At 40.2% G+C, this 57,671-nt stretch carries 44 protein-coding genes (1 of these 44 running past the window's edge); 23 read left to right on the top strand and 21 right to left on the bottom strand.

All coding sequences use genetic code 11. The features are described from left to right. From H5161_RS12625 to H5161_RS12610, 4 genes are all read right to left on the bottom strand, one after another. Nucleotides 1–1,617: the 5' portion of a hypothetical protein gene (locus H5161_RS12625; RefSeq protein ID WP_182769442.1), read on the bottom strand. The gene continues 1,200 nt to the left of window position 1, outside the view; 1,617 of the gene's 2,817 nt are visible here — the first part of the coding sequence; it begins with the start codon at nucleotides 1,615–1,617; its stop codon lies off the left edge, out of view. Nucleotides 1,618–1,739: 122 nt separating this feature from the next. Continuing rightward, nucleotides 1,740–3,287 (bottom strand): PH domain-containing protein, encoded by a 1,548-nt coding sequence (locus H5161_RS12620; protein ID WP_182769441.1) that lies wholly within the window; start codon nucleotides 3,285–3,287, stop codon nucleotides 1,740–1,742. Continuing rightward, on the bottom strand, nucleotides 3,280–3,813 hold the full coding sequence (locus tag H5161_RS12615) for a PH domain-containing protein (protein WP_182696060.1): 534 nt from the start codon (nucleotides 3,811–3,813) through the stop codon (nucleotides 3,280–3,282). Before H5161_RS12615 ends, H5161_RS12620 begins: the two co-directional genes overlap by 8 nt. A gap of 36 nt (nucleotides 3,814–3,849) precedes the next feature. Beyond that, the gene (locus tag H5161_RS12610; protein WP_182769440.1) at nucleotides 3,850–4,698 is read right to left on the bottom strand and encodes a D-hexose-6-phosphate mutarotase; all 849 of its coding nucleotides are present in this window, start codon (nucleotides 4,696–4,698) and stop codon (nucleotides 3,850–3,852) included. A 427-nt stretch (nucleotides 4,699–5,125) separates the two neighbouring features. Here H5161_RS12610 and H5161_RS12605 point away from each other — a divergent pair, with 427 nt between their 5' ends. The 10 genes from H5161_RS12605 (at nucleotide 5,126) to H5161_RS12560 (ending at nucleotide 18,545) form a co-directional block, all read left to right on the top strand. Next, entirely contained in the window at nucleotides 5,126–5,608 is a 483-nt protein-coding gene (locus H5161_RS12605) for a MarR family winged helix-turn-helix transcriptional regulator (RefSeq protein WP_002960189.1), read from the top strand. Nucleotides 5,609–5,708: 100 nt separating this feature from the next. Then, the gene (locus H5161_RS12600; protein WP_182696061.1) at nucleotides 5,709–7,031 is read left to right on the top strand and encodes a carbohydrate porin; all 1,323 of its coding nucleotides are present in this window, start codon (nucleotides 5,709–5,711) and stop codon (nucleotides 7,029–7,031) included. Nucleotides 7,032–7,160: 129 nt separating this feature from the next. Beyond that, complete coding sequence (locus tag H5161_RS12595; protein WP_182769439.1) at nucleotides 7,161–7,556, top strand: YbaN family protein; 396 nt, start codon at nucleotides 7,161–7,163, stop codon at nucleotides 7,554–7,556. 124 nt (nucleotides 7,557–7,680) lie between these two features. Continuing rightward, nucleotides 7,681–8,313: a PepSY-associated TM helix domain-containing protein gene (locus H5161_RS12590; protein ID WP_182769438.1), complete on the top strand. Its 633-nt coding sequence runs from the start codon at nucleotides 7,681–7,683 to the stop codon at nucleotides 8,311–8,313. Continuing rightward, on the top strand, nucleotides 8,313–8,822 hold the full coding sequence (locus tag H5161_RS12585; RefSeq protein ID WP_024596098.1) for a DUF2271 domain-containing protein: 510 nt from the start codon (nucleotides 8,313–8,315) through the stop codon (nucleotides 8,820–8,822). Before H5161_RS12590 ends, H5161_RS12585 begins: the two co-directional genes overlap by 1 nt. A gap of 34 nt (nucleotides 8,823–8,856) precedes the next feature. Next, a complete protein-coding gene (locus H5161_RS12580) occupies nucleotides 8,857–9,702 on the top strand; it encodes a DUF4198 domain-containing protein (protein ID WP_182692761.1) in 846 nt (281 codons plus the stop codon). 280 nt (nucleotides 9,703–9,982) lie between these two features. After that, on the top strand, nucleotides 9,983–12,511 hold the full coding sequence (locus tag H5161_RS12575) for a TonB-dependent receptor (protein WP_220493540.1): 2,529 nt from the start codon (nucleotides 9,983–9,985) through the stop codon (nucleotides 12,509–12,511). Nucleotides 12,512–12,981: 470 nt separating this feature from the next. Continuing rightward, nucleotides 12,982–13,875 (top strand): hypothetical protein, encoded by an 894-nt coding sequence (locus H5161_RS12570; RefSeq protein ID WP_182769437.1) that lies wholly within the window; start codon nucleotides 12,982–12,984, stop codon nucleotides 13,873–13,875. A 220-nt stretch (nucleotides 13,876–14,095) separates the two neighbouring features. Next, nucleotides 14,096–16,492: a PKD domain-containing protein gene (locus tag H5161_RS12565; RefSeq protein WP_182769436.1), complete on the top strand. Its 2,397-nt coding sequence runs from the start codon at nucleotides 14,096–14,098 to the stop codon at nucleotides 16,490–16,492. Nucleotides 16,493–16,655: 163 nt separating this feature from the next. After that, nucleotides 16,656–18,545: a monovalent cation:proton antiporter-2 (CPA2) family protein gene (locus H5161_RS12560; RefSeq protein WP_182769435.1), complete on the top strand. Its 1,890-nt coding sequence runs from the start codon at nucleotides 16,656–16,658 to the stop codon at nucleotides 18,543–18,545. A gap of 126 nt (nucleotides 18,546–18,671) precedes the next feature. On the opposite strand, the gene H5161_RS20155 is transcribed toward H5161_RS12560, so the two are convergent. The 8 genes from H5161_RS20155 to H5161_RS12520 form a co-directional block, all read right to left on the bottom strand. Continuing rightward, entirely contained in the window at nucleotides 18,672–18,950 is a 279-nt protein-coding gene (locus tag H5161_RS20155) for a hypothetical protein (RefSeq protein ID WP_259398699.1), read from the bottom strand. A 756-nt stretch (nucleotides 18,951–19,706) separates the two neighbouring features. After that, on the bottom strand, nucleotides 19,707–20,420 hold the full coding sequence (locus H5161_RS12550; RefSeq protein ID WP_182769434.1) for a hypothetical protein: 714 nt from the start codon (nucleotides 20,418–20,420) through the stop codon (nucleotides 19,707–19,709). 139 nt (nucleotides 20,421–20,559) lie between these two features. Beyond that, nucleotides 20,560–22,350, bottom strand: a complete 1,791-nt coding sequence (locus H5161_RS12545) for an alkaline phosphatase (protein ID WP_182769433.1) — start codon at nucleotides 22,348–22,350, stop codon at nucleotides 20,560–20,562. An 11-nt stretch (nucleotides 22,351–22,361) separates the two neighbouring features. Continuing rightward, on the bottom strand, nucleotides 22,362–23,951 hold the full coding sequence (locus tag H5161_RS12540) for an alkaline phosphatase (RefSeq protein ID WP_182769432.1): 1,590 nt from the start codon (nucleotides 23,949–23,951) through the stop codon (nucleotides 22,362–22,364). A 209-nt stretch (nucleotides 23,952–24,160) separates the two neighbouring features. Continuing rightward, nucleotides 24,161–26,596, bottom strand: coding sequence for a TonB-dependent receptor (locus tag H5161_RS12535; protein ID WP_182769431.1), 2,436 nt, complete (start codon nucleotides 26,594–26,596; stop codon nucleotides 24,161–24,163). Between the two features lie 208 nt (nucleotides 26,597–26,804). Beyond that, nucleotides 26,805–28,544, bottom strand: a complete 1,740-nt coding sequence (locus tag H5161_RS12530) for a solute:sodium symporter family transporter (RefSeq protein WP_024594848.1) — start codon at nucleotides 28,542–28,544, stop codon at nucleotides 26,805–26,807. Nucleotides 28,545–28,646: 102 nt separating this feature from the next. Continuing rightward, entirely contained in the window at nucleotides 28,647–30,707 is a 2,061-nt protein-coding gene (locus H5161_RS12525; RefSeq protein ID WP_182769430.1) for an alpha-xylosidase, read from the bottom strand. A gap of 107 nt (nucleotides 30,708–30,814) precedes the next feature. Further along, nucleotides 30,815–31,582 (bottom strand): sulfite exporter TauE/SafE family protein, encoded by a 768-nt coding sequence (locus tag H5161_RS12520; protein ID WP_024595864.1) that lies wholly within the window; start codon nucleotides 31,580–31,582, stop codon nucleotides 30,815–30,817. Nucleotides 31,583–31,762: 180 nt separating this feature from the next. Between H5161_RS12520 and H5161_RS12515 the strand changes: the two genes are divergently transcribed. From H5161_RS12515 to H5161_RS12480, 8 genes are all read left to right on the top strand, one after another. Further along, on the top strand, nucleotides 31,763–32,512 hold the full coding sequence (locus tag H5161_RS12515) for a GntR family transcriptional regulator (protein WP_024595865.1): 750 nt from the start codon (nucleotides 31,763–31,765) through the stop codon (nucleotides 32,510–32,512). A gap of 215 nt (nucleotides 32,513–32,727) precedes the next feature. Next, entirely contained in the window at nucleotides 32,728–33,690 is a 963-nt protein-coding gene (locus H5161_RS12510; RefSeq protein ID WP_076925524.1) for an aldo/keto reductase, read from the top strand. A gap of 9 nt (nucleotides 33,691–33,699) precedes the next feature. Further along, nucleotides 33,700–34,695, top strand: coding sequence for a TauD/TfdA family dioxygenase (locus H5161_RS12505; RefSeq protein WP_182696072.1), 996 nt, complete (start codon nucleotides 33,700–33,702; stop codon nucleotides 34,693–34,695). Further along, complete coding sequence (locus tag H5161_RS12500) at nucleotides 34,695–35,699, top strand: YeiH family protein (RefSeq protein ID WP_182716672.1); 1,005 nt, start codon at nucleotides 34,695–34,697, stop codon at nucleotides 35,697–35,699. The genes H5161_RS12505 and H5161_RS12500 overlap by 1 nt, the downstream gene beginning before the upstream one ends. Nucleotides 35,700–36,125: 426 nt before the next feature. Continuing rightward, nucleotides 36,126–36,335 (top strand): cold-shock protein, encoded by a 210-nt coding sequence (locus tag H5161_RS12495; RefSeq protein WP_024595869.1) that lies wholly within the window; start codon nucleotides 36,126–36,128, stop codon nucleotides 36,333–36,335. Nucleotides 36,336–36,521: 186 nt separating this feature from the next. After that, on the top strand, nucleotides 36,522–36,731 hold the full coding sequence (locus H5161_RS12490) for a cold-shock protein (protein ID WP_007580429.1): 210 nt from the start codon (nucleotides 36,522–36,524) through the stop codon (nucleotides 36,729–36,731). Between the two features lie 231 nt (nucleotides 36,732–36,962). Then, the gene (locus H5161_RS12485) at nucleotides 36,963–37,211 is read left to right on the top strand and encodes a DUF3297 family protein (RefSeq protein ID WP_002963088.1); all 249 of its coding nucleotides are present in this window, start codon (nucleotides 36,963–36,965) and stop codon (nucleotides 37,209–37,211) included. Between the two features lie 168 nt (nucleotides 37,212–37,379). Beyond that, a complete protein-coding gene (locus H5161_RS12480; protein ID WP_182769429.1) occupies nucleotides 37,380–38,282 on the top strand; it encodes a homocysteine S-methyltransferase family protein in 903 nt (300 codons plus the stop codon). Nucleotides 38,283–38,450: 168 nt separating this feature from the next. Here the strand turns inward: H5161_RS12480 and H5161_RS12475 are convergent, their stop codons facing one another. Further along, a complete protein-coding gene (locus tag H5161_RS12475) occupies nucleotides 38,451–39,302 on the bottom strand; it encodes an alpha/beta hydrolase (RefSeq protein ID WP_182769428.1) in 852 nt (283 codons plus the stop codon). 141 nt (nucleotides 39,303–39,443) lie between these two features. Next, the gene (locus H5161_RS12470; protein ID WP_182769474.1) at nucleotides 39,444–39,860 is read right to left on the bottom strand and encodes a MerC domain-containing protein; all 417 of its coding nucleotides are present in this window, start codon (nucleotides 39,858–39,860) and stop codon (nucleotides 39,444–39,446) included. Between the two features lie 140 nt (nucleotides 39,861–40,000). On the opposite strand from H5161_RS12470, the gene H5161_RS12465 reads away from it, so the two are divergent. Together H5161_RS12465 and H5161_RS12460 are read left to right on the top strand one after the other, a co-directional pair. Beyond that, nucleotides 40,001–42,418 carry a TonB-dependent receptor gene (locus tag H5161_RS12465; RefSeq protein WP_182769427.1) on the top strand — a complete coding sequence of 806 codons (2,418 nt, stop codon included), beginning with the start codon at nucleotides 40,001–40,003 and terminating at the stop codon, nucleotides 42,416–42,418. Nucleotides 42,419–42,450: 32 nt separating this feature from the next. Next, nucleotides 42,451–43,851 carry a 5-methyltetrahydrofolate--homocysteine methyltransferase gene (locus H5161_RS12460; protein ID WP_182769426.1) on the top strand — a complete coding sequence of 467 codons (1,401 nt, stop codon included), beginning with the start codon at nucleotides 42,451–42,453 and terminating at the stop codon, nucleotides 43,849–43,851. Between the two features lie 98 nt (nucleotides 43,852–43,949). Here the strand turns inward: H5161_RS12460 and H5161_RS12455 are convergent, their stop codons facing one another. From H5161_RS12455 to H5161_RS12445, 3 genes are all read right to left on the bottom strand, one after another. Next, nucleotides 43,950–45,251: a DEAD/DEAH box helicase gene (locus H5161_RS12455; RefSeq protein ID WP_182769425.1), complete on the bottom strand. Its 1,302-nt coding sequence runs from the start codon at nucleotides 45,249–45,251 to the stop codon at nucleotides 43,950–43,952. A 235-nt stretch (nucleotides 45,252–45,486) separates the two neighbouring features. Further along, nucleotides 45,487–46,689: an ImmA/IrrE family metallo-endopeptidase gene (locus H5161_RS12450; protein WP_182769424.1), complete on the bottom strand. Its 1,203-nt coding sequence runs from the start codon at nucleotides 46,687–46,689 to the stop codon at nucleotides 45,487–45,489. Nucleotides 46,690–46,698: 9 nt separating this feature from the next. Continuing rightward, nucleotides 46,699–46,983: a type II toxin-antitoxin system HigB family toxin gene (locus tag H5161_RS12445; protein ID WP_182769423.1), complete on the bottom strand. Its 285-nt coding sequence runs from the start codon at nucleotides 46,981–46,983 to the stop codon at nucleotides 46,699–46,701. A 210-nt stretch (nucleotides 46,984–47,193) separates the two neighbouring features. Here H5161_RS12445 and H5161_RS12440 point away from each other — a divergent pair, with 210 nt between their 5' ends. Further along, complete coding sequence (locus tag H5161_RS12440; RefSeq protein ID WP_182769422.1) at nucleotides 47,194–48,624, top strand: UvrD-helicase domain-containing protein; 1,431 nt, start codon at nucleotides 47,194–47,196, stop codon at nucleotides 48,622–48,624. Between the two features lie 3 nt (nucleotides 48,625–48,627). Beyond that, the gene (locus tag H5161_RS12435) at nucleotides 48,628–49,287 is read left to right on the top strand and encodes a DarT ssDNA thymidine ADP-ribosyltransferase family protein (RefSeq protein WP_182769421.1); all 660 of its coding nucleotides are present in this window, start codon (nucleotides 48,628–48,630) and stop codon (nucleotides 49,285–49,287) included. Here H5161_RS12435 and H5161_RS12430 read toward each other — a convergent pair. The 4 genes from H5161_RS12430 to H5161_RS12415 all read right to left on the bottom strand — a co-directional run bounded on the left by H5161_RS12430 (nucleotide 49,280) and on the right by H5161_RS12415 (nucleotide 56,744). Then, a complete protein-coding gene (locus H5161_RS12430; protein ID WP_182769420.1) occupies nucleotides 49,280–49,969 on the bottom strand; it encodes a DUF6977 family protein in 690 nt (229 codons plus the stop codon). The two genes, H5161_RS12435 and H5161_RS12430, sit on opposite strands and share 8 nt — an antisense overlap. Before the next feature lie 526 nt (nucleotides 49,970–50,495). After that, nucleotides 50,496–52,316, bottom strand: coding sequence for a glutamine--fructose-6-phosphate transaminase (isomerizing) (gene glmS, locus H5161_RS12425; protein WP_182693291.1), 1,821 nt, complete (start codon nucleotides 52,314–52,316; stop codon nucleotides 50,496–50,498). Nucleotides 52,317–52,354: 38 nt separating this feature from the next. Then, nucleotides 52,355–53,119 carry a DeoR/GlpR family DNA-binding transcription regulator gene (locus H5161_RS12420; protein ID WP_024596999.1) on the bottom strand — a complete coding sequence of 255 codons (765 nt, stop codon included), beginning with the start codon at nucleotides 53,117–53,119 and terminating at the stop codon, nucleotides 52,355–52,357. A 184-nt stretch (nucleotides 53,120–53,303) separates the two neighbouring features. After that, nucleotides 53,304–56,744: a VCBS repeat-containing protein gene (locus H5161_RS12415; protein WP_182769419.1), complete on the bottom strand. Its 3,441-nt coding sequence runs from the start codon at nucleotides 56,742–56,744 to the stop codon at nucleotides 53,304–53,306. A 184-nt stretch (nucleotides 56,745–56,928) separates the two neighbouring features. Here H5161_RS12415 and H5161_RS12410 point away from each other — a divergent pair, with 184 nt between their 5' ends. Next, complete coding sequence (locus H5161_RS12410) at nucleotides 56,929–57,456, top strand: sugar O-acetyltransferase (RefSeq protein ID WP_182769418.1); 528 nt, start codon at nucleotides 56,929–56,931, stop codon at nucleotides 57,454–57,456. Nucleotides 57,457–57,671 lie beyond the last annotated feature (215 nt).

The following is a 57,671-nucleotide window of genomic DNA, read 5'->3' as shown; positions in this document are numbered from 1 at the left end:
ATAAATATCAGTAGCGCTATTTAAACCTGCAACAAAGTAAAGTGACTCGCCATTATGGCTAAAGCTAGGCTGACTTAAATATTGATACCCGTTTGGCATAGATACTAATTGCTGCTTATTACTACCCACATCTTGTATATACAATTGCCAGTTTTCATTTAATGACGTTGATAAATAAGCTAATTTAGTTTCATCAGGACTGAGTATTGGGTAATCGTAAGTTGTCTCAAGGCTTTTTGTAAATAATGGTGTGATGGTTTGCGTATTGAGATCAACCTTTACTAATTCAGAGTAGCCATCTCTTATTTGCTCGCCATACAAGGTTTCGCCGTTACTGGTTACGCTAAATCGTCGTATACCAGCAAGTTCGGTAAGTTGTGTAATATTTCCAGTGTCAGTGTTATAGCTAAATATGTCAGACACTTTGTTATAAATACCCGACTCTTCATTGCTGTACGCATTGAAATATAAAGTTGTGCTATTTACCCATTGCGGGTTTGCAATACCGGCTCGGTTAATTTGATTAAGCACTTGTTTTTGTTCGCGCTTAAACACACTTGGCGCTGTATCGGGAATATCTTGTGCATCGTTTTCGAGTAGCTCTTTTTGCGCTTTAGTAAACTCTTCTTGCGCTTTAATGTTGTCATCCGTGCTATAAATTATAAGCTTGGTATTACTCTCTTTATCTCGCTCAACAATCGCAATTTTACTACCATCTTTTGAAAGTACTGGGTTACTTGCATATAAGTTAAGCTCAAGCCAAAGTTCACTATTAAGTAACGGCTCCCCTTGCTCTATTTGCATTGCTTTATAGGTATATTCAGCTATAAATCGGCGATATAGCTTGGCTGCACTTTGCCCAAACACACCGCTAAATGCCTCATCAAAGTCACGCGTTTTTACGCCTTGCATTCGCGTCCAAACACTATCGAGTGTTTGTTCTGAATAGTTTTTCTCTAACCAATTTAAAAAGCGACTACCCATTAAATACGCCATTGAGCCGCCCATAAAGCCCTGCTCGCCATTTAACTGCCCATAGGTTGGCAGTGCGCCCTGTTGAGCAAATTCTCGCAGTATTGACTCTGAGTAGTTATCAAACAAACGCCCACGACCTGTCATTTTAGACTCAATCAATGTGGCATAACCTTCGGCTACCCAGCGCGGCGTATCACTGTAGGTTAAGTCGTATAAATCCCATATGCCACGTACTTTTTGCTGCCAGTGATTGCGTGTAGGCTGTGCTAAATGCACTAAGTGAATATATTCATGCAGTACAAGTAACTGCTGCCAGCCAGCGCTGTTTGATATAACGGTGTCGGATTGTGGTGGGGTTGTAAAAAGTGCCATTACAGGATTATTTGAGGTAGGTAGCGCAAAGCCATTTGCTGCATTTAGGGGATCAAACACCACTACATCAACTGTTTTATCAAGTGCTCGGTTTTGCTGCTCAAGCACTTTGGTGCGTACTATTTCAAGCTCTGCTGCAGTTGATTTAGCAAAATCAGCATGCTCAACACTGTAGTGAATGTTGAAATGTTCGGTATGAATAGTTTGCCAATCGGCTGCAAAGATCGGTGCTGCTAGTAATAAAGCTGATGCGATAAGTGTTTTTTTCATGAGCGTCCCTAAAATAATTCCTTAATACCATCTAGGGTATTATTAAATGTCTTTCATGGGCAGTAAGAAAGTGTAATAAAACATGTGAAAATGGGTATTTACACATGTTTTATTAGGGTAATTTACATCCAGCTGCGAGTATCTGACTCAATCTGCTTAATTGTAAAATCAATAATAAAGTCAGCATCTTGCTGCTTTATATAGGGCATAAACGCAAAGCCTGAAGCAAGTTGTATATACAGGCTTTTTAAGCCTGACTTTCTCATTAAGTACGTACTTATACTGCGCGCACTTTGCGCTTTATAAAGTTCAAAAACACGGTAATGAACGCCAACCATACCTTTGCGTACAACCATGTAAAATCGGCCATTATCCTCATGCATGTAATAACCATAACGCTGATACGACAAAGTCACCAAGCCAGAAAACACCACCAAAACACCAAGGCTTATCAAAGTATTAATATCAGCAATAAAACAAATGCCAAACACTAATACACTGGGTAACAGTGAATAAAAGCCTAAATTTTTATACAAAAGCGCTCGCTCTGCGCGCTTAAAAGCGAGTTTTTTACTATTAAACCACGGGTAAATCCATTGGCATACACTATCAACTTGTTCGCTATTTAATACAGGTAATACTAACGTTTGTTTATTTTTTTTAGCCGCCACACCGGCTGCTATTCCGCCGCTACTTGCTTGTAAACACTCAACGGTAAATCGCTTTAGTAATCGCCCCATTAGGTTTTGTTTAATAACAATAGATTGCACTTTATCCATGCTCATCGAAAGCTGATGGCGCTCTAACAAGCCAGCAATACGTTTAAACTTTTGACCTTTAAAATAAAGCTCAAAATTATAAAAGCGAATAAGCGACATAGTCACCGATAGCATTACAGCCACCACAACTAACAAACCAATTAAGGTGATCATCGCAAAGGTAGCAGCGCTGGCCAGCATACCAAGCTCTTGTTGATAAAAGCCTTCTACTTTCGCAATAATTTGCTTCTCTAAAAAATCAACAATTAGGTTTATAAAAGGGGCCAAAGCAGCCATTGCAAAAATGGCCATATTCGACATTAAACCAAATTTGGCTATTTCTTTATTGCTAATGCTTAGGCTGTTTTCGATAGTGTCTGTTTCGCTTTGTTCAGTATTTGGTGCTTCTTGCTGTTGCTGCGCTTTAAAATCAAATATTTGTTTCCGCATTTGCTGTGCATAATTTTTAGTGACACCAGGTAAAACAACTTCTTGCGACACACTACCAGCTGCATCAAAAATACAATTAACTAAGTTTACGGGGGTAAAATAAAACGGCTCGGCAATATTAACGTTTTGCACACGGCCAAATTTAAGCGTAAGTCGCTCTTTTTTAAATACACCTTTGTTAAGCAATATTTCGTTGTCGCTACTAATACTAAACTTAAAATTTAAATAATATAAAAATGAGTAAACAAGTAGCAAAATTAGTGCAATACCGCCTGCAACCTGCGCCCAAAACAATTTATTTTCTACTTGAGTAACAAATACGACTAGCATGGGCAGTAAGTTTAAAAGGCCATCTTTTACAAAGCGCACACTAAAGTGCACAACAAAATATAAAAGTGCCCAGGGCGATACTTTTTGCCAGTAAATAGGGCTGGCTTTATCTTCGATAGTTGTATTACTCATCTACTAAAGCTGCCTGAGTAGTTGCGTCGTCTTGGCGGTAGTTTTGTACAAATTGGCGCATGTTTTTACAATCATCATGGGTTAGCCCGCTAATTTGTAAATCCGCACTTACACCGCCAGCGCTAAATAATTTAATGCTCGCAAGACTAAGTTTTCGCTCTATTGGCCCTTGGTGTATTTCCATATGCTGTACACGCGCTAAAGGTAATACCGTCACTTGTTGCCAAATAACGCCTTTTTTAAAAGCAATGTCATGATTTCGCACTGCAAAACCTCGCAACCTCACACTTATTATGTTGTACGCCATAGATACGGCTACCAAAATTGGCATACCAATTAGCAAATACGTTTGTGCATTATTAGCAAAGGCTTCATTAAAATAACAAACAGCAATAAGCGCTCCAATTAGCGGTACATAAAACAGAAGCGAGCTAAGTTGTGTATGTAATAAGGCTTTATCAGCCAATGGCTTAAAGCTAATATCACTATGCTTTGGCAAATCCATTATTTGTTGATTGTTAAACACTATTTGTCCCTATTTCTGCTTTTAATTATGACTAGCTTACCAACTAATGGTGGTTATTAATGTGTGGCTTTGTTTTGGCTCAAGCGTTACTTTATCTGTCAGTACATTAGCGGCCTCTAGACACAGCATTGTTTTATATTCATCATCAGCAAAGTTAGATAAGCGTTTTGACTTTTCTATCCATGGGTTCCACAGCACACACGAACTTGAGTTTTCGCGGCTCACATTAATAACACCTTCTGGCGTATTAATGCTTTGCATTGTACTTGCTTGTGTATAAACCATGTCGGTTTCGCGATTAAAGCTTACAACATCATTTTGTACAAATGGCCCTTCACTAAACTCAATATATTGCGCGCCTTGCAAACCATCTACATGGGTGTTTGTAATATCTGAGGTAGGAAAATAGGTATGCAGTGCTTGAGTAAAGCTAAATGGCACACTACCTAAGTTAGTGGTCGTTAAGCGAACCTGTAATTTATCACTTAATACAAACTCAACTTTTAATGCGCACTGATGCGGCCAATACGTTGTATTAACAAGTTTCATGGGGAGCTTTAAACTAACTGTAATTTGCTCATCAGATTCGTGTACTTCATCGGCTTGCCATACGCTTGTGCGCGCAAAACCGTGGGCAGGCCACCCATCATTAGCGTGTGTACCAAACCACGGCCAACAAATAGGAATACCGCCTCGAATACTCGCCCCTTCTTGATAGGTTTCCTCTTGTGAAACCCAAATAAGTGGCTTGTTATTTTTAGGGATAAACTCGGTAATTTGCCCACCTTGCAAAAATATTTTTGCGTCGCACTTTTCACTAGCTACTTTAATAAACTCAAGTCCGGATTCGCTTTGCTCAATGCTAACTGATGGCGATAATTTCATACCTTCCCCTATAATACTGATACTAAAGATTTTTAATGTTTACATCTAAACAATAATGCATGCTTAAAGTATACGCTATTGATATTAAATATTGATTGCTGAATTTGTTCATTGCCGATTAATACATATACAGTAAACTCACAAACAATTACTTTGTACTAACAGCTGTAAATGAATAATACTAAAGTCTATACAATAAGACTTGCCAATTATTCACAACATACGTACTGTGCGCAACTTAATGCACACAAGGTGCTAAGAAAATTTACCAATATTTAAACAATATAATTTTACATTAGTTACTGCTCTAACTATTAAAAACCAATAAAAGCGGGCTAAAGTACAATATATTATTTGTATTCAATTTATTTGATGTGTAACATTTCGCGATTACGGCAAACTACCGCCCCATCGACGAGATAAGCAAATGCAAAAATATGACGAGTTATTGGTTTCTTTACGTAAAGTTATCCGCGCGATTGACTTACATTCTAAGCAGCTAAATAAAACTTCGGGTTTAACTGGCCCACAATTGCTTATAATGCAAGAAGTGCAAAAAACCGATGGAATAACGGCGAGCCGTATTGCTCAAAATGTAAATTTAAGCCCAGCAACGGTCACCAATATTCTCGACAGAATAGAAAGCAGAAACTTAGTAACACGCGTACGCAGTCAAATGGATAAACGCAGAGTGAGCTTATACCTCACCGATAAAGGAAAAGAGTTACTTGATAAAGCACCTCAGCCATTGCAAGAACACTTTATTGAAAAGTTTTCTGCACTTGCTGAATGGGAACAGAGCCTTTTACTCTCATCAATGCAGCGTGTAGCCGCAATGATGGATGCAGATAAATTAGATGCATCGCCCCTTCTAGAAGTTGGTGCGCTTACTCAAGCTCCTAAAGAATAAATAATAAAAAAAATACATAGTTTTTGTACTTACCCTAAACGTAAGGCGTTTTTTTACGTCTTGAATTTTTTATTTTTTAATCAAAATCTGAGCGGCAATTATGACTAAACTCTCAAAATTAACACTAGCACTAGTTCTAGGTGGTGTTACAAGTACTTCTTATGCGTCTGATGATCTAGACACGTTACAAAGCCAACTTAAGCAGTTAAAGCAACAAATGCAACTGCTTGAAAATAAGTTAGCTGATGAAAAAACAAAACAGCAAAAAATTAATGAGCTACACAAGCAAGAAGTTGCAAAAATTAGTAAAAAAGCTGATAACAAAGAAGTTGTTGTTGCTGCCGCCGAATCTGAGAAAAAAGACGAAGGCGTTAAAATTGGTGGCGCAGTGCGTTTTAATTACAGCACTAATTCATACGATGAAGACACTCAAGATCGTAGCGGCGACTTAGACTTTGAAGTATTTCGCATTAACTTATCTGGCGAAATAAACGATATTTCTGTTAATGGTGATTTTCGCTTTTACGATTACATGACCATTGTTAAGTATGCATACTTAGGTTACGAATTTACTGATGGCTGGGAAGCACAAGCTGGTATTGCACCTGTCCCTTTTGGTAATGGCCCATACAACTCACACAGCTACTTTTTTAGCACTAACTACTATGTTGGCCTAGAAGACGACTTTGACTTGGGTGTAACAGTAAACCGTAAACTAAAAGATAACTGGAAACTAGACCTAGGCTTTTTCAAAAATGATGAAGTAGGCGGCGTTGATGGCAGCTCTGAAGTTAACGAGCGTTACTCTTTTGATATAGTTGGTAGCCGTGCAACAACCGAAGGCACATACGATGCACCTGGCTCTCGCCTTGGTGAATACAACACATTTGCAGCTCGTACAGTGTACCAAATTGAGCATGGCGAAAACGCTAAAACCGATGTGGGTGTATCACTATTAAGCGGTGGCTTACATGATGGTAACGACCGTGCAGGTAACTACGGCGCATGGGCGTTCCACGTAAACAGCCAAATAAATAACTGGAATATTCAATTTCAGCACGGTGAGTACGACTACGACCTAGACGACAACAGCAACCGCTTTGTTGTAGGTGCGTTTGACTACTACGACACCGTATCAAGCGAAGCTACCATGACTAACTTTAACGTAGCTTACGACCTATCGGTTGATTTAGGCCCTATAACAGGCGTACAGTTTTACAACGATTACGGGATCATTTATGACAAATCTGACGACAGTGCAGATACATGGATGAACGTAACAGGTATGAGCGTATCAGCAGGCCCGTTATTTACGTACTTTGACTTTATTCAAGCACGTAACCAGCCATTTATTGGCGGAACAATTATTGGTGATGGCGATACAGAGCGTCGCTTTAACATCAACGTAGGTTACTACTTCTAGATAAGTAAAACCTATTTTATAAATTTAAAAGGGCAAACTTAGTTTGCCCTTTTTTATGTTTTTACACTTCGATTTTATAACTATTTGGCCTACAATCGAAAGTATCAGCCATTACTAAAAAGAGCCTAAGTGAATATAAAAGCAGTGTTTATTTGTTATAAAAACTTATGGTTTAAAGCACTTGGCTTAATACTTGTAGCCTTGGGTATTATTGGCATTGTGCTGCCGGTCATGCCTACCACTATATTTTTTATTTTAGCGCTCACCTGCTTTACTCGCTCATCACCCGCGCTTGAACAATGGCTGTTAAACCACCCTCGTTACGGTGTAACTTTGCAGCAATGGCAAGCCCATAAAGTAGTGCCTGTAAAAGCCAAATGCTACGCCGCCATTGGCATGTTAATTGGATTTACATTTTTACTGTATTCAACCGCCCCTATTTGGGTTATTTATCTCGTTGCAGTAATAGAAGTATTGGTAATGATTTACCTTATTTTAAGACCTTCCAGCCCTCCTAAGCGTTAAATATTCATTTTTTACCTGCTTACCGCCTTTGTTTTAAAGTTTTTATGTAAAGATAAGTAAGTAAATTTGTAATAGCTAATGCAAATCATTATCATGCTGTAAATTTAATTTATTTACTGTTTTTATGTCGTTTATTAACAAGCGGGCTTTGTATAGCACAAGCCGTGCTCTACATATTTATATTTCTACAGCTTTGTTTTTTTTGCTTATCTTATTTTGCGTTAGCGGCATTGTGCTCAACCATATTGATTGGCTTAAAAACGATAAAAATAATGGCCAAGTAACGGCGGTAATTCCAACAGAGCTAGTTACCAAAGCGAATGAGCAGCTAAATACGCTGCCAACGCTTTACCCTGAAATAGAAGCTTACCTAGCCGAGCAATATGCACTTACAAAAGTAAAAAGCATTGAGTGGGAAAAAGAAGACGCGCTTGTCATGCTCGACTACCCACTGCCTGCTGGGTTTGCCTACGCAGAGCTTGATTTTACAACTGGCGAGCTAAATCTTGATTACCAAACAGGTGGCTTTTTAAGCCTTATTGGCGACTTACATAAAGGCCGCCACAGCGGTGAAGTATGGAGTTGGGTAATTGATATATCTGCCGTACTAATGATTTTATTTGCCATCACCGGCATGATTATTTTGTTTCAAAATAGAAAAAAACGCTTAGCAGGAATATGGATAACCGTACTCGGAGTGGTAACTCCACTGGTTATTTATTTATGTTGGGTTCCACAAATAAAAGGAGTGTCTTAATGGTTAAATTTAAATTATTTATAAGCGCCGCATTACTGCTCGTAGCTGCGTTTTTTCAAACAACGGCGCATGCAAAAACACCACAGCTAGAGGTTGAATTAACACTTCCTGACTTAGAAGTACAACCGTATCACCGCCCATACGTTGCAGTTTGGCTTGAAACACCAGAGCGCAAACACGTTACAACGCTTGCACTTTGGGTGCAAAAAGCAGAATGGTTTAAAGACTTACGCCAATGGTGGCGTAAAGCCGGTAAAAGCGATGCCAACTTTGACGGCATTAGCGGCGCAACAAAACGCGCAGGTACTTACACCATAAATTGGCAAGGTAATGATTTAGACGGTAACCCAGTAAAACCAGGTAAATACTTACTAAATATTGAAGTTGTACGCGAAGAAGGCGGCAGAGACTACACCCGCGTTGAGCTTGATTTAACTAAATCAGGCAAACTAACAATTGATGGTAAAAACGAGTTTTCTAAAAGCTTCGTCACTGTAAGCACTAAGTAGCTGCTACTTAATCATTTGAATTTAAGGAAATACAATGAAAATTAATTTATTAAAAACGGCATTAATCGGCGCATTGAGCTTATCTGCTTTAGTGTCAACTTCAGCAAGTGCACACGGACGTTGGTTACTACCTTCGCATACCTCTTTATCAGGCGATAAAGCGCATTACGTAATGATTGACGCTAGTATCTCTAACGAAATGTTTGCACCAGACAAAGCCTTTAAACCTAAAGAAAAAGGCGCCGAGTACGACGACACATTATTAATGGCACTTGCGCCTAATGGTGAGCCAGTAAGCGACACCATTCGTGCTTATTACTTAAAGCGTAAAAGCTCAGCTGCGGTAAGCTTAACAGAGCAAGGCACTTACCACATTGCAATGACCCAAAAGCCAATGTACATGACCTTCTATAAAAACGAAGAAGGTAAGCGCCAGCGCGTATTTGGTAAAAAAACAGAAGCCGAGTTACCTAGCAATGCAAAAGATGTAACGACAACGAAGGTTGTTTCAACAGTAGATACATTTGTAAGCCGAAATGGCACCTCAAAACCTGCACAGCTAGGTTTAGGCTTAGAGCTTAGCGGTCCAACGCATCCAAACGATTTATTTGTAGGCGAACAAGCACGTTTTCAGTTACTACAAGATGGTAAATCTGCTGGTGAAGGCGTTGAAGTAAGTATTTTAAAAGGCGACACACGCTACCGTAACGAGCGTGGCGAAGTAAAAGTAACGACCGATAAAGACGGTATGTTTACAATTACGTGGAAAGAGCCAGGCCTATACCTAATCGAAACCTCTAACAAGGTTACCGTAAATGAAGAAGGCGTAGATGCAGGACGTTATGCATTATTTACAACGCTTGAAGTTGCCCCTGAATAATTTAAATTACTAAATTTAAAAAATTGAAAGGCCAAGCATTTGCTTGGCCTTTTTACGTCTTACTAACTTTTATCTAAAATTCCCTTGAATTCGCAACCATTCGACACAAGATTGCAACTACAACGATCCAAACGCCTATATCACGCGTAGACAGTGACCTTACTTGTTAACAACTTAGAATATCTTAGATAGTTTTTATCTTTGCACTAGGGTAGTCGCTTCTATATGATGCGCTCCTTTTTAAAATCAATAGTCAGCAGCCCTCAAGGGAATCAACATCATGTTAAAGCCATTATCAGCCAAAAAAGTAGCACTTAGCCTGGCCGTTTCTTCTGCACTTAGTGCACCCTATTCTTCTGTATTTGCTGCAGAACAAGATGTTCAAGCCGAAAAAAGCATTGAAGTGATTTCAGTAACAGGTACTCGCCGTAGCTTACGCAGTATTGCCGAAAGCTCAGTACCTGTAGATATTATTACCAGCGGTGATATGCAAAGTACGGGTCAGCTAGAAATAAGCCAAATACTAGCAAACCAAGTACCTAGCTTTAACTACCCAAGTGCCACTATGGGTGATGGTACTGACCATGCAAAACCAGCTGTTTTACGTGGATTAGCACCCGATCACACATTAGTACTTATAAACGGTAAGCGCCGCCATGCCGGTGCGCTATTAAACTTAGCAGGTGTTGTTGGTCGAGGCTCTACCGCTGTTGATTTGAACATGATCCCAACCTCTGCAATTAAACGTGTTGAAGTACTTCGTGATGGCGCAGCCGCACAGTACGGTTCTGATGCAATTGCTGGGGTAATTAACATTGTACTTAAAGATGCCTCAGAAGGCGGCAGCGTTAGCGTAACGTACGGTAAATACGATACTCAAATGGCTGGCGTACCTCAGCTAGAAAGCACCTACGCAGATGCAAACGGCGACTTAGCCTTTAATACCGGTGGCGACAGAGAAGTAAACGACGGTGCAACACGCACTGTTAGCGCAAACTCTGGTTTTGCGTTATCTGATAACGGCTTTGTAAACGTATCAATTGAATACCGCGATAACGACTCAACGCAACGCTCAGGCTTTGACCCACGCGAACAATACAGCCGTCTTGATGATGGCAGCCTAGACCCACGCGAATTTACTATCGATCGTTACAACCACCGTTTTGGTAAAGCAGACCTTGAAGATTACGCGTTGTTTTACAACATGGGTTACGACTTTGATAACGGCTTAAACCTTTATTCATTTGGTAGCTACTCAAAGCGTGAAGGTAATTCAGGTGGTTTTTACCGCCGTGCAAAAGACAGCCGTAACGTTTTAGAAGTGTACCCAGATGGATTTTTGCCGCAGATTGAAACAGACGTACAAGACTACTCATTTGCACTGGGCTTAAAAGGCGAAACTAACGACTGGACATGGGATGTAAGTACCAACTACGGCCGTAACGACTTTGGCTTCGGTGTTGTAAATAGTATAAACACATCACTAGGTGCCGACAGCCCAACCGAATTTGACAACGGTGCATTGGTTTACGATCAGTTTTTAGTAAACGCAACAGCCAATACCACACTCGATTTAGGCTTACCTGATGACGTATTTTTTACCGTAGGTACTGAATACCGCCACGAAAGCTACAAAATAGAAGAAGGCGAAGAAGCGTCTTACATCACCGCACTTGATAGCGACGGTCACCCAATTGCAGCCGGTGGCGCGCAAGTACTTGCTGGTTTTGGACCAGAAAGTGCGACTGACGAAAGCCGTCATAACATCGCTTTATTTGTTGAGTTTGATACCTACTTAACAGAAAAATGGAACGTCGTTTTAGCGGGTCGTTATGAAGATTACAGCGACTTTGGCGACACATTTACCTCTAAACTTGCCTCGCGTTACAGCATTACTGAAAACCTATCGCTGCGCGGTGCAATTAGCACCGGTTTCCGTGCGCCATCTTTAGCGCAAAGCTCGTACCGCCAAATATCAACAGTACTTGAAAACAACCAACCATTTGAAGTTGGTTTATTCCCAACCGATTCAGCCGCAGCGCAAGCACTCGGTGCTCAGCCGTTAGATGCTGAAGAGTCAGTAAACGTTACTGCAGGCTTTATGTACACGCAAGGCAGCTTTAGCTTAACCGTTGATGCGTACCGTATTGATATTGATGACCGTATTGTATTGTCTGAAAACTTAGAGGGCGATGCCGTAGTAGAAATACTACAAAATGCCGGTGAGCTAAATACCGAAAGCGTACGTTACTTTACCAACGCTATCGATTCACGCACGCAAGGTGTAGATATAGTTGCCACTTATAACCTAGATTTAGACAACTTAGGTGATTTACGCCTAAACGTAGCAGCTAACTTTAACGACACCGAAGTAACACACGTAAAAGACAACCCAGCGCAGCTTAACTCACTAGGTGACGACTACGTAGTGTTTGCGCGTCGTGAAGTAGGTCGCTTTGAAGAAGGCACGCCAGATAGCAAATGGAACCTATCAGCAGTGTGGAACTTTAACGAATGGCAAACAACGCTTCGTGCCACACGTTATGGTGAAGTCGCTGACATATCAACTACAGCTGATCGCGATGAATACTTAGACCCTAAATGGATCACCGACCTAGAAGTGGCATACCGTCCAGACGAATATTGGAAATTTGCCGTTGGTGCAAACAACTTGTTCGATCAGTACCCACAAGCCACCGTGGATAACATTGGTTACTCTGACTTTGGTCAAATATTCCCGTACACACCGTATGCACCTTACGGATTAGACGGGCGTTTCTTATACGGTAATATTACTTACAGCTTTTAATTAGTTTACTAGGGCGTGTTGATCTTTGGTGGGTGAATTTGCAGCAGTATGTTTGGTTTTTAGGCAAGGCAGAGCCTATGTAGTGTGGTTATTCCCCATAAATAGGCGATAACGCAGCATAAATACCAAACATGCGCTGCCCTTTGGGTTCTTTCTAGGGACGATTAACTCTTTGTTGCTCGGTTTTTACTTAGTCCACTAGGTTACAAACCTCGCGCCGCGATTTAATCGCCCCTAGATTGAACAAATTTCAATCCACAAAGATCAACACGACCTAATAAAAGCAGAGCAATTATAAAAGGATGCATCACGCATCCTTTTATATTAATAATTAGTTATTTTAACCACTTATTAGTATTTCAACTTTCATAAAAAACCACCACCCTATATAAAACAACAGCTTACATTTCGGCCTCATTTTTGCTCTATATTGTTTATATAAATACAAACAAAAATACAAAGGACTAAACATGAGCTCATCAACTGTATCTAACATTACAAAACCACTTTCACTTATTGGCGGCATTTTATTATTAAGTGGCTGTGTATTTCACATATCGCCAAGCGTTGCCTCAGTAAAGCAAACTCAACAGCTATCACTGCCAAGCAATAATCTTGAATATTTAAATGTATTAAGCGGTGCAGGTAGCCTTGAAATAAAAGGCTCAAAAACGGCCACCAGCATTAGTGTTGATGCCACTATTTACACAGCCGACATTGAAGACGAATACGAGCTAACGCTGGAGCAAGACGGTAAACAGGCAAAGCTTGTTGCCCAAAATAAAAGCCGTAATGGTATTAGCTTTTACAGTGGTCAATCTCCAAGTATTAATTTAGTGGTTACTGTGCCAAGTAATCTAAATTTAGATATTGATGATGGCTCTGGCGACATTTTTATAAATGCTATGCAAAGCAATATTAATGTAAAAGACGGCTCAGGAAATTTAACAATAAGCGGTGCTAAAAACCTAACTGTTGACGATGGATCAGGTGAAGTAAACTTTGAAAACATCGCAGGTAATTTAGAATTAACCGACGGCTCTGGCAGTATTCATATAAACAACGTAAGCGGCAATGCAACTATTGACGATGGTTCTGGCGAAATGCTCGTGAGCAACATAACCGGTTCGCTAAACGTTGAAGATGGATCGGGTGATTTAGTGATAAGCCATATAAGCGGTGCTGTTAATGTTGATGATAACTCTGGCGACATGGTCATTGAGCATATTGGTTCAAGCGTAACAATTGAAGACGGTTCGGGTGATATTCGCGTTAACCATGCAAAGGGGCTGACTATTACAGAGTCGGGCTCGGGCGATGTAAGTATCGATAATATTAGCGGTTCAGTAAAAGTAGCTGACTAACTTTATTTAAGCGTTATTTAACTGCCATTTAATACGCTTTATGCCCTATCAATCTGGGCATAAAGCACTCCCCTCAAAGTATAAATTATTTAAAATCAGCACTGTTTCGCGTTAACTATTTCCTAAAATAATGAAAATTTATTTATTTGATTTATTTTTTTGCTTTATATCTAATTTAGGTACATATTAATATTCAACTTATTAAAAGGATATTAATATTATGAAATGGAAGTTATTAGTTTTAATTACTGCTTTATTCACCCTCGTAGCTTGTGGCTCTGGAGGTTCAGACCCCAAAACAGTAACTAAACCGCTCAGCACTAACACAAAGCCTATTGCGGTTATTACCACCGAGCAATCGGAGTTTAAAGTAAATACCACCCTCGTTTTTAGCGCAGCACAAAGTAGTGACCCCGATGGCGATGCACTCACCTATCAATGGCAATTAACCAGCAAAAACGAACAAGTAGAAATACCGATTACGGTTAATAACGAAAGTACCGTTGAGTTTTCAGTATCTGAAGCACAAGAATACCAATTAGTATTAACCGTGAGTGACGGCAAGCTTTCAAGCAGTCCTGCACAAAAACAATTCACCGTTACTGCAAATACCCAACTAACGGCTAACGCAGGTAGCACACAAACCGTTAAACAAGGTGATGTTGTGCTTTTAAATGGCGCGCAAAGTAGCACAACCAGCGGCGCCATTAATCAATACAAATGGCAATTTATTACCAAGCCCGTAGCAAGTAATGCAACGCTTGAAAATGCGACTCAAGTAAAAAGCCAGTTTGTTGCCGACGAAATAGGCGAGTTTAAGGTTGAACTTACCGTTACTAATTCACAAGGTGATACAGCAAGCACTGTCGTACTCATAAAAAGTGAATCGCTTAATTCTAACTCATCGCCACAAGCGGTTATAAACGTAGAAAATAATACAATTGCCCCAAATGAAGTTGTTACGCTTTATGGTAACCAAAGTACTGATCCCGATAAAAACGATACGCTTAGTTATGCTTGGGCAATTACATCAAAACCCGAGGGCAGCACGCCAGCTCTTTCAAACATGCAAAATCATACCGCTGGGTTTTCAGCGTCAACAGCTGGAGATTACACGCTTTCACTCACCGTTACCGATCAACAAAACGAAAGTGATACCGCATCTGTTACTTTAACTGTTACCACAAGTAATAAAGCCCCCGTTGCAACACTTGAATCCGAACGTGATATTACTTTAAACGAATCAACCACTTTGCAGTGCCAACAATGTAGCGACCCAGACGGAGATACGCTGAGTTATAACTGGCAGTTACAAGCCAAGCCTGTAAATAGTGCATCGCAACTCACTAACAACACATCTGCAACGCCCTCTATTGTTGCCGATAAAGAAGGCGACTACGTTGTAGTGCTTACAGTGTCTGATGGGCAATTAAGCTCAAACCAAGCAACCTCAGTACTGCACGCCAGTAGCAATAAAAAGCCTATCACTTTGGTAACTTATGAAACCTCTATAACGGTTGATGAACAAGTTTTACTTGATGCTTCCAATAGTTACGATCCAGAAGGCCAACCACTAAGCTACCAATGGGAAATCATTTCGTCGCAAGGCCAAGCAACGCTTAGCAGTAATACAATATCAAAACCAACGTTTAGCGCATCAGTAGAGGGGCAAGTTGTTATTTCGTTACGCACTAACGATGGCGTGCAGTTCTCTGACACAAAAACCCTAACAATTGATGTAATACAAAATGCACTGCCAGTAATTAGCTTCACGGGGGAGCAGTCACGCTACGAAGTAGTGGGCAATGCAGTTAAATTTGATGTAAGCCAAAGTTACGACCCAGAGGGAACCACTCTCGATTACGCATGGACACTATCAGCCCCTTCAGGCTCGAGTACCAGCTTAAGCAATACAAACCAAAATATTACCGAATTTATCGCCGATATGACAGGTAGTTACACGCTAACCGTTGTAGCAACTGATGCAGATGGCTTTTCAAAAAGTGTGCAATTTTCAATTACAGTAACTAACTCTGCACAACTTACCGGTCGTATTAAAGGGCAACTCACTAATGTGCAAAAAGCGGCTATAAGCAATGCACAGCTAACAATTAATGGACTGCAGTACACTACTAACACAAATGGCTTTTTTGATGAAGAGGTTAATTTAGCGCAAGGTGAAAAAATAACGATAAAAACAGCAGATCAAAGGATTGCAGCAGGGGAATACAACTCTGTAGCTATTACGCAAAGCAACTTTACTGTGGATATAGGCCAAAATAGCATGCCCGTTTTACAAGCTGTTGAGGTTTCGGTATTTGTGTGTGCTGAGTTTTCAGGCCCCGACACCGTTAATTTACGCTTTAACATGGTAGATACACTTTTAGCGTCAGATAGCTTTCAATTTAGCTTTGATCAAACAAAACCACTTACTTTACAAAAAAGCGGAAGTACTTACTTCGATAGCGAATTAGATATCGACCTACCTGCATCTGCCGAATTTGAAGTAACAGTAATTGAAACAAGCGTTGAAAATACAATCAGCTCAAACATTACTATTTACCATTCTGATTCAGGCCAACCAAGCTCAGCAATTATAAGTATTTGTAATATTTAGCCCCCAAATAAGTCCTTCAACATAAAGTGCTATTTTTAGACCAGTAGTTATAACCATTAGTGTTATAGCTACTGATAAATAAGCAACTTTGAGCCATATAATCCATTGTATTTTATAAGCAGCTAAGCCATTCTAAAAGCCTTGATGTTATTAGGATAAACGCGTGTTAGAAATTGCTTTAATTTACTTAGCAGCAGCCATAGTAGCTGTCCCTATTGCAAAACGAGTCGGACTGGGCTCAGTGTTAGGTTATTTAATTGCCGGCATACTCATTGGCCCTTATGCGCTGGGTGTTGTGGGCGATCAAACAGATGTAATGCACTTCGCTGAATTTGGCGTAGTAATGATGCTGTTTTTAGTGGGCCTTGAACTGCAACCTTCGCGTTTATGGACATTACGCCACTCTATTTTAGGGCTTGGCGGCTTGCAAGTTGTGTTAACGGCAGCGGCAATTTTTGCATTTTGTTATTGGTTTTTTGCCATGCATTGGCAAACCGCACTCGCCATTGGTTTAATGCTCGCGCTCTCCTCTACGGCTATTGTGCTGCAAAGCCTTGAAGAAAAAGGCTGGCTAAAGCAAGAAGCCGGACAAAACGCGTTTTCGGTATTGCTGTTTCAAGACATCGCAATTATTCCTATTTTAGCCCTATTGCCACTGCTTGCATTTGCCCCGCAAACTAGCACAAAAGAAATCAGCGATTCAATTATTGCAAGCTGGCCTGTATGGCAACAAGTATGTGTATCGGTTGCAGTTATTGCCGCTATTATTGCCGGCGGTAAATATGTATCGGCGCCGTTATTTAGATACATTGCCCAAACACACATGCGTGAAATATTTACTATTTTTGCACTGTTTTTAGTGGTCGCTATTGCACTGGTTATGCAAAGCATTGGTTTATCACCTGCTTTGGGTACTTTTTTAGCGGGTGTGGTACTTGCCGAGAGTGAGTTTAGACACGAATTAGAAGCCGATATAGAACCCTTTAAAGGCTTACTTTTAGGATTGTTTTTTATAACTGTTGGCGCATCAATTAACTTTGAACTGCTATTTAACGAGTTTAGTACTGTTATAGGCTTAGTGGTTTTACTTATTGTAGTTAAAGCCTGCATTTTATTTGCCCTTGCCGTTACCTTTAAAATTAACAGCAAACAGCAATTATTATTTGCCTTAGCGCTTGCCCAAGGGGGTGAGTTTGCCTTTGTACTGTTAAGCGTAACCACCACCTTAAGTATTTTAACGCCCGAGCAAACCAGCCTTGTTACCTTAGTTGTGGCGGTATCAATGCTAATAGCGCCGTTATTACTTATGGTTTATGAGCAAATACAAAAACGCAGCAGCAGTGCTCTGCCTGAGTTTGATAAGCCTGAGCAAATTAGCACCGCTAAGCACGTAATTATTGCGGGCTACGGACGTTTTGGCCAAATTATGGGTCGTTTACTGCACGCGCAAGGCTACGAAATTACTGTACTTGATCACAGCCCAAGCCAAATAGAATTACTACGCCGTTTTGGCAATACCGTATTTTATGGCGATGCCGCACGCCAAGAACTCCTTGAAGCCGCAGGCGCGCACACCGCGCAAATGCTGGTAATTGCAATTGATAACCCCGATAAAACCATTGAGATAATTAAGCTCGCGCATAAAAACTACCCGCAGTTAAAAATTGTTGCTCGCGCAATCGACCGCCGCCATGCGTATCAGTTACTTAATTTAAAAGTAGATGCGTTTAACCGCGAAACAGTCGACTCAGCTATTAACCTTGCCGTAGAAGCACTCGAGTTACTAGGTAACACTAAGCAAGATGCAGAGCGCGCCGGTAAGCTATTTAGAGACCACGACCGCGCTGCAGTACTGCAACTTGCTGCATTATGGGGAGACGACGCCAGCTACGGCGTAGCAGTGCGCCAACGCATGGAAGATTTAAAACAAGTTCTGCAACAAGATAAACAAGCACAAAGCGATTTAAATACCTGCAACAGCGGCGATTGCGAAGACGGCCTAACAGAGCTAGCTGATAGACCCAAAAAGCCTGATGATGCTCATTTGGAGTAGTGTTAAGGCTTTTATATTTGTGCTGTTGGCAATAGCTGGCAGCACATAAACTTGAGATATGATTGCTAAACGCTCTATTAAGCCTGTAGCTGGCACTGCAACGAACATTCAATCCCTAAATAATTTTTAATAATATTTTTGTTTTTTTGAATCATTTTTCCAACGACGATAACCTTTTAAGAAGCTTTCAAAATCAGTATTTTCACCGAATGTGTTATTATTTTTTTCTGAGCATTCTAGTAAGTATTGTTCCGCAACGGCCTGCAATGATTCCTTTTTATCTATAACCCATTTTAATTCAAAATCCATATACTTAGTAATCTTAGACACGTTCATACAATGATCGAACTGCTTATCTTTTCCGAAGAAATCTTCAGATAAATTAGTTTTCCCTCCGCTAATCATATGAGCTCTAAAACAACTTGCGATAACAATTAATAACTCAGGAGGTGGATAAAGCCCAGATTCTATGAAGTATAAAAAGCTATTTAATAGATTACTTTCTACTTGTTCACACTCAATTACATTATGTAATGAGTTTTCTCTAGCATATTCCAGCTATGTTCAAGCTTTGCGTAGTATGGAAACTCATTATGTTTATAAGAAGCTTTTAAAATTTCTCTCACTTCCACTACATCTTCAAGGTGTATTTTTATAAGCGCCTGCAAAAAACACTTTCCCTTGAACTAACTCAGTCAACTCATCAATATCCATTTCTTCACCCTAATTTAAACACTAATAAAACAAGACAAATACAAACAGTAACCGTTGAAACATTCTCAACTCTCACTACGCTTAGTAGTTTCATAATCAACTTTTCCATAACTAATTAGCCTCTTTATATAGGATTAGTTTTCATTATATCGTCCTTTTAAAGAAGCAAAGAGCCATTAACTTAAGCTAATATCATTAATGAATGAGACTCTAGCTTTATTTTTATTACAAAGAGGCTGTAAATCTTGGTCGCGTACCGATATTAAGTAACGTCTGTTTTATCAAAAAAGAACCTCCGTCGATATGTTAACTTTGAAAATACGAAAAAAGGTATTTGATTAGGTTATATCTGTGGCAGGAATTTAGGGAAGCTCTTTCAGTGCTACTTGTAGCTCATAGCCAGTCATTCTTTCAGCTATGAGCTACTACATTTAAAAACGCTAAAACCTAGTGGTGATGCCCGCCTTGAATAGCCTCGCCCTGCTGGTTATAAAAGCCAGTTGCGCCGTGCTCTATAAAACCAAGGTTTATCATTTTAGCTAAAAATGGGTCACCTTCGTTATCGCCAATGTCGGCGTAATCGGTGGTTTGAAAGCGATCCCACTGTGCAAATTGAGCGGTAATTAGTGGCTCATCAGTGCTTACATTGTTCAGGCTAAGTAAGGTAGTTGTTTGGCTTTTTTTGTTACTAATACTAAATGTTTTAACTAATTTTGAATGCGTAAAAAAGGCGAGGTTAAAGTCGTTGCCATTTTCGCTCAGTGTATAGTTTTTTACTTCATCACAGCCGCTGCCTTGTGTGCTTACTAGGATCATTTTTTCGATTAGGTGGTTATCCACCAGCTGGTTTTTAGCACTCCAGTTTTGTACGCCGCGTACCTCAGATGGTTGGTATTCAATACCGCGTTGCTGGGCATTAAAGTAACGTATTGGTCGTATTTGATTATTAGCTAAGTGCTGCCAAAGCTCGGTGATTACTTCACTTTGATGCGCTACTTGCTGATCGTTTCGCCAAAGGGTAAGTGACTCGCTACTTTGCTGCGCTTTATGGCTGTTGGTAATTTTATAATCCGCTTTTAAATGCTTGGCATCAATATCACATTGCGAGGCAAAGCTACTTGTACTTACAAGCGTGGCAATTATTAATAACGCTTTTTTCATTTAGCTATCTCTTATTTATATTTCAAGTTTATGGCAATAACATAACGATTATAAATGTCAGTTTAATGACAAAAACCCCGCACAGTATGCGGGGTTTTTTATTTAGATATATTTAACTAAATTTATAACTAGCCGGTATTTATTGCGCTAGTTTTTCGTCTGCTGTTTTTACAAAGTCAGCTGCAAAGTCCATTACATGGAATAAAAAGCTTTGCTCGTTTGTGCCTGTTACCAAGTGTGCACCTGGGCCCATTGCATAAACGCCAACATCTTCACCGGCATGTGTTTCTGAGCCCATTGGTACCAGTGCTTCTTGATGAAAACCAGGTGTTGTTGTATCGACATCTGTTAAATCAACACGCCCTGTAACCGGTGCAAAGGCATAACCTGCATCGGCATCAGTCTCGCTACCTAGGTTTCTAAAGCCACCACCATTGGTGTAACCAACCGTTGTATAAGGCATATCGTCGGCGGCTAAGCTTGGCTCAGTTTCGCCCACGGCAACCACTTTACCTAAAATTGGGTTACCGCGTTTAGGGTAACCGGCAATGGTAAATACATGGCTGTGATCGGCTGTTACAACAATGAGTGTTTCTTCTGGGTTGGTGTTTTCCATCGCCACTTTAACGGCTTTAGCAAGCTCAATAGTGTCGTTTAACGCGTTATAAGCGTTACCCGCATGATGCGCGTGGTCAATTCGACCCGACTCAACCGTTAAGAAAAAACCTTGCTCGTTGTTATCAAGCACGTTTATTGCTTTTTCGGTCATTTGTGAAAGCGAAGGTTCGCCTGCAACATCGTTTGCACGGTCAGCTTCGTACTGCATGTGGGACTCATTAAATAAGCCAAACACTTTAGTGGCGTCGTCACTTATTGCATCAAAACCGGTTTGATCCATTACGTACGTGCCATTTGGATATTGCGTTTTCCACTCTGCGGTTAAGTCGCGGTTATCTGTACGATCCCCTTCAACAGCACTTACTGCATCGGTTGAATTAAACGCAGCATCTTTTGGTAAAAAGTGACGACGACCGCCGCCCATTACTACGTCAATACCGTCTACATCAACACCACTAAAGCGTGCTTCTAGATTGGCTTCAAAGTTAACCAGTTGCGATGCAATGTCTTCACACGTTGCAGCACTTTCTGGCATATCGGAGATATCTTCCCAGTTACGCTCTGCCGATTTAGCATACGTTGCAGCTGGTGTTGCGTGAGTAATACGCGCTGTAGAAATAATCCCTGTTGCTTTACCTGCAATTTCAGCAAGCTCTAACGAGGTAACAAGTTCGTGCCCTTTGCCTGATGCACAATTACCACGCTCAACCGCTTCATCAATACCAATAACGCCTGCGTCGGTTTTAACGCCCGATGCCATTGCGGTCATAGTGCCTGCCGAATCTGGCGTTTGCGCATCTACGTTGTATGTTTTTACAAAGCCCGAAAAAGGCATAGTTTCAAAGCTTAACTGGTGATCTTCACCCATTTCGCCCTCTAACTGACCCGCTAAAATACGTGCTGCGGTTATGGTAGAAATACCCATACCATCGCCCACAAATAAAATAACGTTTTTAGCTTTGCCTGATTCAGTAACAATGTTGCTACTTGCTGTTTGTGCAGCACCTAATTTTGTTTGTGCTTCACTAAACCATGCATTACTAGTAAGCGAGGCTAATTGCTCGTTTGTGAGCGACGTTGCAGGTGCATTACACACTAAATTAGTTGAGTTAACTTCGTCGCTATCTAGCACGTCGTTATTATTGGTATCTGCGCCTACTTGAGTCTCTACACCGCCATTAATGCACTGCTCAGAGCCCACTGCAATAGCGTTATCTACTGCGATAATATTGTTTTCATTTTTGTTATCGTCACTCGAGCAACCTGCTAGCGCGACCATTACTGCTAAAGAAAGTACTGTTAATTTGTTCATGTTAGCCGCCATTATTGCTGAGTTAGTTCAAGAGCTTGATTAATTAGATGAAACACTACGTTTTGTTCAATTACGCCTTGTGCTAGCTGAGCACCTGGACCTTTTGCATGCAGTGAAATATCTTCACCCGCGTGTGTTTCTGAGCCCATTGGTACTGTTGCTTCTTGGTGAAAACCTGGGGTTGTTGTATCAACGCCATTTAGCTCAACACGCCCTGCAACAGCAGCACTTGTGTAACTTGCATCCGCATCAGTCTCACTGCCCAAGTTTCTAAAACCTAAACCATTTGCGTAACCTACGGTGGTGTACGGCATATCGTCGGCAGCTAGGCTTGGTGTCGTTTCGCCTACTGCAACTACTTGACCCAAAATTGGATTGCCACGCTTAGGGTAGCCTGCAATAGTAAATACATGGCTGTGATCGGCGGTTACTAAAATAAGGGTTTCTTCAGGATTAGTGTTATCTACCGCTGCTTGCACGGCTTTAGCAAACTCAATGGTGTCGTTAAGCGCGTTGTATGCATTACCTGCGTGGTGCGCGTGGTCAATTCTTCCCGACTCAACCGTTAAGAAAAATCCGTTATCGTTTTTACCAAGCACTTCAATTGCTTTAGTGGTCATATCGGTAAGCGAAGGCTCGCCCGCTACATCGTTTGCGCGGTCAGCTTCGTATTGCATGTGGGATTCGTTAAATAAACCAAATACTTTAGTGGCGTCGTCTGCTATTGCATCAAAGCCTGTTTGATCCATCACGTACGTAGCATCTGGGTATTGTGTTTGCCACTCAGTTACTAAGTTGCGCTCGTCAGTACGGTCGCCTTCTATAGCGCTTACCGCGTCTGTTGAGTTAGCTGTTTCGTCTTTTGGTAAAAAGTGACGACGACCGCCACCCATTACAAAATCCAGACCGTCTACGTCGGTACCTACAAATCGTGCTTCTAGGTTTTTTTCAAAGTTAACCAGTTGCGATGCAATGTCTTCACAGCCACCCGTTACAGCATCTTCAGGCATATCTGATACATCTTCCCAGTTACGGTCAGCCGATTTAGCATACGTGGCAGCAGGCGTTGCATGAGTAATACGTGCTGTAGAAATAATACCGGTAGATAGCCCTTTAATTTCAGCCAATTCGGTCGCGGTAAGTAGCTCGTTACCTGCCACTGTTGAACATACGCCGCGTTCAATATCTTCATCTACACCAATAACGCCCACATCGGTTTTTACACCCGAAATAATAGCCGTCATCGTGCCTGCTGAATCGGGCGTTTGAGCATCTACGTTATACGTTTTAACTTGTGCAGAGTATGGGAACTCTTCAAAGCTTAAATAACCTTCTTCGCCAGATTGGTTATTACGCTGCCCTTGTAAAATGCGCGCGGCAGTAAGAGTAGATATACCCATGCCATCGCCCACAAATAAAATAACGTTTTTAGCTTTAGTGGCTTGTGTAGCCTGCGCTTGTGTTGTTTTTGTTGTTAGTTTAGTTTGCGCAGCGCTATACCAGCTGCTGTCTGTTTGGCTTTGCGGTAGTACATCAGCATGGCTCACTGCGCTAAACGTAAACGTTAGCGCGATTGCCGCAGCGACTTTTTTAATTTTCATCCGTAATTCCCATTGTTTAGTGGTTATTTTTTTGAAATGTGTAAACACAAAAAAGATCAACCGCTGCACTATAGAAAACAGATGTGACTGATAAAGGTAATTTTAATGAAAGTAAAATGACTAAACTATTACAAAGATAAGTCACAAAAAAAACGCAACGTGTAAAACGTTGCGCTTGTAGGGAAATTATTAAGAGAATTATTTAAATATTAAAAACGTGCTTTAAACGATACTCCAAAGTAGCGCTCAGCATCACGTGGTATTTGGTAACGGAAGTTATCGCCACTGTAGGTAGTTGCGTAGCTTTCATCGGTTAAGTTTTTAGCAATAAGCGACACTCTAAACGCGTCATCTTTAAACGATAAACCCACACTTGCATTTAAAATACCGTAATCTGGTAACAAAGCGGCTGGGTTAAATTCGCCTACGTTGTCTGGTAGGTCTGAGTATTGCTCGTCGGTATAAATGTAAGAGCCATTTATATGTACGTTAAAGCCATGGTCGGTTTCAATAAAGTAGTCAGCCGTTAGTGAGTATTTTAAATCTGGCGAAAATGGTACATCTAAACCTGAGCGGTCAGTACATGAACCTGCGGCTACCTCTGCCGGACAATTAAACTCGTCAATTTCAGCTTTAATGTAAGCAACACCACCGGTAAGCGTTAGCGACTCTGTTGCAGCCCACATAAAGTCAACTTCAACACCTTGCGTACTTACATCACCCGCATTGGTTAAGCGCGTAATACAAGTGCCGTCTGAACAGTCAAAGTTGTTAGCTTGAAAGCCTTCAATTTCGGTTCTGAAAAACGCCATGTTAAATACAAATTCGCGACTTGCGTATTTGTAGCCTATTTCATAAGCGTCAGACTCTTCAGGTGCTATTTCGCGACTATCGGTTTCTGGGTTAAAATTATAATAAATATTAAAACCAGGGCCTTTGTAACCTTGCGAGTAAGTGCCGTATACCATTTGGCCATCGCCTAAATCGTATTGCATACCTAAACGACCCGATACGTTGGTTTCTTCGGCTTTACCTTCATCATCTGTATTAAGTGTTGCTGGGCGCACGCCTACACCGGTGCGGCCATATACATCATTACTTACACGGCGATGCGTGTAAGACACTTCATCGTCGGTGTAACGAATACCAAATAATACGCGTAAATCTTCAGATAAATCGTAAGTACCATCGGCAAAAGCGGCCCAGTTATTAAATTCTGTGCTCATAAAAGCAGTGGCCGATACAATATCGTTTGCGTTACAGCTAACGCCTAGGCCTTGTGTGTAACCTTCTAAATCAGCAAGCGCTGTATCAAGTTCAGCGCCCGATAAGTTATTTTGCGCGTAAAAAGCCATTGCGCTATCAAGCTGGCCACCATTATTTTGACAACTAGCATCACGAGTAAAATTACGTTGTGAATCCATGTTCCAATAAAATAAACCAGCAACATAGTTAAATGGCCCAGCTAGGTTTGATGTAACTCTAAATTCTTGCGAAAACTGATCCCATTGCTGTGCACCTAAATCGTGTAATTGAAACGGCGCGTCAAATACCGGCTCGCTGCTGTCGCCAGCAATAGAGGTAAAGTCGCCTTCACGGTACTCTGTGTTATCCCACGAACGCTGCGCTGTAATTGAAGTATATGTATAGTCGCCAATTGTTTTATCAACTTGTACTGAAAACGCGCTATGTTCGTCAATTGTGCGCGACTCGTAATCGTGATCAACGCTGCGTTGGTCTAAATCAATATCGGCTACGCCATCAACAATACCGTTACTATTTGGTACTGATTTTGAATCTGGATTACGGCCACTTGGTAGTGCTTCTAAGTCGGCACAACAATCATCGTCAGCGTTATAAAATTCAGCAATAAATTTTACGCTTAAGTCATCCTCTGGCTCGTATTTAAATACAGCACGTGCACCTTCACGGTCGTAACCGTTTACTTTTTCGTTGTTGTAAACGTTATCAATGTAACCGTCAAATTTACCTTTAAATACCGTTAGGCTTGCCGCTAGGTCGTCGGTTAAACCGCCGCTTATAACGCCTTTAAAACGGTATTCGTTATCTTGATAAAACGAGGTTTCTACGCTGCCTGTTGTGTCGTACGAGGGATCTTTTGTTGTTATGTTTACCACACCTGCTGAGGCGTTTTTACCAAACAATGTACCTTGTGGCCCGCGTAATACTTCAATGCGGTCTACGTCGTATAAATCGGCAAATGCTTGACCCGAGCGGCCAAGCACCACGCCATCAACAACAGTTGCTACACTTGGCTCGGCAGCAATACTAAATGAAATAGTACCAATACCGCGCACTGTTAGCGCTGAGTTACGGGTTGTGGTGCCTTTTCTAAAGCTAACTGAAGGGACAAGTGACTGTAAGCCTTCCATGTTATTAGCAAAAGCTGAATTAATTTGATCGCTATTAAGTACCGATACCGCAACAGGTACTTCGTTTAAACTTTGCGTTCTTTTTTGTGAAGTAACGACTATTTTTTCAAACGTATCGTTTTTAGCTGTTTCTGTTTTTTGTTGTTCTTGTTCGGTTTGCTCTTGCTGCGCATGTACCTGCGCGCTTAATGCTAAACCGGTTGTCATTGCTAACGTGACTGCCAAGCTTAAGACGGACTTTTTAGCTCTCATGTCATTCTCCATATTGTGCGTGTGTGCTGTGTGGTACCGCGCTAGCAATTGTGTGTGTTGCTAATAAAACGGTGTCAGTGTGTGGTACTTTCCTTAAAGCTCTTATATCTTATATAAGAGCTTTAAATTTAAACAAACTATCTTATTAATGCAAACATTATGTGAATTAAATGTGATTTAAGTTTGGTATACAGAATATAGCCGCAGGTTATGCGGCGTTTTTAGCACCAATACGCGCTAAGCTATTTTCGTAACTAACCTGCCAACGACGTACACTCCACCAGCTAAGCACTAAGGCTGTAGACCATACAGCAGCTAAACTTGGTACAAAGTACACACTGGTTCCACCAACCAATCCGAGTGGCGAAAATAATATATATAAGCTAACAATCAAGCTTACTAATACAATTGCGCAAGGTAATGCGTATTTCCAAGGGTTAAGGTCTACCTCAGCTTTGCGTGTAAATTGCCATGGTGTTTTAAGTGGTTTGTAGTAACCAATACCCAGCATTATCACCAATTCAATTAAGAACAAAATGGCGTAAATATGAATAAAGTTAATGTCTACATCCCATACAAATTTAAGCAAGGTGTAGGCAATAATATGGAATATAATCGCGACTTTAGCGCCCAGTGCAGGCACTTTTCGAGTAAACAAACCTACCAATACAATTGTGATGACCGGAATGTTGTAAAATCCTGTAAACACACGAATTATGTGCCATAAACCTTCAGGTGCGAACATCAATAATGGCGCAGTTATAAACGACAATATGGCAATAACAATACTAGTAATTTTGGCTACTTTTATAAGTTGGCTGTCTGTTACCTTATTTTTTTTCATTGGCTTATAAACATCTAAGCAAAATAAGGTCGCCGCGCTGTTGAGCAATGAATTAAATGAGCTAAATACAGCACCTAGCAATACGGCCAAAAAGAAGCCAGATAAATACTGTGGAAGCACTTCTTTTACCAAATGTGGGTAAGCTAAATCGATAGTTGGCAGGCTTTCGTGTTTATAAAGATGGTAAGCAATAACGCCAGGGATCATCATCATAAACGGTACTAGCACTTTAAAGTACCCTGAAAACAACACCCCTTTTTGACCTTCAACTAAGTTTTTAGCGCCCAATGTACGCTGGATCACATACTGATTAGTGCCCCAATAAAACAAATTAGCTAAGATCATCCCTGTAAAAATAGTGCCAAATGGCACGGGATCATCGCTACTACCAATAGCATTGAGCTTTTCTGTGTCGGTGTTTACTAGGGTGCTTAACCCTTCTGAAAAACTACCATCACCCAATGCAATTAAGCCCAGTGTTGGCACTAAAATACCAATGATAAGTAACCCAACACCATTAATAGTATCTGATACCGCAACCGCCTTTAAACCACCAAATACAGCATAAATAGCCCCAACTGAGCCCACTGTAATAATGGTCACAATTAGGCTTGATTGGTAGCTCATATTTAATAAGGTGGGTACATCAAAAAGTCTAAGTACGGCTATTGATCCTGAGTACAAAACAGAAGGGATCGTTATAAAACAATACCCTACCATAAATAAGATCACCGTCATGCGTCGTACGGTATCGTCAAAACGATCCCGTAAAAATTCAGGTAAGGTAGAAAACGCGCCCGCTAGATAACGAGGCAAAAAGATCAACGCCATAATAATGGTTGATACTCCTGCGGTTACTTCCCACGCCATTGAGCTTAGGTTGTAACCATAGGCTGAGCCATTAAGGCCAATTAGTTGCTCGGCCGATAAGTTAGTGAGGATCATTGACCCTGCTATAAATGTACCTGTTAACCCACGACCCGCTAAAAAGTAGCCATCTTGGGTGTTAACTTCCCCTTTGGTTTTTTGGTACGAGATATATCCCACCAGCGCCATAAACGCCAAGCACGATAGCAGTGTCATGGTAATGTTCATACCTTCCATCTTGCGCCCCTTTTAGCTTACTTTACTCGGTAAAAAGTAAGCTAATATCTTTATTATTGTGTGTTGTATGTGTGTAGTGTGTGTTTTTTATTAAGCCGAGATTTATTTAGGCCATGCTGTTAATTGGCTCATGTCTTGTTCTGTGTGTTGAACCTCTGGGCCAAGCATTAGGCTGTCGCCTTCGCGTACAAATACTGCCATTTCTTCAAGTGCGAGTGTGTGCTCGTAGTACTTACCACCTTCGTAAGATTGTTTATCAGGAAAGCGAATCCAGTTGCCTTGTGGTAAATAAAACTTCACTTTACCGTTTGGTACGACACAAGGCACTACTAACAATTTTTCACCGCACATAAATTGCTGATCAAAACTATGCGCTAGCACATCATCAGGAAATGCTAAAACCATTGCACGCTGAATTGGCAAGCCAGTTTGCTGTGCTTGTATGGCACTTTGCTCTAAATAAGGAATAAGTTGGTAGCGCAATTTAAGCGCTGCAAATACCGCATCACTTGCTTGCTCGGTGTAAGACCACGGTTCGCGAGGACCAATACCGTGTAAGCGCATATGCGCACTAAATACCGACGCTTGCGCCCAGCGCACGTAAAGTTCTGCATCGCGAGTGTCTTTGTAAAAACCGCCAATGTCGGTTGCAAAAAATGGCCCGCCCGACATGCCCCACGCTAAGCTGCCGCGAATACTCGCTGCTAAACCTTGCCAATCGGCCTGCGGGTCGCCGCCCCACTGTGCAGGAAAACGTTGGCTGCCAGTCCATGCTGAACGGCTAAACAAAAATGGCCCTGTTTTACAGTATTTTTCGGCGGCCTCAAAAACGCAGCGGTTATACAACATGCTGTAAACGTTGTGTAATCTTATGCCGCTGTCGCCACTGTGCGATACCATGTTTTCGTCTTCTAGCTGTTCGCCAAAGTCTGCTTTTATCATATCTACGCCCAGCTCAAACAATGGCTTGTGCGATTCGAGCCAGTATTCGTAAGCGTCGGGGTGAGTAAAATCTAAAATACCCGACTCTGGTAGTGGTGTAAGTACTTCGCCAAATGGGCTTAAATCCCACTCGTATTGATACGCTTTACCGGTGCGTTTATCTTTTATAAGCCAGCCATTTTCGGCCGCTTTAGCAAATAATGGATTATTTACCGAGATCATCGGGTATTCCCATACGCAAATTTTAAAATCCATGGCTTTTAGTTCATCAAGCACTGGTTTTGGGTCGGCGTAGCGTGTTGGGTCCCATTCAAATGCAAAGCGGGTGTCGGTGTCTTGCCATGCGCGGCCATCAAGAGTAATTACGTCGCACGGCATATTTTTAGCACGCACTTCGCGGGCAACACTCAGTAATTCGTCAGCATCTTTGTAATAGGCTTTTGATAAAATAACACCAAAGCTCCACTGCGGTGGCACCGGTGCAAAACCTGTTAGCTCACAGTAACGGTTAATGCTTTGAGCAGGTGTTTGTTCTTGATATAAAAATACATCTAGCGCGTCATCTTCAACTAAACATACATATGCGCGTTGCGACCACAGTGCGTAACCTACGCCATGAGTTACCGGTGCAGGTGTATGTACAAATAAGTTCCAGCCTTCTGGGCTCCATGCATACGGGGTGTTTTTATAAGACTTTTCGGCGTTAACACCTAGCGCATCGTGGTTGTATGAACGAATAAGTTGGCCGCGTTTATCAAGCTTGCCCCACTTTTCGCCAAGACCATACACGGCTTCGTCATAGTTAAGCTCTAAGCTTAGTATCCAGCCGTTATCAGTTTTAGCCAGTGGCGGTAAACGATGCTGGCGTACAAAGTGGCCATCGGTTGCTGATTGCTGCACTAGCTCATCGTTTTTATAAAGTTTGAAATGAAAAGGGTCGCAGTAAAACTCTAGGCGATATTCGCCACCACTTACACTGTAATCATTATTGTTTTTGCTAAGTGTGAGGGGGTATTCTGATGGGGTTGTGGTTAATATTTTAAACTGCTCGTCATGCGTGGTGCCTGTATTTAAACGTAAACCAAACTGGCTTATCGTTACGCTAATATCACCAAACTGAGTGGGCAAAACCAACACATTACCTTGTAACTTTGGCTGTGCGGTTAAGCGTGCTGGTTCTATTGCGTTCCAGTCTGGCTCACGTAATTCAAATGCATTCATGGGAGTTCCTTAACCAATTATTAGTCTTGTATAAGACACAAGTTAAATAATTGTAATCCCCATGTCAACGTAAATAAACTCAAGATGAATTATTTACATCGCAATTTTTAAAAAATGCCAGGTGCCGATGTAGCCACCAGCGATACGCCGCTCAGTCCTAGTAACGTAATAGCTATAATGCGTATCCATTTAGCGTCAACGTAAGGCGTTAATTTACGAGCAAAATGCGTAACTAACAACACTAAGGGAATAGCCGCTGCAATTAAAAACATAATGTCGAGCCCCGGCAAAGTACCAAATAAGGCGATACCTACACGTACTAACCCGCCGATAGTAAATACCGCTAATAACGTACTGCGAATAGCTTCAATAGACCAACTTTGTTTATAACACTGAAACACAAGCGGCGGCCCTGAGGTTGAAAACAACCCACCAAGTAATCCACTCACCCCTCCAGCTATTAAAAACGAACGAGGGCGGCTTTGTTTATTAGCACGATCGCGGCCAATCAGCATTAAAGCGCAGCACAGCAGAATACTTACACCTAAAATAAAGTTTAAATAGTGTGTTAAATGCGACGACATAAACTCAAGCAGCACAAAACCTATCAGCATTAACGGTATACCGGTATACAACATAAGTTTTAGCTCGGGTACTTTTACCGAACTGCGGTTTTTAACGACCACGGTTGTTGAATTAACTAACCCTAGCAAACTCACTAAAAATGTAGTTGCCGTAAGTGGCAATACATCAAGCAACGTAAAGCTTGCAACCACCAGCAACCCAAAGCCAAACCCGCTAAGAGTTTGCATTACAGTGGCAAGGCTTAGGCACAGCGCCATAAGCAAAATGAGTTCAAAAGAAATACTGAGCACTTTTAATTTCCTAAGGGTGAGCTATTGTAGTGTAACGATTTGTTTTTAGGCATAATGTATATTTTGCGCCTATTAAACATTACAGCAGTAGTTCACGTTTAATTGAGCTAGCGCAAATATGCGTAAAAGGTTTCACCTATGCTATAACTACAGGTGGATTAAATTTAATGGTAAATAATAATGAGTAACTCTATGTTTGATCACAAATTAAGTGGCCCAAGCTTGGCTTTTCAACCACTTTACTTACAAGTGGCTGATTATATTAAACAGCTCATTGTTGAAAGACGTTGGGTACCTGGCGAAGCACTACCAAGCGAATTTCGCCTTGCTGAAGAATTTAACGTAAGCCAAGGTACAGTTCGTAAAGCACTAAACTTATTAACCGACAATAAAATAGTAACTCGTCGCCAAGGCGTTGGTACGTTTGTATCAGAGCATACTGCGCAAGATGCCTTATTTAGGTTTTTTCCGTTACAAGCAGACGGTAAAGGTGCCGATTTGCCAAAGGCTGAACTGCTATCGGTTGAGCTTTGTGCAGCGCCAGTTGAAGTAATAGAAGCGTTACAACTCAATAAAAAAGACAAAGTTACCAAGCTTGTTCGTAGGCGCATTCTTAATAACGAATTTTGCATGAGCGAAACTATATACCTACCACAAAGCTACTTTCCTGATATACATCAAAGTAGTGATATTCCGCATACATTGTACCATTACTATCAAACCAAATTTAACCAAACTGTACACAAAACCCAAGACAGTATTAAAGCTGTACTTGCTACAGCTGATGATGCCAAAATGCTTGCTATTAAAGCTGGCGACCCACTGCTGTTGGTATCACGAATTACCGAATCAATCGAAGGTAAGCTAATTGAATACCGCCAAAGCAAATGCCGTAGCGATCATTACCACTATCAAATTGAACTTGATTAATTAAAAGCGTGTTTAGTGCTAAAAACTCACTTTAGCGCATAATAATTAAATATTTTTTAAAGGCAGCAAACGCTGCCTTTTTGCTGCCTGTAGGTTTTTTAACCCACCCATTTACTACTTTGCTGTTAACACAGTATTGACACTGTTTGATTCGTATAATAACTTACGTCTTATACAAGACCAAAGTCATTATGCATTTTTAACAGGAATTCCCAATGAGTTCATTAAATAATATCCCTCCAGTAGGGTTCGGTTTATGGAAAGTAGCACAAGAAGATTGTGCGCAAACGGTATACCAAGCCATTAAGGCAGGTTACCGCCATCTTGATTGCGCATCAGACTACGGTAACGAAGAACAAGTAGGCGATGGCATAGCCCAAGCAATAAACGATGGTTTATGTACTCGCGAAGAATTATGGGTAACATCAAAACTGTGGAATACCTTTCATGCACCAGAGCATGTTGGCCTCGCGATTGATAAAACACTGAGTGATTTAAAGCTAGATTACCTAGACTTATACCTAATTCATTTTCCGATTGCGCAAACATTTGTGCCAATAGAAACCCGCTATCCACCAGAGTGGTTTGTTGACCCAGACGCGCAAAATCCACAAATGGAGCTGGCAAAAGTGCCGCTATATTTAACGTGGCAAGCAATGGAAGAGCAAGTACATAACAACAAAGCTAAACGCATTGGAGTATGTAATTACTCAAGCGCACTGCTTCACGATTTAATGACCTACGCAAATATCAAACCCGCTATGTTGCAAATTGAGTCGCACCCTTATTTAACGCAAGAGCGATTAGTAAGATTAGCTAAGCAGTACGATATTCCGGTTACTGCGTTTTCACCACTGGGTGCGCTTTCATACCTTGAGCTAGAAATGGCTGATAAAACTGAATCAGTTCTTGAGCAAAGCGTTGTTAAAGCGGCCGCACACAATCATGGCAAAACGCCAGCACAAGTAGTTCTTCGTTGGGGCGTGCAACGCGGCACTGCCATTATTCCAAAAACTTCAAAACTTGAACGCATGAAAGAAAATCTCGCACTGTTTGATTTTGAATTAACAGAGCAAGAAATGGCGCAAATTTCTGCGCTTAACAGTAATCGCCGATTTAACGACCCTGGGCACTTTTGTGAAGCTGCCTTTAACCGTTTTCACCCAATTTACGATTAGGAACATACAATGTCAGCTACCGAAATTAACTACGCCTCAGTGCCAACTCAATTAACATTCGATGATTCGGTTTTTCCGTGCATTGTGGTTAATAGCAATAACGCCAGCACCGTTGAAGAAGCGGTAGCTTTCATTCGCGCGAATAAAAGTGAATTGGCTACAAAGCTTCGCAGCTCAGGTGCTGTGCTGTTTCGTGGCTTCCCGGTAAATAGCGCCGAAACCTTTGATACTTTTTCAGCAGGGTTTGATTACGACAATTTTACTTATAAAGAGTCTCTGTCTAACGCGGTACGTATTAATTTTACCGAGCGTGTATTTACAGCCAACGAAGCGCCAAAAGATGTAGAAATATACTTACATCACGAAATGGCGCAAACGCCTATTTCGCCCAGTAAGTTATTCTTCTTTTGTAAATCGGCCGCAGAAGAAGGTGGTGCAACACCTCTTTGCCGATCAGATAAGTTATTTAGCGCATTAAAAGAATACGATAGTAAACTTGCCCATGATTTTGAACACAAAGGCCTAAAATATACCACCTATATGCCAGCCGCTGACGATGCAACATCAGGCCAAGGTCGCAGCTGGAAAAGTACGCTAAGTGTAGAAACCAAAGACGAAGCACATAATAAATTAACCGAACTTGGTTACGAGTGGGAATGGCTTGAAGACGGCTCACTAAAGGCCGTTACACCGGTGCTGCCTGCTGTAGTAACTCTTGAAAACAATGTACAGGTTTTTTATAACCAACTGATTGCCGCTTACATGGGCTGGAAAGGTGTACGCGATAACCCATCAATTGCCATTACCTTTGGTGATGGTAGTGCCATTCCTAAAGCAGGACTTGATAAAATTGTTGAGCTTTCTAAAGTATTTACCTTTGATCTTGCATGGCAAGACGGTGACGTTGCTTTAGTTGATAACGAAATGGCTATGCATGGTCGTCGCCCTTTTACAGGTGAACGTAAGCGCCAAGTATTAGTAGCACTTACCGCAGCAAAAGCGTAATGCAGCGTTTAAGTGGTAAATTAAGCAGTAAAATATCACCTTTATGGCAAGGCGCCAGCATTGCTGCAATGACTGGCCTTGCCGCCTTATTTTTGAGTGAGCATTACGGCGCGCCAGCCATGTTGTTTGCTTTGTTACTGGGTATGGCAGTCTCATTTTTGTATCAAAGCGATAGCCCTTGCGCCAAAGGTATCGATTTTACCGGCACCACGGTTTTGCGTGTAGGTATAGTACTGCTAGGCACACGCATAGCGCTGGGAGATTTAGTAACACTGGGTTGGCAAACAGCACTTATGTTAGCGGGCGCCATATTTACCACTATTATTTTAGGTGTAGTGCTAGCGCGCGTATTTGGCTTACAAAAACGCTTTGGTGCACTAACAGGTGGCTCGGTTGCTATTTGTGGAGCGTCTGCTGCGCTGGCTATCTCGTCTATTATGCCAAACAGCGAGCATAAAGAACGCGATACCCTATTAACCGTTATTGGCGTAACAGCTATGTCGACTATCGCTATGATCCTCTACCCTATCGTGGTTAATTATCTTGAGTTTGACGCCCATAATGCAGGCGTATTTTTAGGTGGCACAATACATGATGTAGCCCAGGTAGTGGGTGCAGGTTATTCGGTATCACCCGAGACAGGCGATATAGCAACTCTAACTAAGCTAGTACGTGTTGCAATGCTACTACCCGTTGTACTTATTATGATGGTTGTTATTAATCACTCAAATAAAGAAAAACACGGAGAGTTACCTAAAGTACCTGGGTTTTTAATTGGCTTTGTAATACTTATGGTAATAAATAGCTGCTTTTCAGTTCCTACAATAGTACTTGAAACCGCTAACGAACTTTCGCAGTTCTTTTTAATTGCTGCTATTTCAGCCATAGGTATGAAAACTAATTTAGGAAAACTAACCGAAGTAGGTATGAAACCCATTATTTTAATTGTGGCTGAAACACTTTGGATTGCGTTATTAATACTTGGATTTGTAATTTGGAGCTAAAGAATTACATTATTTAGGGTATATCTCAAAAAAAATTAGTAGGTAATTAGGTCATGTTTTAACCAATTAAAAGCTGTATTTTGCCTACTTTAAAACTACGCACAAAAACAGGCTTAACGTATTGATTAAACAAAGCTTACCTTTATTTTAAAAGTATAAAATATCATCTTAATCATAACTAATTAGTTAAAAAAACAACAAACAAATAAAGTACTTACTCTAAAATAAATTTACAATAGGGCTTGGTATATACTTTAATTTACTGTTATCCTGCCTCGCATCGGGTTGACAGAAAACCCTATTTATTTGTAAGTACCACGTTGTTTTAGTAATAATCCTTCGCGTTATCCTCAGTTAAATGTATGTTTTCTTCCTGTTAAATTGCCTAATTTAAGGCGCACTTTTATTAATCCTTAGGATACTATTATGTCTACAACTACAACTGGTACAGTTAAATTTTTCAACGAAGCAAAAGGTTTTGGTTTCATCGAGCAAGAATCTGGTCCTGATGTTTTCGCACATTTCAGCGCAATCTCTGGCGACGGTTTTAAAACTCTAGCTGAAGGCCAACGTGTACAGTTTACTGTTACACAAGGTCAAAAAGGTCCACAAGCAGAAAACATCGTTAGCATCTAATTGCTTTCGTTAAAATGGGTTAGCAATAACCCATTTTGAATACTAGTTTGAAAGAAGTTTTGTTTTATTTGTTAGTACCGAGTTGTTTTAGTAATAATCCCACGCGATATCCTCAAGTTAACTATTTTTTCCGGCTCAATCGCCTCTTTTCAGGCACACTTATATTAATTTTTTAGGATACATATTATGTCTAATACAACTACTGGTTCAGTAAAATGGTTTAACGAAGCAAAAGGTTTTGGTTTTATCGAGCAAGAATCTGGCGCAGACGTGTTCGCACATTTCAGCGCGATCTCTGGCGACGGTTTTAAAACTTTAGCTGAAGGCCAACGTGTACAGTTTACTGTTACTCAAGGTCAAAAAGGCCCACAAGCCGAGAACATTGTTAGCATCTAACTGCTACACAATTTAATGGGTTAGCAATAGCCCATTAATATACTTATCTATATAATTTTTAGTCAAATATCGTCAAAATCCCCTTCTATACATATTTTCCAAGCGCCATCTCATTTGTATCCGCAACTCATTAATTAGTGCATTTTTAAACACATTTACTACTATCTCTCTTGAGCGAAAGCTTTGTATTGCCTACAATAGCGCATACTTCATTCAATATAGAATATGACCATGAACGACACTACCGCAAAACCTGCTTTACCAGATCGCCTTTCTATTAATCCACGTAGCCCACATCATGTGGAAGAAGTTTTTGAACACGATATTGGTATCACGTTCAACGGCAAAGAGCGTTTTGATGTTGAAGAATACTGCATCAGCGAAGGTTGGATAAAGTTTGCATCTCCAAAAGGCCTTGATCGTCGCGGACAACCACTTTTACTTACAAGAAAAGGCACTGTTGAAGCCTTTTATAAGTAAGCTAATACTACTTACTAAAAAAGCGACACCATATTGGGTAGTCGCTTTTTTTGTGCCTTTTTAATAGGTTGAGCTTTTTTCATGCCCAACCTGATGAAGTTTCATTATGATTTTTTAAAAAATATGTTTGAATAGCGCCATATTATTTAGACATATAGAAGTCCATAAGTGAAAAAGGTAACAATTTTAGATGGCGGCATGGGACGTGAACTTAAGCGCATTGGCGCACCGTTCTCACAGCCACTTTGGAGTGCACAAGCACTAATAGAAGCCCCACACTTTGTAGCACGAGCTCATCAAGGCTTTATAGATGCAGGCGCTGAAATAATTACGGTTAACAGTTATGCCTGTGTGCCCTTTCATTTAGGTGAAGAACGCTACGAAAGCCAAGGCGCGTTACTCGCAGAGCAAGCGGCGCTTATTGCTAAAGAAGTAGCTCAAAATGCTAAACAAAGTGTATTAGTTGCAGGGTCATTACCCCCTGCATTTGGTTCATATCGCCCCGATTTATTTGAAAGTAAACGTGCTTTTACTATTTTAAATACCTTATACAATGCACAAAATCTCCATGTAGACCTCTGGCTTGGCGAAACAATATCGAGTATTGAAGAAGCACAAGTAATGGCAAGCGTACTTAAAGGCTCAACTAAGCCATGTTATTACGCATTTACCCTAAGTGACGAAGTAACTGAGCAAGCGACACTTCGCTCTGGTGAGCTGGTAAGTGACGCAGTAACGGCTTTGCTTCAACAAAATGTTGCTGGTATTTTCTTTAACTGCTCAATACCTGAAGTTATAGATCAAGCCTTTAGCGATACCAACGCAGTATTAGCCAAGCAAAATAAAAGTGTTGTTTTAGGGGCGTTTGCTAATGGCTTTACACCTATAGCACGCGATTACAAAGCCAACGAAGGCTCACAAGCGTATCGCGATATTTCACCTTCAGAATATCTAGACTTTGCTAAAAAATGGCACAGCCAGGGCGCAAGCATTATTGGTGGCTGCTGTGGTATAGGCCCTGAGTTTATTGAAGTGCTGGTAAACTGGAAAAAGAAACTTGAAAGCGCCTAAGCTTTTAGTGCTTTTTAGGGCTTATTGGCTACACCAATCGTGTTAAGTTATTAGGCATTTATAGCGACAGATAAATAGCGTGATAACAAGGCATAAATATCGACATGTAGCTGTTCTACATGAGAAATTTATAACGCTGTTAGCGCTCTATTTAGCACGTTAGAATGATTAAATATTTAAGTCGATTGGTGTCATTCCCAACACCCAATCAAGCCCTTGTATTGCTGTAGTAGGAAATGCGGTTGCATGGCTCGCCCCTTCAATAACAACGCTTTTTAATTCAATATTGTCACTGCTAAGTGCATTAATTTTTTGCGTTAATAGCTTTGCCCCTGCCACCATATTTTGCCCTTCACCAAAGCTTGGCGTTTCCTTTGCCCCTACCGATATATAAACCTTTGTAGGCACTTTAGGCTTATGTGCTTGTAGCGCTAAAATCGCATTGTTATTAAACCAAACTGATGGGCTGCCAATTATATAATTGTTAAATAAATCAGGCATCGTAAATAAAATAGTCACGCCAAATAAACCGCCTAAAGAATTACCTATATAAGTTTTTTGTGTGCTACTTGCTCGGTAGTTACTTTGTATAAATGGCAGTACAGTATTTTTTAAAAACAGCGCATGGTTTTGCGCGTTACCGGTTTGTTTTTTCCAGCTTTGAGCCTTGTTTGGGGTGTAGTCTCTAATTCGGCTATTAGACCCTCTGGAGCCTTTTTCGTAGCTAATGGCCACAATAATAGCCTCCTGCATATTGCCGCTATTCATAGGAAACAGTGTAGCACCCGCCACAATAGGAAACGTATACGGTGCATCGGTTAAATAAATAACCGGATATATTTTTTCAGGCTGCTTTTTATATGACTTAGGGAGCTGAATAAAAACAGGGTATACCCGTTTAGTAGCAGGCTCAGTTAACTCAATAACACTACTTCTAGGGATTTGGTACGGGGTATTTGCGCTTAATTTAAAACACATTAAAGCGCAGAGTAACAGCAAGTATTTTAAAGCAGTATTCATTTATATTAATTAACCTAAGCCAAGCGTAATAATCGATATTGAATGACTACTTTAACTCACTTTTAGCTTTAGGCTATTAAAAAACAAAGTTAAATATTGAAAGGCAGTGCTACATGTTAGCTGTTTGTAGCACTGATAACACTAAGCTATCTGATCAGATTCAGCGCTTGAACACGGGCAGTTATCGTCATTTTGTTTAAGGCATTGTTGGTAATTAAACCAATGAGCTACAGCAATAAAGGCCGACCCAATTAAAGTAAACGCTTTTTCGGCGACCTCATGTCCTAGCAATACCGCACATATCATAAAAGACAGCCCAATAACGCCGCAGGCCATATAACGTTTAAGCTTATGCTTTTTACAGCCTAAGCTTAATGCCAGTAAACTGGTGGGTAATACCGCTGCAAGAATCCATAAATGAAATTGTTCACTATCTATTTGCAATACGGCAAAGCTTGGTAATAACGCTAAAATAACCGGGGTTGCAAAACAATGTACTGTGCACATTACCGATAACCCAATTGCCATACGATCCATAACACTTTGACTCAACTTCATTATTTCCTCTACTAAATCAGTGTCTCCACTCAAAACGTTACTTTTAAAGAGACATTTTAGTAACAACAGTTAATTGCTATTGATACATTATAACATTTCCCACATAATTGATATAATATAACATCCACCAAAGTAGTCAAATGAAACGTAGATCACAATTAGCTGTTCTCATAGCAGCTTTATTGCCGGCTAGTGTGCTGGCATCCACAATTGAAGGCGTTGTTTTAAACAACAAAGGTAAAGTAGTTACCAATGCAACGATAGAAGTTGAAGGCTCAGATCTTAAAGTAGCCACCGATAAAAACGGTAAATTTGTAATAACCGAGCTAAAAAATGGCTTAAAAGAGCTACATGTTGTAGCCCCTGGCTATGCTCACCTTCATCGCGATATAACAATAACGAATGATGAAAACCAATCAGTTACGTTTAATTTAAAGCGCTCACCTATTGAAGTTATTGATATTGAAGCAACCCCTATTCATATGTCGGCAATGGAATCTGCATCGCCTGTTAGTGTTTTATCTGGCGAACAACTAAGGCGCCAACAAGCCGCAACCCTTGGCGATAGCCTTGAAAAACTCCCAGGCGTTAATACAAATTTTCACGGAAAAGTAGCCAGCACACCTATTATTCGTGGCTTAAGCGGCCCGCGTGTACTCATTACTCAAAATGGCCTTGATGTCAGTGATGTATCTCGCGTTGGCCCCGATCACTCTGTTGCATCGGAGGCGTCTACCGCACAACAAATTGAAGTTTTACGCGGCCCAGCAACACTGTTTTATGGCAGTGGCGCAATTGGTGGCGTAGTAAATGTGGTAGATAACCGCGTACCAACCGACAGTACAACACGCGGCGAGTGGAACGTAGAACATAACTCTGTTGATAACCAAAAAGTGGCCTCGTTTAATGCCACCACTGGCACAGACTCGGTGGCATTTTATGCCGATGCTTTTTGGCGTGAAGCTGATGACTACGAGGTACCTGTAGCCGCAGCTATAGATAACGACGGTGAAGGCCATAGTGGCGATTACAAAGTTGAAAACAGTAATGAAGAGTCTGATGGTTTTACTGTTGGCGCTAGCTATTTAATGGATAACGGCTTTATTGGCTTAGCAGTAGAGCAATTTAATCGTCAATACGGTATTCCAGGCCATACGCACGGCGAGGAAGAAGAGGAAGAACACAGCGACGAAGAAGAAAGCGTATTTGCTGATTTAGAGCAAACTAAAGTGCAATTATTAGGTGAGTACAACCTAGATAATAAATGGCTAAACAAAATAAATCTCCGCGCTGGCCATACCGACTACGAACACGCTGAAATTGAAGGTGGCGCTGTAGGCACCACATTTAAAAACGAAACAAACGAATTACGCATAGACCTACTGCATAACCAATTTAACGAATGGAATGGCGGTATTAGCTTTCATTACAAGCAAAGCGATGTTGAAGCACAAGGTGAAGAGGCCTTTACTCCTCCATCAGAGACCGAAAGCTTTGCTGTAGCGTTAATGGAAGAAAGGCACTTTGGGGATTTTTTAGTGCAGTTAGGTGGGCGTATTGAGCGTGTAACAATTAAAGCAGGCGACGTATTACTGCCAAATATTAACGCTCACGCTCACGCACATGATGAAGAAGGAGAAACCGAAGAGCATGATCACGACCACGAAGAAAGCGCAGAAACCACTCGCGTATTTGACGTAGAGCATGAATTTACGCCAATCAGTTTATCGGCAGGGGTAGTATGGGATTTTACATCTAACTATAATTTAGGACTTTCTGTATCGCGCTCTGAACGTGCGCCCTCTGCCTCTGAGTTGTTATCGTTTGGGCCGCATATTGGTACTGGCACCTACGAAGTAGGCGCACTATCCGATTTAGATGACGATGGACATTTAGGTTTATCTGATCAAGCAATAGATCTGGAAACAGCCAATAATATCGATTTAACCCTACGTAAAACTCAAGGCGATGTTGGCTTTATTTTAAATGCCTTTTACAACCAAGTAGATAACTACTATTACCAAATAGACACTGGTTTATACGCCGAAAGTGGACACGACCATGGCGATGAAGAAGAAGGCGCTGACGAACACGACCATTCATCAGAGCTACCTGTTTATTTATTTAAAACAGACGACGTAATTTTACACGGTTTTGAAGCGCAAATTGCGTGGCAATTAACCGATGAATTTAAAGTAGATTTATTCTCTGATTACGTGCGTGCACGCCTTAAAGACGGCGGCGATTTACCCCGTACACCACCGCTTCGTTTTGGTAGCGAGTTAAGCTATCAAACAGATAAATTAAGTGCGCATATTCACGTTACTCGCTATCAAAAGCAAGACCGCACAGCCCCACAAGAAACAGCCACAGGCGGTTACACATTGGTTGATGCAAGCATCTCTTATGACCTTTCAGTATTAAACCAAGATATGTCTGTGTACCTACGAGGCACTAACTTAACAGATACAGAAGCACGCGTGCACAGCTCGTTTGTAAAAGATATAGCACCACGTCCAGGGCGTAGCTTTGCGCTAGGCATTCGCGGTTATTTTTAAGCATTAAAAAATTATAATTAAAGGAAATAAACATGAAAAAACTATACAAATTAAAGCTTATTGCACTGGCTATTAGCACTACATTTATTACAGCCTGTAGCGATGCAGAGACCAATATTGTAGAAAAAGATCCTATTGTTGTAGAAGACGAGCACGATCATGCCGATGATGATCACGACCATGATGATGGCTACACTATTGACTCATTAGGCAGGTTAGCTGTGCTTGCAGGCAACAGCAACGAAGCCAGCTTTTATGACCTAGATGACAACGCTTTACTTGAAACATTTACCCTGACGAATGATTCTAACACGCTATCGTCATCACCTGATTTTCGTTATGCCGTTATTGCAAGCCGCGCACAAGATTACTTAGGCTTTATTGATGGTGGTTTATGGCGTGAAGACCATGGCGAGCACCTGCACGATTACGAGCAAAGCCCAGCGGCTAGCAGCTATGAGTTAACAAGTGGTAGTCGCCCTACACACTTAATAACTCACGACGGGCAATTAGCTGTTTTTTATGATGGTGATGCAGACTCAGGCACGGTTGCCTCTGTTGAAGTATTAACAGATAACAACATAACAAGCGCAACAGCAAGCCTGCCTGGTATTAGCTACGATATTAATATGCACGGTGTAGCAGAGCCTCGCGGTGAGCATTTATTATCAACCATTCGCCGTGATGACAGCGAAAGCACATCGGTTGCTAAAGTATTGCCAGACCAAGTAGGTGTTTATCATTTTCATGATGGTGAATACGAGCTTGAACAAACCTTAGAAGTTACGTGCTCTGATTTACACGGTGCAGCACAAAACCATGACTATGTAATATTTGGTTGTAGCGATGGCGTGTTATTAGCCCACCAGCACGAAGATGAATACGAAGCTGAAAAAATAGCGAATATTGCAGCCGTTGGCGATTTACGTATTGGTAGTATTTATGGCCACGAAGATAGCGAGACCTTTATTGGTGTAGCGTCTGGCCATGGTGGCGGCGAAGCCGTAATTGTAACTATTAACCCAGCAACAGCACAAATGGAAGAATTAGAATGGCAACTAGCCGATGGCGCAAGTGCTGTGTCGTACTCTTTTTCTGCCCATGGCGAGCACTTTTTAATATTAGACAGCTTAGGCTTTTTAAATGTATTTAGCGCACACGACCATGATGGCGAAATGCATTGGGAGCATGAAGGCCAAGTTGATATTACCGAGCAAGATGTATCAACCATGCCTGAGGGTATGAGCTTTAGCATGACAGTGGCACAAAATGGTCAGTTTGCTTATGTAGCCGACCCTATTGCTCAGCACGTTGTGCAAGTACACCTTGAAGACTTAGAAATTGAAAGTGAGCTAGAGTTAACTTTTCCACCTGCAAGCATTACCTGGTTAGGGATTGCACAAGAAATAGAAGATGAAGATCACGACCATTAATTTAAAACTAACGCTTTAAGTTAAAGCCACAAAACAAAAAACCCGTAATTAGGTCTACTAATTACGGGTTTTTTACAGCTATTTATTTAGCTCTATTGTTACTTACGGCGCCAGCCACTCCATACATCATCTATATCATCGGCTTTATTTTTTTTCTTTTTCTTGCCTGTGCCTTCTGGTTTTGCCATTGGCTTTTCATTTTTAAGCGCCTCGGCAGCATCAAGATTAGCTTGGTTAACGGCAAAGCCAGCTATTTCCTCACGTTCAAGACGTAGTTTGTTTTTCTTCTCGATTATTTTAAAGTGATGCAAATCTTCATAATCAACCAATGAAAGTGCTAAGCCTACTTCACCAGCACGGCCGCTTCGACCAATACGGTGCATATAATCAGAAGGGCTTCGTGGTAGATTAAAGTTTATTACCACTGGCAGCTTTTCAATATCTAAACCACGTGCAGCAATATCGGTTGCGATAAGTACTTCGATTTCGCCCGCTTTAAATTTTTCTATTACGCGAGTACGCTCACTTTGGCCTTTATCGCCATGGAAAACTTGTGCATTAACACCGCGCTTTTCAAGTTTACTGGCTAAGTGTTCACAGTCTTTTTTAGCGTTTACAAAAATCAGCGCTTGGCGCCATTTATGTTTTTTAATTAAATGCGCTAAAACAGTAGTTTTCTCGCCTTTATTTACGGTAAAAACACGCTGTACTAACGTACTTTCGTCTTTACTTTGAACTTGTATTTCAACAGGGTCGCTTAATAGATCTTGCGTTAATAGCTGAACTTGCTCAGGGAAAGTAGCTGAAAACAACATTGTTTGTTTTTTAGCAGGCATTAACGCTAAAAGCTCAGCAAGCTCTTCAGTAAAACCAAGGCTTAGCATGCGGTCGGCTTCATCAAGCACAAGCGTATTTAGTTTATCGAGCTTAATAGCATTGCTTGAGATTAAATCGAGTAAACGTCCTGGTGTTGCCACTATAATATCAGCACCGCCACGAAGAGCCTGCATTTGTGTATTAACCGACACACCACCAAACACTGCTACTGTTTTAATCGCGCCATTAAAGTTTGCAGAGTACGATTTAACACTATCGGCCACTTGCGTAGCAAGCTCACGGGTAGGTACCAAAATAAGCCCCGTTACAAAGTTACCTTTGCTTGCAGTACTTTTAGCGCCCTGCTCTAGGAAAGCTTTTTGCAACATAGGTAATGCAAACGTTGCTGTTTTACCTGAGCCAGTATTTGCCCCTGCAATTAGATCACTGCCCGCAAGCACACTAGGTATAGCCTTAGCTTGAATTGGCGTAGGCTGGGTATATTCCAAATCGGTTAATCGAGCTAATAGCTCTGGAATAAGGCCAAGTTCGGAAAAAGTGCTAGGGCTTGTGGCTGAGGTCATATTTATTACGGGCTTATTGCTAAAAAAGTAGCCTGCAATTTTAGCGTATTTAGCGCTTATTAAGTAGGTATTAGTGATTTAAATGTAGTTTTAGAAAAAGAGAACTGTTATAGAGTGGATTCGTGCATCTGATAATTGAATTTACAACACAAAATAGCCTTTTTAATCGAACGAAGCTTTATGCTGTAAAGTAACAGGTAGAATCATACCTACCCATTACTATTGAAAACGAAGTTTATTTTTTAAAATGGCTTTTTACTTTATCTCTAAATGCTTTGCCAAATTTAGAATGATCATTGAGCTCATGGCGAACTCTGCCGGCAACAATACAAGGGGAGATACTAAGGCTACTCGCAAATTTACGGACTGAACTAGTATCTTGCATTTCTAAATGGTTCAAATAACCTGATGGAATTAAGCTTTCTTGGGCCAATGCATCGGCTTCTTGTTCAACTTTATCGCCACCTTCTGCATCTAAATTATCCAAGTACCAAGTCTCGGTTCCATCTAAATGCAACGCGATATGCGCTAATTCATGCATTAAAGAAAACCAAAAGTTATCTAACTTATCGTGGCGTAATGTAAGTGCAACAACAGGGTTCCCGCTTGCACAAATACATACAGCACCGTCCAAATACGTTTTTGGTAAGTGACCTTCAATAATTAAATGAAGACCATGGCGGTTTAAAAACTCTTTAGCTAATTTAGGCCCCTGATCAGACCACGACAATTGCGCTAATTTTTTCATCCAATTAGCATCAACAGTCCCTTTTACATATTTTACTGGGAGCTGCTCCAATTGCGCTTTTTGTAAAACCCTAACTTGCCAAGCCCATAAAGCATAGCTATCAGTCTCTTTGTCATTTGAGCGTAAATGAGCTGTGGTTCTTAACAATGCTGGTTTTAAAGAAAATCCATTGGGTACAGACGTTAAAAACTGATTAAGCTTCTCAATTGAATACTCTTTCAATTCATTTATTGAGCCTTTAAATCCTTCAAAATATCCACGAGATCGCATTTCAGTTATAGGAAAGGCATCCCAATTAATATCTTTTGAGATAGCGCTTTTATCGCAAGGCTCTTTAATCAACACATCAGCAGATATTCCTAAGCCCGCGCTTAGCTTACGAATCATATTAAGGCTTAAACTTCGTGTGCCGTTTAGTACTTCAGTTACTTTAGAAGCAGATCCAAAATAAGGCACTAAATCTTTTTTAATCAAGCCCTGTTGCTCCATACGAAATTTTATTGCTTCAATTGGATCAGGGGAGTCAATAGGAAACGCTTCTTCCTCGTACTTTTCAATTAAAAATGCCAGTAAGTCCAGCTCATCACTTTCTGCTGAATCTGGAGCGGGATCAAAATCCATTAATATCATGACACGCGCTAAAGCTTGCTCATGATCTTGAGACGATTTAATTAACTTAATGTGGCCCATAATACCTCCTTAAAAGCGTTGCTTGTCATACTCCGAATGGGTTCCAACCCATTCAATCACAGCAATGCCATTTTGATATCTCACTTTCACAACTAACCTGTAATGGTTACCTTTTACATTAAAGATCACCCTATTATCAGCTAAAAAATCTGCGCTTCGATATCGGCTCTTTATATCTTGGGGTGTTTTCCACTCAGCTTCATTGGCTTCTGAAAACCAAACTTCAAGTGCTTTTTTTGCGTTAGCATGCTTTTGACTAAACTCTGTAAGTTTGTCTCTTCCTAAGACCTTCATCTTGCCTCAAAGTTCCCAACAAGGGAATTATAGTTATTATTACCAAAAAGGGAAGTTAAGTTTTTTCTTACTTCAAATACTTAACAGCTATAACATTTAGAGTATGCTTGCTTCAAAATTAGTTTATCACTAAGTTAATTAAGAGTACTATTAATTATCAAAAGGGTATATTTACTAATAATCAGTAAGTTAAGAAAAAAGGAATTTCAATTGTTAAAGCGTATTACGTTGGTTGGTGAACAAAGAAAAGTTCTCACATTAAATCATGAAGGCCCAATACAAATTAAGGGGGCTGCCGGTAGTGGAAAGACTACCGTAGCTGTTTACCGTGCATGCCATTTAATGGATACCCATGCTGATATGTTTGAACCTAGTAAAGTCGCTATTTTCACTTTCGGTACAACTCTATCAAATTATCTATCTACGCTAACCCATAGCCTTAACGAAAATGATTACTCTAGTATGAAAATAATAAATTTTCATAAATGGGCTTTTGCTTTTATCCTCCAAAATGGTAAAAATTTGTTTGGGAAAACACTTTTCGATAATCAAATACAGTCAATATTGGCTCAAATAATCCGTTCGATTCCTAAAACTACCGAAAATTCACGAATTCTGAGTAAATCCCTAGATTTTTTCACGGATGAAATTTCATGGTTGAAAGGTAAGCTTATTAATTCTAAAGATGAATATATATCAACAGTTCGCTCTGGAAGAGGCACAAAGGACAGGGTTACAGCTAAAGATAGAGAAACTATATGGGAAGTTTTTACAAAATATAATCAAGCGTTGCTAGCGCAAGGTAAGGTTGATTTTGATGATTATGCCTTGCTAACTCTTAATATTATCAAGGAAAAAGGCAATGCCTTTGATCCTCCTTTCACTCATTTAGTGATAGACGAAGCGCAAGATTTAAATAAAGCTCAAATGGCAGTATTAGTTAAAATTGTATCTAAAACAACTAATAGCATCACAATAATTGCTGATGCAGCCCAGCGTATTTATAAAAGTGGTTTTAGTTGGAAAGAAGTCGGTTTAAACGTGGCAGGTGGTAGAACAGTCGAATTTAAAATAAATTACCGTAATCCCCAACCAATAGCCAAAGCGGCATTATCATTATTAGCCAAAGACAATGACTCTGAAGAGTTTACGAGTGTAGAAGTTAATACGACCGAGGGTGATAAACCGGTTATTAAAAAATGTAATAGCTTATTTGAAGAGTACGCATTTATTGCTGCAAGCATCCAAAAAATAACACGTAACTCACCGAATGAAACAGTTTGTATATTACATCGCACCAATAGAGGTGTAGATAATGCAGTTAGACAATTAGCTGGGTTTAACATTAATGCAGTAAAAGTAAAAACTAATGATAGCAATAGTTCCGTAGTTAAAGCGTTAACTATGCAGGGAGTCAAAGGGCTACAATTTGACCATGTCATTATTTTAGATTTAAATGACGACAATTTACCTATTCTGTCAGGCTTTAGCGAGCCTGACGACGACCTTCACTTAACGACTGAAAGGCGCTTACTATATACTTGTATGACACGAGCAATGAAATCATTACTCATTACCTATTCCGGCAAACCCTCTCGATATATCGCTGAGATAGACCCTAGTTTGATTGAGTTGCAATAGTCAATGACAATCGCACAACGTATTAACGAAAGAAAAATCGATAGTCTCTACCATTTCACTACTATTGAAAATCTATTTAGTATTTTAGAGCGGGAATTTATTTATTCCCGAACTTTAATCGATCAACTTAAACTAACAAATGATGGGTTTTACACTGGGGATTATGTTGATCACATGGACGCTGAACGGCTTGATGGTTTAAGAAACTACATTAACTTAAGCCTATCTCGACCTCATTGGTATTTATTAAATAAGTACTCTAAACGCCCAGAATTAAAACATTTTGATTGGTGTATTTTGCAATTAAATACGGAGCCTTTATTGCGGCCAGACACTTTGTTTTCAGTCTGTAATGCCGCTTCAAATGCAGCAAAAAATTATGGTATTAATCCGGGGTTAAATGCGTTCGACAACATGTTCAAAGAGCAAGTTAAAACGCCATCAAAAACATATAGTAGACAAAACCTACCGTCGCATTTCACCACTGATATTCAAGCTGAAGTGTTAGTCAAAGATCAAATTTCGATTCAAAACATTAAAACTGTTCATCTCCCAAGCGAAAAAAAATTAAAGCAGTACCAAGCAGCATTTAATTTACTTTCTTTAAAGTCTGACTTATTCGCAGTAAACGAACCATTATTTACTGCGCCTATTCTTAGATAAGATTCTTTTGTACAGGCTTCTGTATAGTTCCCTCTGCATCTTGCATCATTAGTTGCTTATATTTATTCGAGTCCTCTAGAACGGATTGTAGTTGACCTGAGTTAAATAGAGCAATATACAGCGCAACAGAGCGAGCCTGACAATTAAAGCTTTTAGCCGGATTGAATTCTATATCGGTAAAACTATCAAACGCTAAAACGGCTGAGGCTAATTCACTTTGACGATATAATGCGTTTATGTATATCCAATCATAAAATAAGGTTTTAGGCTCTAAAGGCCACACACCTTCTTTGCCTCTAAAACCGACCATATCACCTGATTCTTTTAATCGAATATCACGTTTCGCCTCTAGTGGTGTTGTTTGTAACAAATCTTTAAATGGACCACCCTGTTCAAATATCTTTGCTGCTTGAAAAATGTTTTCTACAGCCACATATTGGCCATTGCCTAATTCCACTTTTAAATTAAATGCACTAAGGGCAGTACCTATTTCCAAACTACTTTTCGAAGAAATCTCTAATGACGATTTTCCTAGCCCAAGTGCATCAATAGCTTCATGGAACTCCACAATTGATTTTTGTTTCTGCGACACGGCAAAGCCAGCATGCCACTTAAATTCAACCATGACTTCCTTAACAAATGGGAAGTCCTTTGACGGGATGAAAACAGGTCTACTGGCCATTGTGTGTTGTTCCCTCTAACATTCTCATATTGTTTTTATTGTGCCTTTTGACTGTTTTTTTCTTTGCTTTTTACTTGAAAGAGCCTCACGTTCAGCTTTAACATTTGTAAGAAAAGATTGAGTGAGGCTACTGGCGCACTCTAATGACGCATTGGCTTTTTGCTCCATGCGGTTAAAGCTCATCGTGTTCAGAAAGAAAATAAAAGTTACCCATTATATTTTCCACAGCTAACTCCATTTAAGCCTTGATTCAACTTAGTGAGTATTTGTTTTTTAAACTTAAATTTCTATTATTGAATACTCTTAAGTTTATTACTAATAGTAATATACCAATATAAGTTGAAAATTATACATTCTTAATCAAAAAGGTATACATACAAAAAACGGCCACTTATTGTGGCCGTTTTAGTTGCATACTTTAAAGCTAGTAGCGTGCTTTTTAGATTCGAACTTTGGCGATAGTTGCGCACATTAAACAGTGTTTTAAACATTATTTAACGTGCAAAAAAATCATAACGCATTGATTTTACTCAACCGTAACAGATTTAGCTAAGTTACGTGGTTGGTCAACATCGGTACCTTTAATTACCGCTACGTAGTACGACAGTAACTGTAATGGCAGTGTGTAAACAATTGGCGCAATTATGTCGTCAGTGTGGTTTACGTTGATTACACGCATTGTGTCGTCTGACTCAAAGTGTGAATCTTTATCTGCGAATACGTAAATAATGCCGCCACGTGCGCGTACTTCTTCTACGTTTGATTTAAGCTTTTCTAATAACTCATTGTTTGGTGCTACAACAATAATTGGCATGTCAGCATCAATAAGTGCGAGTGGGCCATGTTTTAGCTCGCCCGCTGCGTAGGCTTCTGCGTGAATGTACGAAATCTCTTTAAGCTTAAGCGCACCTTCCATTGCGATTGGATATTGTGAGCCACGACCTAAAAACAGTGAGTGATGCTTGTCGGCAAATTCTTCTGCAAGGTCTGCAATGCCATCTGCAAGCAGTAATGTTTCTTCAAGCTTAGCAGGTAGTACTTTTATAGCATTAACAATAGCACTTTGATCAAGCTGTTTTTCTTGAGCTATAGACGCAGTAAGCATTAACAAACCAACTAATTGCGTTGTAAATGCTTTAGTAGAAGCCACGCCTATTTCAGCGCCAGCTTTAGTCATAAAGGCTAGGTCTGATTCGCGTACAAGCGATGAACCAGGTACGTTACAAATGGTCATTGAGGCCATGTAACCTTGCTCTTTAGCTAGGCGTAATGCAGCTAGCGTATCGGCAGTTTCACCCGATTGAGAAATAGTAACAAGTAAGCTATTTTCATGAACAAACGACTGACGGTATCTAAATTCTGAAGCTATTTCTACATTACAGCTAACGCCTGCAAATTGCTCAAGCCAATAACGTGCAACCATACCTGAATGGTAAGACGTACCACAGGCAATAATTTGCACGTGTTTTACGTCTTTAAATATTTGCTGAGCGCTTTCGCCAAAGGCATCAATTGCTACGCGGTCGTCGTTTAAACGCCCTTCAAGGGTATTACGTACCGCAAGTGGTTGCTCGTAGATTTCTTTTAGCATGTAGTGGCGGTAGTCGCCTTTGCCTGATGCATCTTGTGTAATGTTTGACTCAATCACTTCACGCTCTACAGCGTCGCCATTTTCATCAAAAATTTCTACTGTGTCACGTGTAATACGCGCTACATCGCCTTCTTCTAAAAAGATGAAGCTACGAGTAACAGGTAATAGTGCTAACTGATCAGAAGCTATAAAGTTTTCGCCAAGGCCTAAACCAATAACAAGAGGGCTACCTGAGCGCGCTACAATGATTTCGTTGTCGTTCGCTTTATCAAATACAACTGTACCAAAAGCGCCTTCAAACTGTTTAACAGCAGCTTGTACTGCTGTAAGTAAACTAGTGTGCTGCTTACGAAGCTTATGAATTAAGTGCACCATTACTTCGGTATCGGTTTCAGATAGAAACTCGTAGCCTTCTTCTTTAAGCGATGCGCGTAAGCTTGCGTGGTTTTCAATAATACCGTTGTGCACAAGTGCTAACTGGTTGTTTGATACATGTGGGTGTGCATTTGCTTCTGTAACGCTACCATGTGTTGCCCAGCGCGTATGTGCAATACCTGTATGACCGCTAACACCTGCTTTTTCTAGAGCTGCTTCTACGTTAACTACTTTACCTACTGCTTTTACAGTATTTAGCGTAGAGCCTTCTAGTAGTGCTACACCGGCAGAGTCGTAGCCACGGTATTCAAGTCGCTTCAGCCCTTCAATCAGTATTCTATTTACTGGACGTTCTGCAACTGCCCCAACTATTCCACACATAATCTCTCCAATAATCTTGTATATTTACCACTTTGTGGCTACTCAATAAATTCAGCGCAAATTAGTTTTACACCACACGCCTCAATTGCTTTGCGCTTTTCATCTGCTAAGCCATTGTCGGTTATTAATGTGGTTACTATTTTCCACGGTAATTCTAAATTTGGTATTTTTCGGCCAATCTTATCTGATTCAACCATTACAATTACTTCACGAGCCGCTTTTGCCATTACTTGGCTCAAACCAACTAACTCATTAAAGGTTGTTGTGCCACGTTTTACATCTATACCATCCGCACCAATAAAGAGCTGATCAAAGTCGTAAGAGCATAATACGTTTTCGGCAACTTGCCCCTGAAATGATTCAGAATGTGGATCCCATGTTCCACCGGTCATCAAAAGTGTTGGCTCGTTCTCAAGTGCTAATAAACGACTCGCTACTTTAATTGCGTTTGTCATTACAACTAGCCCACGCTTATCAGCAAGCTCGGGGATCATCGCAGCAGTAGTACGCCCGCTATCAATAATAATGCGGTTATGATCTTTTATAAGTTTTGCTGCTGCCTTAGCTATAGCTACTTTGCGCTTTGAATCTATTTCATCGCTAACAATTTCTTTAGGCAGAGCAATAGCACCGCCGTAACGGCGCAGCAATAAGCCACTTTTTTCAAGCGCGGTTAAATCTTTTCGAATGGTTACTTCAGATGTTTGAAACTGCTGTGCTAACTTTTCAACGGCTACTTCACCTAATTCATTAACTTGAACCAGTATATTGTGACGACGCTGCTGTGTGTTTCGTTTAGTCATAAAGCTCGTGAATTAAGTTTCATTTCGAAAGTTATGCGATTTTAAACGAAACAACCTAAATGGCAAGTGAATGAGTAAAAAAAGCGCAATGTGCGCTTTTTAATTTAACAGCATGTAGATGTGGTGAAACATTCTAACTTGCTCAGTGAGCTAGAAACTAGATTACTGAGCACGCTATTATTTTTTAGTTCAAATAAGGATATATTAAAAACTCACTACCTAAAATATATAAACTCCAAGAATCACGCTCATCTTTTTGAATTAATACATCGTGGTAATTATTCGAGATTTGTGGACTCTCCCAAATAACTTGATTTGATAACTTATCCACTAGGCTAATTGTTTTTTCTATAGAGTAATGCGCCAGATAGTTTCGGCCATAAACGCCACCTATAGCTTCATCGAGGATTTTCTCTTTGTGGTAAATTGTAAAGCCCTTAATTTGTTGTTCGTCCAAAATTTCTAATGCTTTCGTTTTCGTATCTAATACTATTAAACCACCTTCTTCATCGAAAGTACCAAAAGTACGATAATCAATTATTAGCTCTAGTTGAGGATCTGAATCTAGCTGAATAGCATGTACATGCGCTACATGGCTTGTTGTTTCTTGTAAGAAATCTAAAGGTACAGGCCAATTGCTACTGTCAATTGAAATGGGTGATAAGCTTGGATTTTCGTAAAAAGCTATACCTAAATCGTAATAACCTATTATTATTTTTGACAACTCCTCAGACGGCAAGTAAGGAAAGTAGGCTCTTGATACGACTTCTCCTGTTTGTTTAGCGATTGTGTAATATCTAATATCACTTTTAAAGCTCAAGTGTGTTTCGGACTCTGTAAAAGCAAAATCATACGAATTAGAAAAAGTCACTTCTGCAACGCTAGTTTGCCAAATTACACTGGTTGAACCTGTATTGCGTTTAACAATAAATGTCTCGTTGTTAATTTGAGTTAATGAATACTCAATTTGATTTTCATTATCTTGCGTTAACAGCATCTCTCCAGTGAAAGTAACAGGTGCATTATTGTGCGTTACCTTAGCCGAACGGCCAAAATCTGAAATGCTAACCGTATCATCAACAGCACCAACAATATGAAGATTAGGAAGTTGACCTTGAGCCACTGATGAATACTCAAGCTGCCATAGCCCATTCTCATAGCTAAAGCTTTGCATCGCATATTCTTCGTATAAATAACTTCCTTCTAAACTATCTGTTTTGCTTACTAATAATGACTGTATTCCATCATTATCAAAATCAACAGCACCTATTACTCTCCCAATGGGGTTTTCAGCAATAGATACAGAGAACAATTGCCACTGCTGATCAAAGTAATAAAGCTCTTTTGAATTAGAAAAATAAACATGACTATAAGGACTATCTACTTCAAGGCTAATCGAAATACCATCATTGAAATTAGTCTCAAACTTTTCACTACCCACCTGCAGTTCACCACCTTCCCACCATATTAGTTCACTATAATGTTCGGAGGCCTTATATCTAGTTACACGACAATTATCACCACTGGTAAATGCCTTAAATTTATATTCAGAATAGGGTCCTATCAGGTATTTGTTCTGTTTGACATCAAATATACTTTCCCTATCAATTAACTCTTTAAAGCCGTCGTTATTCAAATCACAAACTTGAATCAAGCGATTTGAATAATTAAGTGAAAGGTCCGGCGCAACAATAAGCGTAGTGATAGAAAGATCATTTCCATTAATAAGATAGCTATCATACGAATGCCCCGCCGAAAGAAGAATATCTTCAATACCATCGCCGTTATAATCAAATACCATAGAGTTATAATTTTCAGCCGAAACATCATCTATCAGCAAACTACTTGAACCCTCATTAGTTAAAAATATTTGATGTTTAGCTGCCTCTTGGTTGTAAGTAATACTTAGCCAATTTAGTTGCGTCCCTGACTGATTCAGAAATGCACCTACATGCTCAACATTTGAAGGTAAGGGAGGTATCCATTTATTGTATTCTAGCAACCCTGTCTCACTGAGACTTAAGATATAATTATCATTACCGCGTAATACACCCCTTTTTTGGTTCGAAAGCTTAATTGAAGCTACACTGGATGTTGAGTTGTTCACATAACCAACTGAGCGATTATCTACGCCACCGAGTGATTGAAGGTTGATTTGGTGCTTAATTCTTATTTGATTGTCAGAGTTTGAGATATCAACAGCAAAATTTACGTTTAAATTACTACCAAAGTCAGGCGCGTTGCTTAACCAATTAATCTCTCCTTGTTCTGAAATCGAGATATTACTTGGCCCATAAGCAATTTTGTATTCAAAAGGACCATCGAACTCATCATTAGATAAGTTAATAATGGCTGTATAGTGTTCACCTAATTCTATTTCATCATATGCAGTAATGTCAGAAACAATTGCTGGCAGTTTTTCTAATTTAAACTCATGCTCCACAGTATTTTCTGCACCACTTGGGTCTACAACTGTTAACGAAATACGATAAAGGCCAGGTAGGTCTCCAATAAAGTCAATTTTGCTACCGGTGCCAAGTTGCCAACTAGCATTCTGCGGAAAAGTTATTAATTTCCACTCATAACCTAATGGTTCAAAATCAGGGTCCTTGGACTGCGTTGCATCAAGAGTAAGGATAGAGTGTCGTAGAGCTTTGTTCGAGCCTGAAATACTTGCTATAGGAATAGAGTTGGCAGTATTGTTATAAACATTATCTAAGTCAGTTAAATAAAACTCTAGTGGCAAAAATTCATTAGATAGATGTATGGTCGAAATGCCATTAGCTTTGAGAGCTACACTAGCAGTATTTTGTGATATTAGGGTGTACTTTGCTCCTATTATTGAAGGCAGAGATATATCATTGGTTGGATAAAACTCATCAGTTTTTATTGTTAGTTTTCCTAAATCACTAAAATAAACTTCGCCATTAAAACCAATACCATACCCAACATTGGTTGCATCTAAAACAGCATCAAGCCTTACATTAGAGAATAAAATATCAAGGGAATTTTCATCAGCACCTTTAAATTGAATATTCACAGTAGCGCTACTGTCACTATTTACTCCCTGACTATTAGCAATAGCAAAACCTTCTGTTAAATAGGTAACCCCAAGCACTTCGTTACTAATTGTTAAACTAGGTACTACCCCATATTCTAAAACAAATTCAGCGTTAGAGTTTTCGATATAAATATCAGATTGCCCATTAAAAACCCACCCAGCAGCAGAGCAATTGTTATAAGTAATTATATAGTGCTGATTAGCCTCTTCCTCTTTCATCTCAGCAGAGCCTGTAACACAACCGAAATTATCAGATTGGTTATCTAGCACTGGGTCGTGGAGAAATAGATTTTGATAATCCTCTCCAAATACTATGGAATTTAGGCTATCTATTAGATATGAGTACTGAGTTGTTAGTTGAGTTACATTACTTGCTGTTATTTCAAATAAAGATAATTCACCGTCATAGGTAGGCGTATTTTGATAATCAGGCTTAACAAATTTAGTTTTTCCAGAAGAACCAGAATCATTATTAGCAGGTTGGCTGGCATCATTACCCCCTCCCCCACAACCGGCTAAAATAATTGTTAAACAGAATAATTTAGTTTGTTTATTTAATTTCATTACTTACTCCTTGTAACATGAATTTTACATTATTAAAGCTTTTTTAAAAAGGAATATAATAAAAGTCAAAATTTGTTTAAAACCTTTTTAGCCCATACAAAAAGGTAATAACAACTTTTCAGTAAAATATATAAGCATGAGATAATACTTAATAATGTATGCATATAAATGAATAACAAACTCAATGAAATTATTTAATAGCGTGACTAAGCCATATTTAATGCAAAGAAAACAAACAGGCGAGATATGCCGATTATTCAATAAAAGCCCGAGTAAAGGTAATTTAAAACGCATTAAAGAGCTATTCGCTCAATGCGGTGAAGGCGTAATTATAGAGTCAGGGTTTCATTGCGATTATGGCAATCAAATAGTTATTGGTGATCGTACTTTTATAAATATTAATTGCACACTCCTAGATTCGCCATTAGCCAATTACTCAATCACCATAGGTGATGACTGTTTAATAGGCCCGAACGTTCAGCTTTTATCTGTGTCACATGCTACTAATCCAGCAGAAAGGCTTAATAAAGAAAACTTTGCAGCCCCTATCGCGTTAGGCAATAACGTATGGATTGGCGCAGGCGCTATTATTTTAGCGGGTGTGAGTATTGGTGAAAATAGTATTGTGGGTGCAGGATCTGTAGTAACTAAAAATGTAATGGCTAATACCGTAGTAGCGGGTAATCCAGCTCGTGAAATAAGAACACTATAGTTATTACCGATGTGATTTTAACGTCGGGAGTCGCTGCGCTCGCCCGGCCTACGAGATGGGTGTTGCTGTGAGTGGATGATAATTGCGCACATTTTACTTTTCTGCAGACGTAAAAAAGCCCGAATCGTTAGATTCGGGCTTTCTACAATTTGAAGCCTGGTAATGTCCTACTTTCACATAGCAAATGCTACACTATCATCGGCGCTGTTTCGTTT

Source organism: Pseudoalteromonas sp. SG43-5, from assembly GCF_014164345.1.
GTDB lineage: Bacteria > Pseudomonadota > Gammaproteobacteria > Enterobacterales > Alteromonadaceae > Pseudoalteromonas > Pseudoalteromonas distincta.
This window is presented reverse-complemented; position numbering and strand designations above follow the sequence as displayed.

Excerpts from the sequence above, each read along its gene's own strand:
- H5161_RS12530 (WP_024594848.1), bottom strand. The coding sequence starts at position 28,544 with ATGGAAGGTATGAACATTACCATGACACTGCTATCGTGCTTGGCGTTT.
- H5161_RS12585 (WP_024596098.1), top strand. The coding sequence starts at position 8,313 with ATGGTTAAATTTAAATTATTTATAAGCGCCGCATTACTGCTCGTAGCT.
- H5161_RS12545 (WP_182769433.1), bottom strand. The coding sequence starts at position 22,350 with ATGAACAAATTAACAGTACTTTCTTTAGCAGTAATGGTCGCGCTAGCA.
- H5161_RS12490 (WP_007580429.1), top strand. The coding sequence starts at position 36,522 with ATGTCTAATACAACTACTGGTTCAGTAAAATGGTTTAACGAAGCAAAA.
- H5161_RS12430 (WP_182769420.1), bottom strand. The coding sequence starts at position 49,969 with ATGGCCAGTAGACCTGTTTTCATCCCGTCAAAGGACTTCCCATTTGTT.
- H5161_RS12455 (WP_182769425.1), bottom strand. The coding sequence starts at position 45,251 with ATGACCTCAGCCACAAGCCCTAGCACTTTTTCCGAACTTGGCCTTATT.
- H5161_RS12450 (WP_182769424.1), bottom strand. The coding sequence starts at position 46,689 with ATGGGCCACATTAAGTTAATTAAATCGTCTCAAGATCATGAGCAAGCT.
- H5161_RS12465 (WP_182769427.1), top strand. The coding sequence starts at position 40,001 with ATGAAACGTAGATCACAATTAGCTGTTCTCATAGCAGCTTTATTGCCG.
- H5161_RS12550 (WP_182769434.1), bottom strand. The coding sequence starts at position 20,420 with ATGAAAAAAGCGTTATTAATAATTGCCACGCTTGTAAGTACAAGTAGC.
- H5161_RS12410 (WP_182769418.1), top strand. The coding sequence starts at position 56,929 with ATGAAATTATTTAATAGCGTGACTAAGCCATATTTAATGCAAAGAAAA.
- glmS (WP_182693291.1), bottom strand. The coding sequence starts at position 52,316 with ATGTGTGGAATAGTTGGGGCAGTTGCAGAACGTCCAGTAAATAGAATA.
- H5161_RS12565 (WP_182769436.1), top strand. The coding sequence starts at position 14,096 with ATGAAATGGAAGTTATTAGTTTTAATTACTGCTTTATTCACCCTCGTA.
- H5161_RS12600 (WP_182696061.1), top strand. The coding sequence starts at position 5,709 with ATGACTAAACTCTCAAAATTAACACTAGCACTAGTTCTAGGTGGTGTT.
- H5161_RS12540 (WP_182769432.1), bottom strand. The coding sequence starts at position 23,951 with ATGAAAATTAAAAAAGTCGCTGCGGCAATCGCGCTAACGTTTACGTTT.
- H5161_RS12610 (WP_182769440.1), bottom strand. The coding sequence starts at position 4,698 with ATGAAATTATCGCCATCAGTTAGCATTGAGCAAAGCGAATCCGGACTT.
- H5161_RS12470 (WP_182769474.1), bottom strand. The coding sequence starts at position 39,860 with ATGAAGTTGAGTCAAAGTGTTATGGATCGTATGGCAATTGGGTTATCG.
- H5161_RS12435 (WP_182769421.1), top strand. The coding sequence starts at position 48,628 with ATGACAATCGCACAACGTATTAACGAAAGAAAAATCGATAGTCTCTAC.
- H5161_RS12590 (WP_182769438.1), top strand. The coding sequence starts at position 7,681 with ATGTCGTTTATTAACAAGCGGGCTTTGTATAGCACAAGCCGTGCTCTA.
- H5161_RS12415 (WP_182769419.1), bottom strand. The coding sequence starts at position 56,744 with ATGAAATTAAATAAACAAACTAAATTATTCTGTTTAACAATTATTTTA.
- H5161_RS12475 (WP_182769428.1), bottom strand. The coding sequence starts at position 39,302 with ATGAATACTGCTTTAAAATACTTGCTGTTACTCTGCGCTTTAATGTGT.
- H5161_RS12570 (WP_182769437.1), top strand. The coding sequence starts at position 12,982 with ATGAGCTCATCAACTGTATCTAACATTACAAAACCACTTTCACTTATT.
- H5161_RS12495 (WP_024595869.1), top strand. The coding sequence starts at position 36,126 with ATGTCTACAACTACAACTGGTACAGTTAAATTTTTCAACGAAGCAAAA.
- H5161_RS12605 (WP_002960189.1), top strand. The coding sequence starts at position 5,126 with ATGCAAAAATATGACGAGTTATTGGTTTCTTTACGTAAAGTTATCCGC.
- H5161_RS20155 (WP_259398699.1), bottom strand. The coding sequence starts at position 18,950 with ATGATTAGCGGAGGGAAAACTAATTTATCTGAAGATTTCTTCGGAAAA.
- H5161_RS12500 (WP_182716672.1), top strand. The coding sequence starts at position 34,695 with ATGCAGCGTTTAAGTGGTAAATTAAGCAGTAAAATATCACCTTTATGG.
- H5161_RS12505 (WP_182696072.1), top strand. The coding sequence starts at position 33,700 with ATGTCAGCTACCGAAATTAACTACGCCTCAGTGCCAACTCAATTAACA.
- H5161_RS12515 (WP_024595865.1), top strand. The coding sequence starts at position 31,763 with ATGAGTAACTCTATGTTTGATCACAAATTAAGTGGCCCAAGCTTGGCT.
- H5161_RS12510 (WP_076925524.1), top strand. The coding sequence starts at position 32,728 with ATGAGTTCATTAAATAATATCCCTCCAGTAGGGTTCGGTTTATGGAAA.
- H5161_RS12420 (WP_024596999.1), bottom strand. The coding sequence starts at position 53,119 with ATGACTAAACGAAACACACAGCAGCGTCGTCACAATATACTGGTTCAA.
- H5161_RS12460 (WP_182769426.1), top strand. The coding sequence starts at position 42,451 with ATGAAAAAACTATACAAATTAAAGCTTATTGCACTGGCTATTAGCACT.
- H5161_RS12580 (WP_182692761.1), top strand. The coding sequence starts at position 8,857 with ATGAAAATTAATTTATTAAAAACGGCATTAATCGGCGCATTGAGCTTA.
- H5161_RS12575 (WP_220493540.1), top strand. The coding sequence starts at position 9,983 with ATGTTAAAGCCATTATCAGCCAAAAAAGTAGCACTTAGCCTGGCCGTT.
- H5161_RS12620 (WP_182769441.1), bottom strand. The coding sequence starts at position 3,287 with ATGAGTAATACAACTATCGAAGATAAAGCCAGCCCTATTTACTGGCAA.
- H5161_RS12445 (WP_182769423.1), bottom strand. The coding sequence starts at position 46,983 with ATGAAGGTCTTAGGAAGAGACAAACTTACAGAGTTTAGTCAAAAGCAT.
- H5161_RS12525 (WP_182769430.1), bottom strand. The coding sequence starts at position 30,707 with ATGAATGCATTTGAATTACGTGAGCCAGACTGGAACGCAATAGAACCA.
- H5161_RS12485 (WP_002963088.1), top strand. The coding sequence starts at position 36,963 with ATGAACGACACTACCGCAAAACCTGCTTTACCAGATCGCCTTTCTATT.
- H5161_RS12535 (WP_182769431.1), bottom strand. The coding sequence starts at position 26,596 with ATGAGAGCTAAAAAGTCCGTCTTAAGCTTGGCAGTCACGTTAGCAATG.